Here is a 56,857-nt window from a genome sequence, read left to right as displayed (position 1 = left end):
GGCTGCGATGCCGTGAAACGCGATCTGCCTCGGCCCGCCCGCGGAGCGAATCCGCATCGGAAGAGCGCCCTGAACTGCCTCGTGATCAACGAATTCTGATCAGCAGCAGCCTCTCAGTTCAGTGCGGCGTGATGCCGTCGGCCAGTCCGTGAAGGAGCTTGCCATGTCGATGATCCGTGATCTCCGCGCAGTCGTGCGTCCCGCGCTGCGCAGGTCCCCCGCGTCGTACGACTACGGCCCGACGCGTGACGCGGTGACCGGCACCAGTGCGGTGGTGGACTGCGCGGTCTACCGCGACGGGGTGCGGTGCACCGACAGCATCGACCTGCGGGACGCGCTGGAAACGGTACGGGCCGGGCGCGCGTCGGACCAGTGCGACGGCAGTGACGGTTTCGTGTGGATCGGCCTGCACGAGCCGACCGAGCAGGAGTTCGCCGGAATCGCGGAGGAGTTCGGGCTGCACCCGCTGGCCGTCGAGGACGCGGTGCACGCCCACCAGCGGCCCAAGCTGGAGCGGTACGACAACTCGCTGTTCACCGTCTTCAAGACGATCCGCTACGTCGAGCACGCGGAGCTGACCGCGACCAGCGAGGTGGTGGAGTCCGGCGAGGTGATGGTCTTCACCGGCCGGTATTTCGTGATCACCGTGCGGCACGGCGGCCACGGCTCGCTGCGCGCGCTGCGGCACCGGCTGGAGGACGACCCGGAGCTGCTGGCCAAGGGCCCGTCGGCGGTTCTGCACGCCATCGCCGACCAGGTCGTGGACGACTACCTGGCGGTCACCGACGCGGTGCAGGACGACATCGACGAGGTCGAGATCGACGTCTTCTCGGCCGAGCCGGGCAAGTCCTCACGTGGCGGCGACGCGGGGCGGATCTACCAGCTCAAGCGGGAGGTGCTGGAGTTCAAGCGGGCGGTCTCGCCGCTGCTGCGGCCGATGCAGATGCTCGGCGAGCGGCCGATGCGGCTGATCGACCCGGAGATCCAGAAGTATTTCCGCGACGTCGCCGACCACGTCGCCCGGGTGCACGAGCAGGTCACCGGCTTCGACGACCTGCTGAACTCCATCCTGCAGGCCAACCTGGCGCAGGCGACCGTCGTGCAGAACGAGGACATGCGCAAGATCACCGCGTGGGCGGCGATCCTGGCGGTCCCGACGATGATCACCGGCGTCTACGGGATGAACTTCGACCACATGCCCGAGCTGCGCTGGCGGTACGGCTACCCGACGGTCCTGTGCGCGATCCTGGCCATCTGCTACGCCATCCACCGCGGTTTCCGCCGCAACGGCTGGCTCTGAGGGCGGGTGACGCTCACGCGCGCTTCCTGCGGTCGGCGAGGATCACCAGGGCCAGGCCCGCGAGGATCACGCCGAGCGCCGGATACGCGGCGGCGGGCGGTGTCTGCCCCAGCCAGAGGGCGGCGATCAGGGCCGCGCCCGGGGTCTCCAGCAGGATCGCGGTCGAGGTGGTGGACGGGCCCAGGCCGCGTACGACCCGGTTGAGCAGCGAGTGCCCGAGCAGCTGGGCGACGACGGTCAGGGCGGCGATCTTCAGCCAGCTCTTCCCGTCGTAGCCACCGAGCGCCGACCCCGACACCAGGCAGGCGCCGAGCAGCACCACGGCGGTGGTCGAGTAGCAGACGAAGGTGTACGCGGTCGTGGTCGCGGTACGCCGCACCTCCGCGCCCAGCAGCATGTAGACGGCCGCCGCGAGGCCCGCGGCCAGGGCGAGGGCGTCGCCGGCCAGGGCGCGGGTGTCGGTGGACATGTCGATGCCGGTGAGGATCAGCACGCCGACGACGGCGAGCGCGGTGCCCGCCCACACCAGTCCCGGCGGGCGGTGGCCGCGCAGCCGCAGGATCAGGGTGGTCCAGATCGGGGTGGTGGTGACCAGCGCGGTCGAGGTGGCGACCGACGTCATGGTGAGGCTGGGCAGCCACAGCCCGAAGTGCAGTGCGAGCACCACGCCGGCGCCCATCGACAAGGTGAGCGCCCTGCGGCCCATCCGGCGCAGTTCGCTGCGGTGCCGCCACAGGGCGACGGGGCTGAGCACCCCGACGGCCATGGCGTTGCGCCAGAAGGCGATGGCCAGCGCCGGCGCGGTGGTCGCGGCGATCAGCGGCGCCGACATCGACACGCCCGCGATGGCGACGGCCAGCAGCGTGAAGTCGGTGCCGCGCGAGGCCGCGGCGGCGTCCGGCGTGCCGGCCGCCGCGGGCACGCCGGCACCCGGGAGCGCGGCGGAGGTGCTCTGCGGGGCGGTCACGGTGCTCCTGGGGGTCGGTACGTCGGCGCGGGGGCGGCGCCCACCAGAGTAAGGCCCATGGGCGTCCCGAGCACCTGTCATTCCCCGCGCGGGACCGGGCGCCCTAGTCTGGGCCCATGACGAGCGAGCACGGCGCCCTCATCGAGGAGGCCACCAAGAAGTCAGGCCTGGTCTGGGTGAACGGCCTGGCCATGTGGCACGCCTGGATCGACGGGGCGATGTACGTGCTCTGCGGCGGCCCCGTCGAGCAGCCGGTGCCGGCCGGGCTCGCCGACGGCGCCACCGCGTCGGTGACCGTGCGCAGCAAGGACAAGGGCGGCCGGCTGGTCAGCTGGCAGGGCAGGGCGGAGCTGCTCGCCCCCGCCGGCGAGCCGTGGTCCGCCGCGGTCGCCGAGCTGCGGACCAAGCGGCTCAACCTCGCCGACGCCGACACGGTCGCCGAGCGCTGGGCGCGGGAGTGCTCGCTCTTCCGGCTGGTCCCCGACGGCGACCCGGCCGAGCACCCGGCCGCGATGCCCGCGGGCTCCGGCGCCGCGGTGCCGCCGCCGACGACGGCCACCACGCGGCTGCCGATGCCGGCGGGACTGCCCCGGCTGCTGGCCCGCCGCAAGGCCAAGCGCTGAGCTGTTGCCGAGCCGTTCTTGCGTGGACGTCCGAGCCGCCCCTGCGGAGCTACTTGTGCGGGGACGCCGGCGTCGGCGTCGCGCCGACGGACGTGCCGTAGTCGACGACGTCGGATTTCGCCGGCGCCGCCAGCGCGAAGTCCTCGCCCCAGTCGGCCATCGTCAGGGTGCCCGCGTTGCCGGCCCGCTGGTAGCGCAGCGGGTAGGGGGCGCCGCTGAGCGAGACGTCCAGGCTGCCGCCCGCGGAGCCGGTCACCTCGATGGTCCTGGTCGTGCCGACCTTGCGGTGGTCGCCGACGTCGACGGTCCCGTCGAGCACGAACAGGTCGGCGAGCAGCACCTTCTTGTCGGTGAAGCCGCTGAACTGCCGGTACGCCGGGTCGCCGGGCGGCACCTTGACGTATTTGCCGTTGAGCTTCGCGGCGGCGGCCTGGCTGTCCTTGTCGTCGCCGGTGCCGTAGAAGTCGGCGCCCGCCTTGAGGTAGAGGTCGTCGCCGACCCGCAGCAGCTGGAAGGTGTCGCCCTTGGTGGTGACCTCGCCCACCCCGCCTTCGGCGCGCAGCCGCATGTCCAGGCGGTACGTCTGCCCGTTGCTGACGACGGTGCCGGTCAGCCGTACCGTCGGCGCGGCCTTGGCGGCCGCGGCGGCCTTCTGCTCGATGGTCTTCGCGGGGAGCTTCGCGACGCCGTTCGTACCGGCGTCCGGGTCGCCGCCCAGGCCCAGGCAGCCGCTGAGCAGCAGGGCGGAGGCGAGGGCGGTGAGGACGGCGGCGGTCCTGCGACCGTGATACACGTGGACTCGACCCCTCGGAGGCTGGCGGCTGCGGGCGTGGCAGAAGCTACCGCAGCGTACCCCCGGAGAGCACCCCGCAGGGCGGGTGGGATAGGCCCGGAGTAGCCTGGCCTGGGAAGACGGCAGAGGAGGCTCCGATGGTCGCAGGCGCCCCCCGGGTCTTCGTCTCGCACCTGTCCGGGGTCGCGGTCTTCGACCCCAACGGCGACCAGGTCGGCAGGGTCCGCGACGTCGTGGTGATGCTGCGGGTCGGCGGCCGCCCGCCGCGGGTGCTCGGCCTGGTGGTCGAGGTGGTCAGCAGGCGGCGGATCTTCCTGCCGATGACCCGGGTGACCGGCGTGGAGTCTGGGCAGGTGATCACCACCGGCGTGGTCAACATGCGCCGCTTCGAGCAGCGCCCCACCGAGACCCTGGTGCTCGGCGAGCTGCTCGACCGCAGGCTGCGCTGGCTGCCGCAGGGCGGCGGTGCCACCAGCGCCACCACCGGCGAGGAGGCGGGCGAGGAGGTCACCGTGCTCGACGTGTCGATGGTGCAGCTGCCCGCCCGCCGCGACTGGGAGATCGACAAGGTCTTCATCCGCCGCGGCAAGAGCGGCGCGCTGCGCCGCAAGGGCGAGACGCTGACCGTCGACTGGTCGGCGGTCACCGGTTTCCGCCTCGCCGAGGACGACCAGGGCGCCGAGAACCTGGTGGCGACCTTCGAGCAGCTGCGCCCCGCCGACCTGGCGAACGTCCTGCACCACCTGTCCCCCAAGCGCCGCGGCGAGGTCGCCGCCGCCCTCGACGACGACCGGCTGGCCGACGTCCTGGAGGAGCTGCCCGACGACGACCAGGTGGAGATCCTCAGCAAGCTCAAGGAGGAGCGGGCCGCGGACGTCCTGGAGGCGATGGACCCCGACGACGCCGCCGACCTGCTGGCCGAGCTGCCCGCCGACGAGCAGGAGCGGCTGCTCACCTTGATGCAGCCGCAGGACGCGGCCGGGGTACGGCGCCTGCTGTCGTACGAGGAGCACACGGCCGGCGGGCTGATGACGACCGAGCCGATCGTGCTGCGGCCCGACGCGACGGTCGCGGACGCGCTGGCCCGTATCCGCAACCCCGACCTGTCCCCCGCGCTGGCCGCGCAGGTCTACGTGTGCCGGCCGCCCGACGAGACGCCCACCGGCAAGTACCTGGGGCTGGTGCACTTCCAGCGGCTGCTGCGCGACCCGCCCTTCACGCTGCTGGGCTCCATCGTGGACACCGACCTGCAGCCGCTGACCCCGGGCACCGCACTGCCGTCGGTGACCAGCTTCCTGGCCACGTACAACATGATCTCCGCGCCGGTCGTCGACGAGAGCGGGTCGCTGCTCGGCGCCGTCACCGTGGACGACGTCCTGGACCACCTGCTGCCCGAGGACTGGCGGGAGACCGAACTGCACGGCGAGGAGCACGTCCGGCGCGTGACGGAGGCCGCCGATGGCCGCTGACGACCGCGAGCGCACGGTCGGCAACCGGCACCCGGCGGGCGCCACCGCCGCGCCCCGGCCCCGGGTCCGCCTCGACCAGCCGCGCGCCTCCCGCCGCAGGTGGCTGCCGGCGTACGACCCGGAGGCCTTCGGCAAGTTCTCCGAGCGGATCGCCCGCTTCCTGGGCACCGGGCGCTTCATCGTGTGGATGACGGTCATCATCATCCTGTGGGTGCTGTGGAACATCTTCGCGCCCCGGGCGCTGCGGTTCGACAACTACCCCTTCATCTTCCTGACCCTGATGCTGTCGCTCCAGGCGTCCTACGCGGCCCCGCTGATCCTGCTCGCGCAGAACCGGCAGGACGACCGCGACCGGGTCAACCTCGAACAGGACCGCAAGCAGAACGAGCGCAGCATCGCCGACACCGAATACCTGACCCGGGAGGTCGCCGCGCTGCGGGTGAACCTGGGCGAGGTCGCCACCCGCGACTGGATCAGGTCGGAACTGCAGGACCTGCTCAAGGAGATCGAGGAACGCGCGGCCCACCCGGCGCATCCGGCGCGGGGGCGCCCGGCACGGGGTGACGAAGCCGACGGCCGGGCGCGCTGATCGGCCGCACGGCGCCGCCGTACCATCAACGTATGGCTACCACCACGTACGGCTCGGGCACCACGCCGACCGCCACACCGACCGACGAGGCCGTGCGCGCCGCGCTCGGCACGGTGAACGACCCGGAGATCCACAAGCCGATCACCGACCTCGGCATGGTCAAATCCGTGGACATCGCCGAGGACGGCACGGTCGCCGTCACCGTCTATCTGACGGTGTCCGGCTGTCCCATGCGGGACACGATCACCGAACGCGTCACGACGGCCGTGACGGCCGTTCCCGGCGTCACCTCGGTCCAGGTCACGCTGGACGTGATGAGCGACGAGCAGCGCCGCGAGCTGGCGAGCACGCTGCGCGGCGGGCAGGCCGAGAAGGAGATCCCCTTCGCGCAGCCGGGTTCGCTGACGCGGGTCTACGCGGTGGCCTCCGGCAAGGGCGGCGTCGGCAAGTCCTCGGTGACGGTCAACCTGGCCGCCGCGATGGCCGCGGACGGCCTGAAGGTCGGCGTGGTGGACGCGGACATCTACGGCCACAGCGTGCCGCGCATGCTGGGCGCGGAAGGGCGCCCCACCCAGGTCGAGAACATGATCATGCCGCCGTCGGCGAACGGCGTGAAGGTCATCTCGATCGGCATGTTCACCCCGGGCAACGCCCCCGTGGTCTGGCGCGGCCCCATGCTCCACCGCGCCCTCCAGCAGTTCCTCGCCGACGTCTACTGGGGCGACCTCGACGTCCTGCTCCTCGACCTGCCGCCGGGCACCGGCGACATCGCGATCTCGGTGGCCCAACTGGTCCCCAACGCGGAGATCCTGGTCGTGACCACCCCCCAGCAGGCCGCCGCCGAGGTCGCCGAGCGCGCGGGCTCCATCGCGGTCCAGACCCACCAGAAGATCGTCGGCGTCGTCGAGAACATGTCCGGCATGCCGTGCCCGCACTGCGACGAGATCGTCGACGTCTTCGGCACGGGCGGCGGCGACCGCGTCGCCGAGGGCCTCACCCGCACGACGGGCGCCACCGTCCCCGTCCTCGGCCGCATCCCCATCGACATCCGCCTCCGCGAAGGCGGCGACGACGGCCGCCCGGTCGCGATCGCCCACCCCGACTCCCCGGCGGGCGTCGCCCTCCGCTCCATCGCCACGAAGCTCAGCTCGCGTGCGCGAGGGCTGTCCGGTCTGTCCCTGGGCATCACCCCGCGCAACAAGTTCTGACCCGCGCGCCACGGCCCCACCCGCCGGTGCGGGCTGACCGCGCAGTTCCCCGCGCCCCCGGGTGCTTGCCCCTTGCTGTGACGTTGCCTTCTTTCCCGCCTTCTCGGCGGGGCGCGCAGTTCCCCGCGCCCCTGAAAAGCGCTTGCCCTCCGCCCCGAGGGCAAGCCGTCAGGGGCGCGGGGAACTGCGCGACAAGCCACGACGCGCCCGCAGACAAGCAACGCACCGCAAGGGGCAGCCCCTGAAGGGCTCGCGGCCGCGACGAGGCGGACGGTCCGGGGGCAGCCCGCAAGGGCCCGGTGGGGCGGCCCCCGGAAGACCGCTACGCGCCGTCGTACGCGCGGATATCGGGAATGGCCGCCAAGGCCAACCCGTACGCACTCATGCCCCGTCCGAACGCGCCGAGGTGGACGCCGCGGGCCGAGCCGGCGAGGACCCAGCCGTATTCGGACTCGCGGTAGTGGAAGGGGGTCGGTTCGCCGTCGACCGGGAGGGTGAGCGCGGCCCAGCCCGAGCCGTCGAGGTCGTCGGCGAGCTCCCAGGCCGTCGCGGTCTGCTGGTCGAGCCAGTCCTGGCGCAGTGCCCGCTCCATCGTGGTGGGCCAGGTGCATGCCAACAGGCCCGAGCCGGCGAGCCAGGCGGCTGAGGAGACGGACGTGGCCTCCAGCAGCCCGGTGCCGTCCGCGGTGCGCCGCCCGGGGCGCTGAGCCACCGTCATGACCACGGTGAAGCGCAGCGTCTCGTCGGCCGGGTCGGCCTTGAGCGTGGGCTCGTCACCATGCCCTATCGAGCCGTATTCGACCGTGCCGTCTCCGCTCGCCCCGACCGTGTGCAGCCAGCGGCGTCCGGTGAACGCCTCGTCCAGCCCGTACCACGGGAAGTCGGCCATCAAGTAGCCGTCGACCGCCCCCTGTGCCGAACCGGTCTTCGTCTCCATTTGGGTCGCGCCTCCTCATTGCCCTTCTGGGCGACTCGCCATCTTGCCCGACCCTGGGTGGGTTCGGGGGCAGAAACGGCGCGGGGTGACGGCGAACACATGGACAATGATCACTCGATCGGGCGAAAAACCCTGATCCGGTTGACTTCGGAGCGTCCGCGAAGGGCCGCGGGATCAGGTCGCGGCCAGGCCCTGGGATCAGGTCGCGTCGGCGTCGTACGGCGGCGGCTCGTCGTCGTCCAGCTGCTCGCGCTTGCGCAGCCGGTCGGGCGTGCCGGACCCGGCCGCGGCGGCGCCGGCCCTGCGGGCGGGCGCGGCGGTCTCCACGCCGTTGACCGCGTCCGTGACCTCGGCCATCTCCTTGCGCAGGTCCAGGCTGTTGCCCAGGTCCCGCAGCTCCTTCAGGCCGTACTCGTCCTCGTCGCTCATCAGGTTCTTACGGATGAACGTCTTCGGGTTGAGGTCCTCGAACTCGAAGTCCTTGAACTCCGGGCCCAGTTCCCGCCGGATGTCCTCTTTGGCGCTGTCGGAGAACTCCCGCACCTTGCGGATGAAGGCCATCGTGTCCTGGATGACCTTCGGGAGCTTGTCCGGTCCGAAGACGAGCACGGCAAGGACCACGAGCGCGACCAGCTCAAGCGGGCCTATGTCGAAGAACACCTTGCAGCTCCTTGGGACGTCCGCAGCCGGGAAGGCTGAGTCCGGCGGACTTTACGTTACCTGCCCCCGCGCGCGTAGCGGGAGTGGCTGCGGCCAACAGTACGTCTCCGCACGATGAAGCTCGCGTCTCGGTGCACCGTCTCAGCGCAGCGCTGCGGGGCCGGGTGCCGAGCCGTTCAGCGCGGGGATGCGGTCCCCGGTGAGGGCGCCGGGCGTGAGCGCCCCGGGGTCGGGCCGCTCGCCGCTCAGGGCCGCCGACGTGACCGACGCCACCGAGGTCGCCGACGCGAGACCGCCGGGCAGCGCCACGCTGACCTGGCGCAGCCGGCGCTCGTCGCGGGCGTCCAGCATGTCGCGCGGGGTGGTGCCGTGGGTGTCGGTGACCGAGTTGGCGGCGCTGAAGGGGGTGACCGCGGGTCCGTCGTCCGGGCGGACGCTGCCGTCGATGCCGGCCTCCATCGGCAGGGCGCCGCCGATGGCGATGGCGGCCATCGAGAAGGCGCCCGCTGCGGCGAAGGCGAACCGCCGGCCGCGGGAGGCCTGCACGGCGGCCGAGGCGGCCGCCGGGGCCGCGGCGGCGGACTGCTGGTCACCGGTGAGGCTGCGGGCCAGTTCGTGGACGCGGAAGCCGCGGGCGCCCTTGCCGTCGCCGGGGGCCACCAGGTCGGCGGCCGGGGCGAGATAGGAGGGCCGGCGCCGGCCGCCGGAGGCGAAGACCTCCGAGCCGAGCATGCCGCCGTCGAAGGGACCGCGCCGGCCGCCCTGCGACACCTCGCGGACGTCGTGGACCTCGTGGACGCCGTCGTATCCGCCGTAGCCGCCGCGGAGCGCGCCGCCGTCGGTGCCGTCGTCACCGCCGTCCTTGGGGCCGCAGGCGGCCAGGCCCTGCAGCCTGGCCAGCAGCCCGGCGGAGATCGCGGGCAGCTCGGAGGCCGCCACCACGTTCTTGAGCCGCCGCTGCTCGGTGGCGGCCGCCTTGCACTGCGGACAGGTGGCCAGATGGGACTGCACCCGCTCGCGGGCGTCGTCGGCCAGCTCGCCGTCGACGAACGCGGCGAGCCGGTCGCCCAGGTGCTGCTCGGCGGGCGTGGTGCGCTGCGCCCGCTGCGTGCCGGAACCGCTGGTGCTCACGCTCTCCCGCCCTCCAGGCCAGGTTCGACCACGGCGGCGGCGAGCGCGGGAACCGGCCGGGCGCCGGGCGCCCGGTGCTCCAGAGCTTTGCGCAGGTGGGAGCGGCCCCGGTGGATCCGGCTCCGCACCGTGCCGAGCTTGACGCCCAGCGTCGCCGCGATCTCCTCGTACGACAGCCCCTCGATGTCGCAGAGCACCACGGCGGCCCTGAACTCCGGCGCGAGGGTGTCCAGCGCCTGCTGGACGTCCGCGTCGAAGTGGGTGTCGTTGAAGTGCTGCGCGGGGGACGGCTCGCGGCTGGGCAGCCGCTCGGCCGCGTCGTCCCCGAGGGCGTCGAAGCGGATGCGCTGGCGGCGCCGCACCATGTCGAGGAAGAGGTTGGTGGTGATGCGGTGCAGCCAGCCCTCGAAGGTGCCGGGCGTGTAGGTGGACAGGGAGCGGAAGACCCGCACGAAGACCTCCTGGGTGAGGTCCTCCGCGTCGTGCTGGTTGCCGGTCAGGCGGTAGGCCAGCCGGTAGACCCGGGCACTGTGCGTGCTGACGATCTCCTCCCAGGAGGGAGGCGTCCACGCCTGAGGGTCCCCGTCGGTGGCGAATGTCGCGGTCGAGGAGTCGCTGTCGCGTGAACTGTCATCAGCAGTCTTGGTCACGGATTTCGGCTGTCCGGCCGACCGTCGAAAGCGCGTCAGCACCTTCCGGTCACCGGCCGCAGCCGCACCTCCCCTGTCGGCTCTGGTGGTTGCCAGTAGAGCCTCTACCATATCCACCTCGCCCGTTAGCTCCGGATAAGAGCACTGCTGCCCCGGGGGCCGGGAGTCCGCACCGTGCCGCGGACTGCCGCCCGTACGCCTTCGCTGTGCCTAACGCGTGGTCCCATCAGCAGGTTCCCCGGCCCAACGGATACAGTCGCCCGGGCGGGGCCGCACACGGTCAACGGACGGTCATCGGGCACAGTCGGCTACGAGGAGAGGGCCATTACCGGCAACCGGCAGGCGAGCTGGGCGTTCGCCGACGCTTTCGTCGCCGAGGACGACGCCCTCATACGCGCCAGGGCCCGCTCGCACGCGTCGGGCCTGCGGCCCGTCTCGCCCGGCACCGGTGCGGCGCTGCGGCTGCTCACTGCCGCGGGCAACGCGAAACACGTGGTCGAGATCGGCACCGGCACCGGCGTCTCCGGCATCCACCTGATGCGCGGGATGCGCATCGACGGGGTGCTGACCACCGTCGACACCGAGCCGGACCGGCAGCAGCTGGCCCGTGAGGCCTACCGCGAGGCCGGCTTCGCCGCGAACCGCTCCCGCTTCATCCCCGGCGCCGCGCTCGACGTGCTGCCCCGCCTCACCGACGGCGCCTACGACCTGGTCTTCTGCGACGGCGACCGGCTCGAGTACCTGGACTACCTGGACGAGTCGCTGCGCCTGCTGCGCCCCGGCGGGGTCGTCTGCTTCGAGGGCGCCTTCGCGCAGGGCCGGGCCCTGGACGCCAACCACCAGGACCCCGAGTCCCAGACCCTGCGCGAACTGCTGCGGGCCGTCCGCGACAGCGCCCGGCTCTCCCCGGTGCTGCTCCCCACCGACGACGGGCTGCTGTGCGCGGTCCGGCGGCCGTAGCCCGCCCTAGTAGCCGGTACCCGGTAGCCGGCGAGCCAGAGGGCGGGCCGGAAGCGCCCGGAGGCGAGCCGGCGGCACAGAAACCGGCGGCACAGAAAGGGGCGCGGCCACGCACGGTGTGTACGTGGCCGCGACGATGTCAGGGGACCGCTGGTCTCAGACGATGGCCTTCTTCAGCGCATCGCCGAGGGCATCCGCCTCGTCCGGGGTCAGCTCGACAACAAGCCGCCCGCCGCCCTCAAGCGGAACGCGCATAATAATGCTCCGCCCCTCCTTGGTCACCTCGAGCGGGCCGTCACCCGTCCGCGGCTTCATGGCCGCCATGCTCGTTCCCCTTCCTGAAACCAGCTCGGACTCGAACACATTGGTTCTCGGCCATTATCCCGCATCCGGCTGCCCGATGACCAACAGCGGTGGCACTCCGTTCCACAATCGACATCCGCAAAACCTGTCAATTCGACGCCAGGGCCGTGCGGTGCCCGGCACCGGCCCTTCGGCGGCGCGCGAAAACACTTGACGTAGGTCACATGACCTCCGGTCCGCGGGTCCGGCATTCTGGCCAGGACCGTTGCCGCGACGAAGGGGTTACCGCCATGGCCGACAGCGTGCTGTACGAGGTGTCCGACGGGCTCGCCACCGTCACCCTCAACCGCCCGGAGGCGATGAACGCGCTCGACACCGCCACCAAGGCGGCACTGCGGGACGCCCTGCGGGTGGCGGGGGCCGACGAGGCGGTCAGGGCGGTGCTGCTGACCGGCAGGGGGCGGGCCTTCTGCGTCGGGCAGGACCTCAAGGAGCATGTGGCGATCCTGGAGGCGGGCGGCGGCATGACCACGGTCGCCGAGCACTACAACCCCATCACGCTGGCCATCGCGACGATGCCGAAGCCGGTGGTCGCCGGGGTGAACGGGGTCGCCGCGGGCGCCGGTGCCGGCTTCGCCTTCGCCGCGGACTTCCGGGTGGTCGCGGACACCGCGTCCTTCAACACGTCCTTCGCGGGTGTGGCCCTGTCCGCGGACTCGGGGGTCTCCTGGACCCTCCCCCGGCTCGTCGGGCTCTCGCGGGCCTCGGACCTGCTGCTCTTCCCGCGGGCGGTGCCGGCCGCCGAGGCGGCCGACCTCGGTATCGCGAACCGGGTCGTGCCGGCCGCCGACCTGCCGGCCGAGGCGCTCGCCGTGGCCCGCCGGCTGGCCGCCGGGCCGACGGTCGCCTACGCCTCGATCAAGGCGGCCCTCGCCCACTCCGCGACCCGCTCCCTGCCGGAGGCGCTGGAGCGGGAGGCGGAGCTCCAGACAGCGGCCGGTGCCTCCGCCGACCACCGCGAGGCGGTTGCCGCCTTCCTGGCCAAGCGCCCCGCCGTATTCGTGGCGCGCTGACCACGGGGGCAAGCCCGGCGTGCCTCAGCGGGCCGAGCAGGCCGCCAGGTGGTCGTTGACCAGTCCGCAGGCCTGCATCAGGGCGTGGGCCGTGGTGGGGCCGACGAAGCGGAAGCCGTGGGATCTGAGGGCCTTGGCCAGGGCCGTGGACTCCGGCGTCGTCGCCGCGACGTCGGCGGTGGTGCGGGGGGCCGGCCTGGTCGCGGGGTCGGGGGCGAAGGACCAGATCAGGGCGTCGAGGCCGCCGCCCTCGTCCCGCAGGGCCCGCGCGGCCACCGCGTTGGCGATCGACGCGTCGACCTTGGCGCGGTTGCGGATGATCCCGGGATCGGCCAGCAGCCGCTCCCGGTCGGCGTCCGTGAAGGACGCCACCGCGTCGATCGCGAAGCCCTTGAAGGCCGCCCTGAAGGTCTCCCGGCGGCGCAGGATCGTGATCCAGGACAGGCCGGACTGGAAGGCCTCCAGGCACACCCGCTCGAAGAGCGCGTCGTCGCCGTGGACCGGCCGGCCCCACTCCTGGTCGTGGTAGGCGACGTAGTCCGGCGTGGACAGGCCCCACGGGCAGCGGGCGAGCCCGTCCTCGCCGATCACGACACCGCCCGGCTCACTCACCGGCGCCGCCCGCGGACCCGTGGCCCGGGTCGTCGAAGGAGGTGCCCGGCGGCTCCTCCTGCTTGGTCAGGGACATCGTCGAGCCGTTCGCGTGCACGCCCGCGAGCGACGACTCCAGCTCGGCGATCCGCGCGTCCCGCTCGGCCAGCTCCGCGCCGAGCCGGTCGAGGACCTCGTCGACGTCGAGCATGCGGTAGCCGCGTACCGCCGTCGGCAGCCGTACCGCGTCGATGTCGGAGCGGATCAGCGGGCGGTCGGCGGGCAGCCGGTCGTCCAGCCGGTCGGTGCCGGCGTCCCGCAGCGGGCCGCCTTCGCCCAGTACGGCCAGTGCCACCGCGGCGACCACCGCGACCAGCGCGATGAGCATGAACCAGAACAAGTCGATCTCCCGGAGTCCGGCCTCAGGGCCTGCCGAAGGTTGTCAGGCCGTCCATGTCAGGCACGATCGTGCCACGATCGCATGAGTCTGAGATGAGGAGCGGCAGTGGCACTTCGGCTGGGCACCCGGGAATTCGGCGAACGGGAGCCGGTGATCATGGCGATCGTGAACCGTACGCCCGATTCGTTCTACGACCAGGGCGCCACCTTCACCGACGAACCCGCTCTGGAGAGGGTCGCGCTCGCGGTCGCCGAGGGAGCCGCGATCATCGACATCGGCGGGGTGAAGGCGGGTCCAGGCGCCGAGGTGTCCGCGGCCGAGGAGATCCGGCGGACGGCCGCCTTCGTCGGCGAGGTGCGCCGCCGCCACCCGGACGTGGTGATCAGCGTCGACACCTGGCGGCACGAGGTCGGCGAGGCGGTGTGCGCGGCGGGCGCGGACCTGCTGAACGACGCGTGGGGCGGGGTCGACCCCCGGCTCGCCGAGGTCGCCGCCCGCCACGACGTGGGCCTGGTCTGCACCCACGCGGGCGGCGCGCAGCCGCGGACCCGGCCGCACCGGGTCGGCTACGACGACGTGATGGCCGACATCCTGAGGGTGACCTGCGGCCTCGCCGAGCGGGCGGCGGCCCTCGGGGTGCGCAGGGACGCGATCATGATCGATCCGGGGCACGACTTCGGGAAGAACACCCGGCATTCGCTGGAGGCTACCCGCCGCCTGCCGGAGATGGCGGCGACGGGGTGGCCGGTGCTGGTGTCGCTGTCGAACAAGGACTTCGTCGGCGAGACGCTGGACCGCCCGGTCAAGGAGCGGCTGATCGGCACGCTGGCGACCACGGCGGTCTCGGCGTGGCTGGGCGCCCAGGTCTACCGGGTGCACGAGGTCGCCGAGACCCGGCAGGTGCTGGACATGGTCGCCTCCATCGCCGGCCACCGCCCGCCCGCGGTCGCGCGCCGCGGACTGGCGTAGCGGACCGGTGTGGCGGACCGGTGTGGCGGACCGGGCGAGCCGTCAGGCGCTTTCCTTGGTGACCCGCTCGACCGCCTCGTCCACGTCGTCGGTGACGTGGAAGAGCTCCAGGTCGGCCGCCGACGCCTTGCCCTCGGCGACCAGGCTGCCGCGGATCCACCGGACCAGGCCGCCCCAGTAGTCGCTGCCGAACAGCACGATGGGGAAGCGGGTGACCTTCTTGGTCTGGACGAGGGTCAGCGCCTCGAACAGCTCGTCCAGGGTGCCGAAGCCGCCGGGCAGCACGACGAAGCCGCGGGCGTACTTCACGAACATCGTCTTCCTGACGAAGAAGTAGCGGAAGTTCACACCGATGTCGACGTAGGGGTTCAGGCCCTGCTCGAAGGGCAGCTCGATGCCGAGGCCCACCGACACCCCGCCGGCCTCCAGCGCGCCCCTGTTGGCGGCCTCCATGGCGCCCGGGCCGCCGCCGGTGATCACCGCGAAGCCGGCCTCGGTCAGCGCCCGCCCGATACGGACGGCGGCCTCGTACTCGCGCGAGTCGGCCGGGGTGCGGGCGGAGCCGAAGACGCTGACCGCCGGGCCCAGTTCGGCCAGCGCGCCGAAGCCCTCGACGAATTCGGACTGGATGCGCATGACCCGCCACGGGTCGCCGTGGACCCAGTCGGACGGGCCGTGGCTGTCCAGCAGCCGCTGGTCGGTGGTGCCGGTCTGCACCTGGCCGCGCCGCCGCACGACCGGTCCGGTGTGCCGCTCCGGCCAGCCCTTGCCGTACGGCAGCTCCTCCGCCGCCGCGTTCGCCGCCGCCGCGGCCTCCTGGGCGTCTTCCGGGACGCCTCGTGCTTCTGTCATATCGGCAGCCTACGCATCAGGGTGCCGCCGACGACGCCAAAGGCACCGCCCGCGGCGCTTCGAGGCGGGCGCTGACCCAGGTGAAGGCGTCGGGGAACATCCGGCCCCAGGTGTTCCAGTTGTGCCCGCCGTTGCTCAGCTCCAGGGTGCTGACCTCGGTGGGCGCCTGCGCGGCGCCGGTGATCCAGTCGGCGAACTTCGGCGGGCTCTCCCGGTCCTGCAGGCTCGACTCGACCAGCAGCCGCGTGTCGGGATGCGTGTTGCGGGCCAGCCACAGCGGTGAGCGCGCCCCCTTCGACGGGTCGTCGGGCGCCAGCGCGGCGCCCGCGGCGAAGGTCTCGGGGTGTTCGAGCGCCAGCCGGGCCGCGCAGTAGCCGCCGGTCGATATGCCCATCACCGCCCAGCCGCGGGGTGCGGGCAGCGTGCGGAAACTGTGCGAGATCGTCTTGACCACGTCGTCGGTGAGCCAGGTCTCGACCTTGCTCCGGCCCTGGATGTCCGCGCAGCCGGTGTTGACCCGGTCGGGCGTGATGGTGGGCAGCACCAGGATCGCGGGCTCCGCGCGGCCCGCGCTGATCTGGTCCTGCATGATCCGGCCGAGCCGCATGCCGCGCAGGAAGCTGTGCGGGGTGCCGGGGATGCCGTGCAGCACCTCGATGACCGGGAAGCGCGTGTGCGCGAACTCCGGCTTGGCATACTGCGGCGGCAGCCAGACGATCACGTCGCCCTTCGTGCCGCTGTCCCAGCCGTGGACGGTGGCCCGCTCGAAGCCCTGCGAATACGACGCGAACTTCACGGAGTAGTCCGGCACGGCGGGCGCCGGCGGGGAGCCCTGGGCGGCGGACCGGCTCGCGCCGCCGGAATTGGCATGGCCCAGCAGGTCGTCCCACGAGGCGTAGAAGCCGTTCTCGTTGTTCACCGTCACCATCACGACCAATATGGCGGTGAACTGGCACAGCGCGATCATGCCGACCCGCAGGGCCAGCCGCAGCGGGCGCGGCCCGCCCACCCTCGGCCACAGCAGCACCGCGCCGGCCACCGAGGCCACCGCGACCCCGACGAGCAGTGCGGCGAACAAGCCACTGGTCAGTCCCATGACCTGGCTCCCCCCATCCCCGAACCGGACGTATCCGATCAACCATGCCGGGAGGAAGGACCCGAGCGCACCCCAGTTCGGTTGCCTGCCGGCCGGGTGATCCGCGTCAGCCGGTGAGCCAGGCGGTCAGCTTCCGTTCCGCCTCGCGGATCGCCGCGACCTCCACATGTTCCTCGCGGGTGTGCGCCAGCGTCGGGTCGCCAGGGCCGTAGTTGACCGCGGGAATCCCCAGCGCGGAGAAGCGGGCGACGTCCGTCCAGGCCTCCTTGGCCGCGGGGGCCGTACCGATGGCGTCCACGAAGGCGGCGGCCGCCGGGTGCGACAGCCCCGGCAGCGCCCCGGGAGCGCTGTCGGTGAGCACCACGTCGAAGCCCTCGAAGACGCCGCGGACCCGGTCCAGCGCCTCCGCTTCGCTCTGGTCGGGCGAGAAACGGTAGTTCACGGTGACCGCGCAGGTGTCAGGGATCACATTGCCGGCGTGCCCACCCTCGATCATGACGGCGTTCAGCCCCTCGGGATACGTCAGCCCGTCGATCTCCACCCGTCGCGGCTCGTACGCGGCCAGCCGCGCCAGGATCGGGGCGGCCTTGTGGATCGCGTTCTCCCCCAGCCAGCTGCGCGCGGAGTGCGCCCGGCGCCCGGTCGTCTCCACCCGCACCCGCAGCGTCCCCTGGCACCCGCCGTCCACCCGGCCGCCCGTGGGCTCCATCAGCACGGCGAAGTCGCCTGCGAGCCAGTCCGGGTGCCGCTCGACCAGCCGCTTCAACCCGTTGAACTCGGCGGCGATCTCCTCGGCGTCGTAGAAGACGTAGGTGAGGTCGCGGTTGGCGTCCTCCAGGGTCGCGGCCAGCCGCAGCTGCACCGCGACGCCCGCCTTCATGTCGCTGGTGCCGCAGCCCCACAGCACGCCGTCGGCGTCCAGCCGGGAGGGCAGGTTGTCCGCGATCGGGACGGTGTCGATGTGGCCCGCCAGCACGACGCGCTCGGCCCTGCCGAAACGCGTCCTGGCCACCACCGCGTCACCGTCGCGGTCCACGGCCAGGTGCGGGTACGCCCGCAGCGCCTGCTCCACGAGGTCGGCGAGCTGCTTCTCCTCGCGGCTCACCGACGGTACGTCCACGAGGTCTGCCGTCAGGGCGGCCACATCTGTCTTGAGGTCGAGTCCGCGTCCCATACCTGCGCACTCTAGGCGCTCCCGGCACTCGGGCAGCGCCTGCCCCTCGTGGCGGGGGCCCCGCGTCCCGCGTCCCGCGTTCGGCTGCAGGGCGGTCGGCCCGACTGCCACCATGACGGCATGAGTTCGCGCACGACGACGGTGCCGCCCGGAGCGGCCGCCGGCGGGGCGTCCCCCGTCTTGTCCCCGCTTCCGCCCCGGAATCCGCGATGAGCGGGCCGGACCGGCCGGAATGGTACGACCCGCCGGAGGGGATCGAGGGAGCCGTGCGCTCCGCGCAGGCGCGGCTGGACCGCAGCTCCGGCCGGTGGGAGCGCCTCGACGCGCTGATGGCCCTCGTGGCGAGCCTCTACCGGCGCCACATGGAGCACGGCGATCCCGCGGACCTCGACCGGGCGATCGCGCTGACACGCGAGGCGCTGGCCCAGGTGCCGGCGTCCGACAGGGAAAACCAGGAAATCGGCGCACGCCAGCTGGCGCTGATGCTGTTCAGGACCGGCACCGCCGCGGACCGGGCCGAGGCCGGGCGTCTACTGCGGGCGGGCCGGGCGCACCGCGACCCCCGGTCCCCGGCGTACGGGGAGACCCAGGGGCTGCTCGGCGCCATCGCGTTCGCCGACCACACGGCCGGCGGCGGCAGAAGGCCGCTGGACGAGGCGGTCGCCTTCCTGCGCGAGGCGGTCAGGACACAGCCGTCCGGCACGCCGGAGTACGCGACCCACCAGGCCAACCTCGGATGCGCCCTGTGCTACTGCTACCGCGACTTCGGCGCCTCTGACGCCGACCTGGACGAGGGGATCGCCCTCCTGGAGGACCTCGCGCCCGGCCGGACGACACCGTCCGCGAGACTTCTGGCGCCGAACATGGCAGCGGTCGTACGCGCCAACCTGATAGCCGCCCTCGACGCCCGGCACAACAGGCGGGGCGACCCCGCCGACGCGCGGCGGGCCAGGGCACTCGCCGAGGACCCCCGGGCCGCGCGGGAGACCGGCGACTGGCAGTCCCGCGGCACACGGCTGGGCGCCGAGGCGTCCCTGGCCTTCAACCGGTACCAGAGCACGGGCGGTCTGTACGACCTGGAGCGCGCCCTGTCGGCGCAGCAGGCCGCCCTGGACGCGCTCACGCAGGACGACGGCCGCCGCCCCGACACCCTGCTGAACCTCGCCTTCCTGCACCACAGCCAGGCGGAGGCCCTGCGCTCCGACCCGGCCGCCGCGTCGGCCCACCTGGATACCGCGCTGCGGCTGGCCCGGGAATGCGTGGCGCACTCGCCGTCGCCCACGGCTCGCGCGGTGCTCGGCAAGTGCCTGCTGAGCCTGCACAACACCGACCAGGCGGCGCACTCCGCCGCCCTCGACGACGCCGTCGCCCACCTGCGCCGCGCGGTCGCGGGCTCCGGCGACAGCCCGCGGCTCGACGCCAACGCCCGCGCCTCGCTGGCCGACGCGCTGACCGCGCGCTTCATCCGGGACCAGTCGCCGCAGGACCTGGCGGAGGCCACGTCCCTGCTGGAGACGACGGGCCGGCGCGACTCCGCCGACACGGCCGGCGTCGCGGCGACACTGGCCGTCATGCAGGTGGTGATGGCGTCCGTGACGGAGGACGCCGAGGCGCTGCGGGCGGCCAGGACCCGATTACGCGAGGCGCTCACCGCGCTGGAGGGCCGCTCGGCGGGCATCGCCTTCGACATCGCCCAGGTGTGGCTCCGTATGGAGTGGCAGACCTGGCGGGTGGCCGCGGGCCTGGCGCCCGGCGCCGCCGTACCCGCCCGGCCGCCCGCTCCGGGAATGCCCGCCCCCGGGGCCTCTTTCTCCGACGTCGTCTTCGCCGACCCCGCCGCGGCCCGGCGGCGGGCCACGGCCGGCGTCGCGGAGTCCGGCCGCCGTATCGTCGAGATCCTGCACGGTCTGGTCGACACCCAGCTCGGGCGCGAGCACAAGGAGCGGTCGATCATCTCGGCCGCCGGGACGGGCGCCCAGGGGGCGTACGCGCTGTCCCGATCCGGGGAGCCGGACGCCCTGCGGCAGGCGGTGGTCCTGCTGGAGGCCGGGCGGGCCCTGATGCTGTCGGAGGTGCTGGAACGGGGCACGGCCGAACTCGACGCGCTCGCCGACCCCGCCCTGCTCGCGTGCTACCGGGAGGCCACCGAGCGGCTGGCCGACGCGGAGCGGGCCGTCCTTGCGTCGTCCACCGCCCCGGGCGGCGACGTCGCTCCGGAGCCGGGGCGCCCCGGGCGGCTCATGCGGACGCTGGAGGACGCCCGGGAGCAGTGGCGGGCCCAGGTCGACCGGGTCAGGGCCCTCCCCGGTTTCCACGACTTCCTGCGGCCACCGGCGTTCGAGGCGCTCGCCGCCGTGGTCCGCCGGCTGGGCTGCCCGGTCGTCTTCCTGTGCGCCACCGAACTGGGCGGCGTGGCGCTGCTGATGGACCCCGCGGACCCGGCGGCGGTGGCCGCGGTGGACCTGCCGCTGCTGAGCCGGGACTGGGAGGAGCGGACCGCGGCGGCCTGGCTGCGCGAGGCGTCCGCCGAGGTCCCCGACGAGCAGGCCGTCGACGACCTGTCGTACGAACTGTGGACGCGGGTCATGGGCCCGGTCGCCGACGCGCTGGGGGACTGCCGGGAGGTCGTCCTGATACCCGGCGGGCAGCTGGCCCTGCTCCCGCTGCACGCGGCCGGCCGGCCCGATCCCGGCGCCGTCACCGGCTGGCACCACGTGCTGGACCGGACGGCGGTGCGGTACGCGCCCACCGTGCGGTCGCTGGGCGCCTCGCTGGACCGCTGCCGGGACCTTCCGGGCGACGCGCTCCGCCTCTTGGCGGTGGCCGATCCCGCCCCGACCGGGGCGCCGCGGCTGCCCGAGGCCCGGGACGAGGTCGCCGCGGTCGCCTGCTGGTTCCCCGGGCCGGAGACGGAGGTGCTGGCCGACCTGGCGGCGACACGGGACCGCGTCGCCGCGCTGCTGGCCGGCGCGACGGTACTGCACGTCGCCTGCCACGCCGACTGCGACCCGGCCCGCCCGCTCGACGGCGGCCTGCTGCTGGCCGGCGACCAGCGCCTCACCACGCGCGACCTGCTGGCCATGACCGGCCTGCGCAGCCGCCTGGTCACCTTGTCGGCCTGCAGCACGGGCGTGGTCGGGGCGGCCCTGCCGGACGAGGTGGTCAGCCTGGCCACGGCCGTCCTGCAGGCCGGCGCGGCCGGGGTCGTCGCGTCGCTGTGGGAGGTGGACAGCGCGGCCACGCTGGCGATCATGGCCCGCTTCTACGAGTTGTGGCGGCGGGGCGGGCTGCCGGTGACACAGGCGCTGCGCCGGGCGCAGCTGTGGTTCCGCGACGCCACGAACGCCGAGAAGCAGGCCGCGCTGCCGACGGTCACCGCCTTCGCGCCGCCCCCCGGGATGAGCCCGCGGGAGCAGGCGGCCTGGCCTGCCGAGCGCCAGGACGCCGGGCCGCTGGCATGGTCCGCCTTCTTCCACACGGGCAGCTGACCGGTGGTCGACAGCATCCGGGCAGTGGCGGTGGCGCTCGCCTTCGTGCTCCCCGGTGCGCTCTTCACCTGGGAGTACGAGCGGGCGCTGAGCGGCTGGGGCCTGTCGGCGAGCGACCGGGCGCTCCGCTTTGTCGGCAGTTCGGCCGCCTTCCACGCCGTGCTGGCCCCGGCCTCCTGGTGGTTCTACCGCGAGGAAGTGGTCTCCGGGCGGCTCGCCGCCGGCCACGCCTCCTGGTGGCTGTGGCCCGGGACGCTCGCGTACGTGGCCGTGCCCACCGTCGCCGGCCGGCTGGCCGGCGAGGCCACCCGGCGGAACCGGCGGTGGTCGCGGCTCCTGACCGGGTACGCGCCCGCGCCCCGCGCCTGGGACCACGTCTTCGCCAACCGCGACGAGGCCTGGCTGCGCATCAGGACCAGGGACACCGGGCCCGGCGACGGCGGCTGGATCTTCGGCAGCTACCACTCACCGGACGACCGGCTCGGTGCCTACGCCGCCGGCTACGGGCACGACAGGGACCTGTACCTCTCGGACACCGCCTGGCTGCACCCGGACACCGGACTGCCGCTGCGGGGGCCCGACCAGCAGCCGCTCATGCGGGGTGTCGGGGTGCTCATCGGATGGGACCAGATCGCGTACATCGAGGTGATGTGGATATGAACGACGACCCCGGGGACGACCGCGACGTCACCCGGCGGGGTGATCCACCGCCGCGGCCGCGCGCCCGGCGCCGCACCGACACCCGGCGGGGCGGATACCGGCCCGCTCCCTCGACCTCCCCGCTGCCCCCGCCACCGGACCTCACCCCGCCCTCGCCGCACGAGGCATCGTCCGCTCCGGGCGATGCGCCCGCCGGCCCGGCGCCGGAGACGAGCGGTGCGGGGGACGAAGACGCCGCCGCCGGCTGAGGCGGGCGCGGCCGGAGCGCGGCCGGCAGGCGTGCCCGACGGGTGCGCTCGGGAGAAGCCGAGCGACCAGGCGGGACGGGTCGCGACGGTGAGGGCGGCCGGGGGGCACCCCTTCCAGGGCGGCGCGCGGGGATCGGGGGCGGGCGAGGGGAGCCGGGAGAGCCGGTACGCTCTGCCCGTGCCCACGTCAGGCGCCTCTTCCGGGGGCGAAAGGAACCGTCCGCGCCGGCGCGCGGCCCGCGTGCTGATCGCGCTGCTGGTACTCGCGGTCGCCGCGTACGTGGCCTATCACCTGAGCGGGAAGTCCCCCCTGTCGGCCGGCTGCGTGGTCCGGTCGGACGACGACACGCTCCAGCTGACGCAGCCCGAGGCGGCGAACGCCGCGACCATCGCCGCCGTGGCGGCGGCGCGCGGCCTGCCGGAGCGGGCCGTCACGATAGCGCTGGCGACCGCCTTGCAGGAGTCGCGGCTCGACAACCTCGACCACGGGGACCGCGACTCGCTGGGGCTGTTCCAGCAGCGCCCCTCGCAGGGCTGGGGCACCCGGCAGCAGGTGCTGGACCCGGTGTACTCGACGAACGCCTTCTACGACCGGCTGGTCAAGATCGACGGCTACTCCCGCCTCCCCCTGACCGTCGCCGCGCAGAAGGTGCAAAGGAGCGGCTACCCGCAGGCGTACGCCAAGCACGAGGCGGACGCCACGATGCTGTCGGCGGCGCTGGTCGGCCGCAAGGCCGGTGCGCTGAGCTGTACGACCGGCGCGGACAAGGCGGACAGCGCGGGCGGCGCGCCCGGTGACCCGGCGCTGGTGGCCACCGAGCTGAAGCGGGAGTTCGGCGCCCGGACGCGGCCGAAGACGGCCGGGGAGCCGGCCGGCACGGTGAGCGTGGCGGCGGCGGCGCCGGGCGGCGGGACCGCCGGGGACACGGTGCGGCGGGGCTGGCAGCTGGCGCAGTGGTCGGTGGCGCACGCGCACGACCTGAAGGTCTCGACGGTGTCCTTCGCCGGCATGCGGTGGCAGGCCGCGCACTCCGGCAGCGGCTGGCGGAAGGCCGCCGAGGGCGCGGGCTCGGGTGGCAGCGCCGACGGTGCCGGCGGCGGATTCGTACGGATCACCGTCGCGCAGTAGTGCGCGTTCTCACCCGGGCGGGGAATTCCGGGGCAATGGACGAATGGCGCGGCAATGTACCGACGCCGAGACACGATTTCCTTGGCCCACCAAGGATGTGACGTTTTTTCAGCGGGATCACCGGTCATATCAACTGTCCGTTATATCCGATGTGCCGGATCATTATTATGCGACACATTGCGCAGTCTTTACCTCGCGCGGCCGCAACCTTCCGGCGCGTCCGCCGATAGTCACGGCGTTGTTGCCGACCCGATGAAGACACACGCCGCAAGGAGCACCATGTCCCTCCCCCTCACGCGCCGGATCGCCCAGGCCGCTGTGCTGCTCGGTGCCGCCGCCGCACCCCTGATCGGTGCGGGCGCCGCGCACGCCGCCGCACCCCAGCAGGCCGTGGGCGGACTCACCAACCTGGAGGGCGCCGAGCTGGGCTCCACCGTCGACGGCACGTCGCAGAACGCCGCCGGGCTCGCCACCCGGAGCGGCACCCAGGCCGTCAGGAGCACCCTCCCGGCGGCCGGCCGTATCGTCGGCACCGCGGGCAGGACCGCGACCCCGGCGGCCCAGCAGAACGCCGCACAGGCCACCGACGCGGCCGGCCGTATCGTCGGCGCGACCGCCGAGTCCCTCCCGGTCGCCGGCGCCCTGCCCAACACCGGCGCCCTCCCCACCGACCAACTCCCCCTCAAGGCCCTTCCGCTGGGCTGACACACATGCGGAGGGGCTGGGAGCGCGGTGCTCCCGGCCCCTCCGTACGTCCGGCCGTCAGGCGGCGAGCCGGCCCACCGCCGCCGCGACGCGCTCGTCGGTCGCCGTCAGGGCGACGCGGACGAAGTCGGCGCCCGCGGGCCCGTAGAACTCGCCGGGGGCGACGAGGATGCCGCGCTTGGCCAGGTCGGCCACCGTCTCCCAGCAGCCCTCGCCGCGGGTCGCCCACAGGTAGAGGCTGGCCTCGCTGTGCTCGATGCGGAAGCCGGCCGCCTCCAGGGCGGTGCGCAGGGCGGTGCGGCGGCGGGCGTAGCGCTGCTTCTGCTCGACGGCGTGGGCGCGGTCGCCGAGGGCGGCGGCCATGGCGGCCTGGACGGGCTGCGGCACGATCATGCCGGCGTGCTTGCGCACGGCGAGCAGTTCCGCGACGACCGCGGGGTCGCCGGCGAGGAAGGCGCCGCGGTAGCCGGCGAAGTTGGACCGCTTGGACAGCGAGTGCACGGCCACCAGCCCCTCGTGGCTGCCGCCGCACACGTCCGGGTGCAGGACCGAGACCGGCTCCTCGCCCTCCCAGCCCAGCTCGATGTAGCACTCGTCGGACACCACGAGGATGCCGTGCTCGCGCGCCCACCCGACGATCCGGCGCAGCTCGGCGGCGGCCAGCACCCGCCCGGTGGGGTTGGAGGGGCTGTTGAGCCACAGCAGCTTCACCCGCGCCGGGTCCAGCTCGGCGACCGGGTCGTCGTAGGTGACCGGCTCCGCGCGGGCCATCAGCGCGCCGATCTCGTACGTCGGGTAGGCCAGCTGCGGGTAGCCGACCTGGTCGCCCTCGCGCAGGTCCAGCAGCGTGGGCAGCCAGCCGACCAGCTCCTTGGAGCCGATCAGCGGCAGCACGTGCCGCGGGTCGGCGCCGGAGACCCCGTGCCAGGTGCGCAGGTAGGCCGCGGCGGCCTCCCGCAGGGCGGCGGTGCCGTACGTCAGCGGGTAGCCGGGGCTGTCCGCGGCGGCGGTCAGCGCCTGCCTGACAACCTCGGGCACCGGGTCCACCGGGGTGCCCACCGACAGGTCGACGACACCGTCGGGGTACGCGGCGGCCGCCGCCTTGTACGGCTCCAGGCGGTCCCAGGGAAAGACCGGCAGGCGGGCGGAAATACTCACGTGCTCACACTCTCACTCTGCCCGTACGCCACGGCCCCGTACGGCGCTGCGGCGTACGGGGCCGTGGCCGGCGGGGCCGTGGCGGAGAACGCCTTGGGCGGGGCGCGCTCTGCTGCTTACCTGGTGCGTACGGCTTGCGTTACTGGTTCTGCGGGGACAGCTCGGCGATGAAGGGGTGGTCGCGCTCGATCAGGCCGAGCTTGGACGCGCCGCCGGGCGAACCCAGCTCGTCGAAGAACTCGACATTCGCCTTGTAGTAGTCCTTCCACTCCTCCGGGGTGTCGTCCTCGTAGAAGATGGCCTCCACCGGGCAGACCGGCTCACACGCGCCGCAGTCGACACATTCGTCCGGGTGGATGTACAAGGACCGGGAGCCCTCGTAGATGCAGTCGACCGGGCACTCTTCGATGCACGCCTTGTCCTTGACGTCGACACAAGGCTGCGCGATGACGTAGGTCACGCTGTCGTTCCTCCTCGATAGGGCTCATCTCGCGCGGGAGCGCGGCGTCGTCCATGCCCGCACCTAGTATCTCCGTTCCTGGGCACGAACCGAACAGGAGGGGCACGCATGCCAGCGGATTTCTCGGCCGGCGCTCGACTCGAACTCCGGATCACCCCCGCTGACGTGGGAAAACGCGTATCCGTGCGGCAGTTGGCCGAGGTAACTGACGGGCGCCCGACGTTCACCGATACGGTCGGTGTTCTCGCATCCTGGGACGAGGGAGTGGTGTACATCACGCGCAGGACCGGCGAAACCGTCCGCATCGCGGAATCCGCCCTCGTCGCGGGCAAGGTCGTCCCGCCCGCGCCGGTGCGGCGCGCGGCCGCCGTGCCCGCGGTGACGGACCGGGAACTGGACGCGATCGCCGCCCGGGCGTGGCCCGCCGCCGAGACCGCCCCGCTCGGCGACTGGACGCTGCGGCACGCCGGCGGCTTCACCCGGCGGGCCAACTCGGTGCTGGTCGGCGGCGACCCCGCGATGCCCGTGGACGAGGCGCTGGCCGAGGTCGTGCGGTGGTACGGCGAGCGCGGCGCGACGCCGTATTTGCAACTGCCCGACTCCTCCCCCTACGCCGCCGAGGCCGCGGCACGCGGGTGGCTGCGGGAGGCCGACACGCTGGTCAGGACCGCGCCGCTGGCCCCGCTCACCCGGCTCCCCGACGGGCCCGCCACGCTGACCCGCACGCCGGACGCCGCATGGCTGGCCGCCTACCACCGCACCGGGGACCTGGCCGACGCGGCGCTCGAAGTCCTCACCGGCGGGCCGTCCGTCTGGTTCGCCACCATGCCGGGCGCGATCGGGCGGGCCGTGGTCGACGGGCCCTGGGTGCTCTTCGGAGCGGTCGAGGTCATACCGTCGCACCGGCGGCGCGGCCTGGCCACCGCCGTCATGGGCGCGCTCGCCCGGCGGGCCGCGCACGAGGGCGCCACCGCCGCGTACCTCCAGGTCGAGGCCGACAACGAGGGCGCCCGCACCCTCTACGACCGGCTCGGCTTCAGCGACCACCACGGCTACCACTACCGGCGACCGGCGGCATGACCCCGCCACCCGACCCCGAACCCGAGCCCGTCGCCGCGCGGTTCGCCGCCGCGGCCCGCGAGGAACGCCCCGACCTGGCCGAACTGTGCCTGCTCGTCGGCGCCCGCGCCGACCCCGCGCTGGACGGCTCCGCCGCCGACACCGCGCAGATCGAACTCGACCGGCTCGCCGGCCTGCTCCCGCACGGCCTGGTCACCCCGATGGACTGGGCCGCCGCCCTGCACCGCGTCCTGGGCGTCGGCCACGGCTTCCACGGCACCGCCAAGGACTACCAGCGCCTGTCCTCCTCACTGCTCCAGGAGGTGCTGCGGCGGCGCCGCGGCCTGCCCATCCTGCTGTCCGTCGTCTGGATCGAGGTCGCCCGCCGCGCCGGCGCCCCCGTCTACGGCGTCGCCCTCCCCGGCCACTTCGTCGTCGGCCTCGGCGACCCCGAGGGCGAGCACGTCCTGGTCGACCCCTTCGACGCCGGCCGCCTCATGTCCCGCGGCGACGCGGAGCTGCTCGCGGCGGGCGGTGACGTCTTCACCCCGGCCGACCCACTGGACGTCGTCCAGCGCATCCTCAACAACATCCGCGCCTGGGCCGCGCCCCGGCCCGAACACCGGCCCGTCCAGCTGTGGACCCTCGACCTCACGCTCCTGCTCCCGCGCCACCCCGCGAAGTTGCGCTACGAGCGGGCGCAGCTTCTCGTCACGATGGGGGATTTTCTCGGCGGGGCCGCGGAGATGGACTCCTACGCGGAGGTGATCGGAGCGTTCGACCCCGAGTCGGCGGCCACGATCCGCTCCCGGGCGCGGGCCGCCCGAGCCCACCTCAACTGACCCCCTGCGGGGTGCGCCCTCGATCAACGCGGTGGTGGCTGTCGCCACCTTTCCCCGCGTGCCCAGGTGATCGCCCCTTGCGGTGCGTGGCTTGCTTTCCCGCCTCTTCGGCGGGGCGCGCAGTTCCCCGCGCCCCTTTAGGCCTGCGTCCACCTACGCCCAGGCCGCGGCGGCGGCGCTCAGCCGGTGATGCGCATGAGGGTGACCCGGTCGCCGCGGACGGTGAAGGCGAAGTCGGAGGGGCCGTTGTAGCCGTTGCCGCCGACCTGGGCGCTCACCGTGGTCGTGTCGCCCTCGGTGCGGCACCCGGTCACGCGCAACCGGACCTGCTTGCCGATGAATTCGGCGTCGCTCCAGCCGCGGATCGCTTCGTGGCCGCGGAATTCGCGGCCCCAGTCGTCGACCGCGCCGTCGGCGGCGAAGGCGGCCAGGAAGTCCTCGGTGGCGCCGGCGTCGGCGGCCTCCAGGGCCGCCGCGACGGGGATGGGCATGGGTTCGTGCGTCATGCCGGGACCAACGAGTGCCGCGGCCGGCGCGGCACCCGCCGAACAGGTCGACCTCCCGCCGGGCGGCTCACGCGGCGATGGTCGCCCAGATGCACTTGCCGCGTTCGGTGTAGCGGGTGCCCCATCTGCGGGCGGTGACGGCGACGAGTTGCAGGCCGCGGCCGAATTCGTCGTCCAGCAGCGGGTGGCGTACCCGCGGGGTGGCCTGGGAGCCGTCGTAGACCTCGCAGGTGACGGCGCCGTCGCGGTGGTGGAGCAGGCGCAGCCGCAGCAGGCCGGCTTCGCCGTCGCCGACGTCCGTGCCTATGCCGACGGCGTGCCGCACCGCGTTGCCGATGAGTTCGCTCACCACCAGCGCGACGGTGTCGGTGAGGCCGGCGAGGCCCCAGCCGGCGAGGCTCGCGGCCGCCAGGTCGCGGCCCCGCCCGGCCGATTCGGGCGCCCACGGCAGGTCCCAGGCCGCGATGCGGTCCTCGGGGACGCGGCCCATGGCCAGTGCCAGCAGGACCGCGTCGTCCTGCCGGTGCGGGTCGGGCGGAAGCTGCTCGGTGATCGTGTCGCAGAGCGTGTCGAGCCAGGGGCCGCGGCGGTCGCAGACGGAGGGGAGCGGGGCGGTGGCCGCGTAGCGGCTGAGCAGGTCGGTGAGCGGCTCGGCGCTGACGCCGCCGCTGAGCAGGCCGTCGCTGTAGAGGAGCAGGACGCTGTCCTCGGGCAGCACCGTCTCGATGACGGGCGCCGGGACCTGCGTCTGCCCGAGCTGCTCCCCCGCGGGCAGGTCGACCTCGCGGGCCTTGCCGCCGGGCTTGACCAGGATCGGCGGCGGGTGGCCGGCGCTGGCGATCCGGCAGCCGCCGGTGGTGGCGTCGTAAAGGACCAGCATGGCGGTGGCGGTGATTGGGCCGATGCGTTCCGCGACGTCGTTGAGGTGGGCAATGATCTCGTCGACGGGCAGGTCGAGCGCGCTCACGGTGAGCACCGCGTGCCGCATGATGCCCATGGCGATGGCCTGTTCGAGGCCGTGGCCCTTGACGTCGCCGATGACGGCGAGCGTACGGCCGCCGGGCATCGGGACGGTGTCGAACCAGTCGCCGCCGACCTCCTCGCCGGCGGCGAGCCGGTAGCGGGAGGCGCCGCTGACGGCGACGGTGTCGGGCAGCTCGCCGGGCAGCAGTTCCTTCTGCAGGCGTTCGGCGCGGCGCCTGGCCTCCTCGTAGAGCTGGGCCTTGCCGAGCGCCTGGGCGATGATCACGCCGACGGTGCCGAGCATCGTCTTCTCCTGCTCGGCGAACGCGCGCGCCGCCGGCCAGCTGACGATGCAGGAGCCGACCCTGCGGTCGCCGACGATCAGCGGCAGGACGGCCCAGGCGCCCTTGCCGCCGTGCCGGGCCAGCGGTGTGAGCCGGGGCGAGTCCCTGTCGAGTTCGGCGAGGGAGGAGAAGAACCGCGGTGCCGTGGTGTCGGTGGCGTCGGCGAGCCGCTGCGGCCAGCCGGGCGCCTCCAGCTCCGCGCGGAATTCCGCCGAGTAACCGGTGGCGGCCACCAGCCGGGGCGCCGGGCCTGTGAGGTCGTGCACGATCAGGCCCTGGGCCGCGACCAGCGGGATGAGGTGCTCGGTGATCGCCGCGACCACGTCCCGGGTGTCGACCGCGCGGATCAGTGCCTGGTTCAGCTCGCTGATCCGGCGGCCGCGCTCCGCCTCGGCCGCCTCGGCGGCCTTCTGCTCGGATATGTCGGCCATCTGGGTGGCGACGAAGCCGCCCACCTCGACGGCACGCACCCGCCAGGAGGCGATCCGCCCGCCGGGCTCCGCGTCGTAGGTCAGCTCGGTGGTCACCGGGGCCCCGGGCGCGGCCCTGGCCCTGGCCAGCAGTTCGCGGATGCCGTGGCCGGCGAGCTCCGGCTGCTTCTCCCAGGGGATCTTGCCGACCATATCGGCGCCCCGGCCGTCACCGAGCGCGCGGGCCGCGTGGTTGGCCCATTCGACACGGTCCTCGCCGGTCAGCACGTGCATGGGGTCCGGGTGCTGTTCGAGCAGTCCGATGAGCCAGGCGCGCAGGCTGCGGCGGTCGGTGACGTCCCAGGCGGTGCCCACCATGCGCACCGGCCGGCCGTCGTCGCCGTACTCGAAGCCGGCCCGCAGTTCCAGCCAGCTGACGGTGCCCTCGGCGCTGAGGACGCGGTATTCGACGGCATAAGGGCTCCCGGTCGCCAGCGAGTGCTCGATGGAGTCCTGGACGCCGGGCCGGTCGTCGGGGTGGATACGCGCCATCCAGGACTCGATGCGGTGGTCCCAGGTGGCGGCGTCCAGTCCGGCCGCGGTGATCAGCCCCTCGGTGACCTCGTCGATGTCCAGCATCCCGGTGTCCAGGTCCCAGCTCCAGGTGCCGACGCTGATCTGCTGCATGACCTCCCGGGTGCCGCTGGGCTCCTGCCACCAGGGCGTGGTGCCGGTACGCCGGGGGCGCGCCCGCGGCAGCCGGGTGCCGACGACGGCGGCCAGCCGGGTGAGGAAGCGCTGCCGCCCGGCGTCGGGGGCGGCGGCGGTGAGGACGGAGAGGGCGCCGACGGACTCCCCGTTGACCATGATCGGGGCGGCCAGGACGCCCCCCGGCAGGTCGGCGCCCCCGGCGGGCGCGGGCGGCGCGGAACCGCCGATGACCCACCCGGCCTGGGGCGCACCGCCTGCCACCGCGCCCTGGCCGTCCCCGGCGGGCCACCGCGGGTCCCATGTCGTGCCCAGGTGCGTCACCGCGCCGGACGGCGCCGTGCACGCGTCGTACCGCAGGTCGTTCCAGCGGGCCGCCAGCAGCGCGGGCAGGCCCGTCACCGCCGCGAGGCTCAGCGTGCCCTCCTCGGCGCCGCGCAGGTGGGCGAGCCCGCCGAAGCCGCCGAGGGCGGCGACGGCCTGCTGCAGCGCGAACCGCAGCAGGCCCGCCACGCCGAGTCCTTCCGCGGCTTCGAGGAGGCGCAGCCGTACGTCGTCCGCCGGGTCGCCGCCCGGTTCGCCGTGCGCGGCAGCCATCAACACCTCACCCGCCTCAGCCAGCACCCCCGTCCCCCGCTCCTCCCCATTCTCGCGCCGATCACCGCACCCGGCCGCTTGTCGCACCGTGCGGCGCGTGAGCCGCGCGTACGGCGGCCCGTATGACATCTGTCATGGGGAACACAGGACCTCCGGCACTCCCCCCACACCCCCGTCGCCCCCAAGCTGGTGTCATGACAGCGACAGCGACCACGAACGGGGCGACGGGGCGGACCGCGGACAGCGGGGTGCCCGTCGTGGCGTTCACCGATGTGAACAAGAGCTACGGTGCCGTGCACGCGGTGGCCGGCCTGAGCCTTGAGCTGCACCCCGGGGAGACGGTGGCACTGCTCGGGCCGAACGGCGCCGGGAAGTCCACCGCGCTCGACCTGCTGCTCGGGCTGAAGAACGCCGACCGCGGGTCGGTACGGGTCTTCGGGGCGACACCCGCGCAGGCCATCGCCGCGGGGCAGGTCGGGGCCATGCTGCAGAGCGGCGGGCTCATGGAGGAGGTGACCGTACGGGAGCTGGTCGGGCTCGCGTGCGATCTGCACCCCAAGGCCTACCCGGTGGACCAGGTGCTGGCCGCCGCCGGCATCACCGACTTCGCCTCCCGGCTGGTCGACAAGCTCTCCGGCGGCCAGGAGCAGCGCGTGCGGTTCGCGCTCGCCACGGCCGGGGCCAACGACCTGATCGTGCTGGACGAGCCGACCGTGGGGATGGACGTCGGCGCGCGGCAGGCCTTCTGGGCGACGATGCGCGGCCAGGTCGACCAGGGGCGGACCGTGCTGTTCGCCACGCACTACCTGGAGGAGGCCGACGCCGTCGCCGACCGCGTCCTGGTCATGAACCGGGGCCGGCTGATCGCCGACGGCACCGCCGCGGAGATCAAGGCCAGGGCGGGTGCCCGGCGGATCACCTTCGACCTCGAAGGCCCGATCGACGAGGCCGCGCTGCGCGCGCTGCCGCACCTGGTGGGCCTGGAGGTCACAGGACCGACCGTACGCATCCGCTCCGACGACGCGGACGCCACGACCCACGCGGTCTACGGCCTCGGACTGTACCCGCGCAACCTGGAGGTCGCCGGGCTCGGCCTCGAACAGGCCTTCCTGGCCCTCACCGAAGGAGCCGGTGCCTCCGCCGGCGAGCAGACCGCCGCGGGCACCGGCGACGACAAGGCGGGCAAGCGATGAACACCCTGGTCAAACTGGAGATCCTGCGCACATTGCGCAACCGGAAGTTCATGTTCTTCTCGGTGCTCTACCCGGGCGTGCTGTTCCTGATCGTCACCGCCGGCGCCGGCAAGGACAAGAAGCTCGGCGGCTCCGACCTGACCCTGGTCGCCTACTACATGGTGGCGATGGCCGCCTTCGGCGCGATGACCGCCGTCCTGATGGGCAACGCGGAGCGTATCGCCCGCGAGCGCGAGAAGGGCTGGGTGCGGCAGCTGCGGCTCACCGCGCTGCCCGGCCGCGGCTACGTCACCGCGAAGATCGCCTCGGCCGCGACCGTCAGCCTGCCGTCGATCGTGATCGTGCTGGTGCTGGGCGCGGCGGTGAAGGGCGTACGCCTCGACGCCTGGCAGTGGGCGGCGATCCTGGTCAGCATCTGGGCCGGCAGCATGGTCTTCGCCGCCCTCGGCGTCGCCATCGGCTACGTCGCCACCGCGGACGTCGCACGGCCCCTGTCCATGCTGTGCTACTTCGTGCTGGCCATGCTCGGCGGCCTGTGGATCCCCTTCACGACCTTCCCCGGCTGGCTCCGGACGCTGGCCGGCTACCTGCCGGGCCGCGCCTACGCCGCCCTCGGCCAGACCATCGAGTTCGGCAACGCCCCGCACGCCAAGGACATCGCCGTCCTGGTCGTCTACCTGGTGCTCTTCGCCGGTACGGCCGCGTGGCTGTACCGCAAGGACACCAGGAAGGCGTAGCGGAACGGGAGGTCGGGAGGACGGGGCCCCGGGTCAGGCCACGTCGGAGAGGGTGACCGTGCGGTCGGACGGGGAGGTGGCGCTGAGTGCCTTCAGGAGCGCCGTCGCCACGTCCTGCGGCGTGACCTGGGTCTTCGAGCCGTCCGCCCGCTTCACAAGAACGTTGTCGAACTTCTGGCCGTACAGCGACTTGAGCTTGTCGAGGTCGATGTGCGGCGTGAGCGTCCCTTGCGGGGTGGCGACCATGGTGAGGAACTGGGGCAGCGTCCTGTTGAAGGAGATCGTGTGGGCGGCGTCCGCCCGCACCGTCACCTTGCCGGACATCGCGGTCTTGCCGAAGCCGTTGACGGCCTTGTCGAGCTCGGCCTGCGAGACCCTGGGGGGCGAGGTGGTGGCGTTGAGCGCCACCGGGCTGTCGGCGCCGGTTTCCGCGCGGGTGCGGTAGGCCGCTTCGACCTGGGCGGTCGCGGCCGCCACGTCGAGGGTCTTGCGGGGCGTGCCGGGCACGCCGATCGCCTTGCCGTCCTCGAAGCGCACCATCGCGTCGCTGCCGCCGGTGCCCGCGCCGGCCAGTGACTGGAGGGCGACCTTGAGCTTGTCCTCGTCGACGACGAAGACCGGGTCGGCGGTGCGGCTGCCGCCGAAGAGGGAGCCGATGACGGAGACCGGGTTGTAGTCGGCGTGCGCCACGTCCCGCACGGTGGCGTCCGTGTCGATGGACAGGCCGGCCACGGACGGCTTGAGGCTGCGCTTCTGGCCGCCGATGGTGAGCTGGAGGGGCGCGGTGGCGCGGTTGCCGAGCGCGGTGTCGAGCATCTTGACGGCCGCGTCGCGGTTCTGGTTGCCGATGTCCACCCCGAGCACGGTGGTGCCCTTGGGCACGTCGGCGTGGTTCATGAGCAGGCCGGCGCCGTAGGCCACGACCAGGACGACGCCGACGGCGACGCCGAGCAGCACCGGCTTGGAGCGGCCCTTCTTCTTCGCCGGGCGGGCGGCGGCTGGCGGCGCGGCCTCGGCGGCCGGTGCCGGCGCGGTACGGGCCGGCGGCTTGGCGGACGAGGGCGCGGGGCCGGGCGAGGCGGCCCGCGGGGGCGCCTGCCGGGGCGCGCGGGACTCGCCGGGCTGCACCGCGGGGATGCCGCTGACCACCGTGTCGCCGGACACGGGGCCCTGCCCCGAGCCGGGTACGGGCGGGCGGAAGCCGTTCGGGCCGGTGGGCGGCCGGACCGCTTCCGGGGTGACCGGCGGGATGTTCATGGTGCCGGTCGCGGGGCCTGCGGTCGGGCCGTACGGCTGCATGCCGAGCGGGTCCTCGTCGCCCGGGAAGGACTCCTCGCTGGGGCGCGGCACCCCGGCCGGGAAGTCGGCCGTACCGAACGGCTGCGACCCGGTGTCGTACGGCGAGCGGCCGTCGTCCACGGCGGGCATGGCCGCGGTGTCGAACGACTGCGACCCGGTGTCGTACGGCGAGCGGTCGCCGTCCACGGCGGGCATGGCGGCGGTGTCGAAGGGCGAGCCCGCGCCGAAGGGCGGCGCCTCGTTCGCGAAGGGGGCGGCGAAGCCGCCCGCCGGGGTGTCGTGCGACCCGCGCGCCGCCTCGCCCTCACCGGGGGCGGAGCCGACCGGCGGCGGAAGGTAGGGCGTGCTGCCCGTCGACTCGTCCGGCGCGACCCCGAAGAGCGATCCGGGCGTGCCGGAGCCGCCCGAGGGGGCCGCTCCCCTGCCACCGCCGGGGTTGCGCACCGGCAGCGGCACGTTCCCGCTCGATTCCGCGGTCCCGGGCGCACCACCCTGGGAGTCGTCCCGCCCGAAGGGCGCGGCCGCGTCGCCCTGCCCGTACGGGGAGGCCGGCGCCCCTCCGGGCACCGAGCCGTCGCCGAACGGCAGCGACATGCCACCGGTGGAGTCGTCCCGCCCGTACGGCGACGAGCCCGTGCCACCGGCCAGAGCGTCCGACCCGTACGGCGACGAGCCCGTGCCACCCGCGAGAGCGTCCGACCCGTACGGCGACGAGCCCGTGCCACCGGCCAGAGCGTCCGACCCGTACGGCGACGAGTTCGAACCGCCCGACGTGTCGTCCCGCCCGAAGGGGGCCGCCGGAGCCGGGCTCGACGGCGGTGCGGCCGGAGAGGTCTTGCGGGGGGCGAACCAGTCGCTGGTCTTCTCCGGCTCCGGCTCAGGCGGGGCCTCCGCCTCGGGGGCGGGGTCGGCCTGCGCGGGGGCTTGCGCGGCGGCCGCCGCGGCAGCGGCGGCGGACTCGTCGACCGTGGTGCGGACGACGACCGGCGGGATCGGGCGCGAGCCCGGGATGTTGATACGGATCCGGGTCGTCAGCGTCGTCTCGGTCCGGGGCGCCTCCTCGGCCGGCGGCGTCGCGGCGGCCTCGGCGTCCTGCGCCGTGCCGTCGTCCGGCTCCCCCGGCTGCCGCGTCCGCTCCTGCGGGTGCAGGGAGGGGAAGGGACGGCTGCCGTAGGGCGGGGTCCCCGAGGGGTACGCGGCGCCGCCGCGGCCCTGGGGCCCTGAGGACGAACTGTCTGTTTCACGAGTCAAAGCAGGCTCTCCCGGTTAGCTTCGCCGCCCGACACTGTTCTCCGCTTGCGGCTCGCCGGCGGCCCCACCATACCGACCTGCCGGTGACCGCGACCCTGGTCGGCCGGAACGCTCGCGCTCAGCCAACCATGCGGTTGCCCCTGCCCGCCAAGTCAGGCGGTATTCGCCCCGGATGAGGTCAGTTGGGGCAGAGTGGCGCAGATCACCGCGACCAGGGCGCCGCCGAGGAGGTAGAGGTAGGCCGAGGCGCCCGCCGCGAAGAGGAAGTCGCCCTCGGGGCGGCTGGAGCTGAGCAGCAGCACCGAGACGAGCCAGACGGCGGCCGGCACGGCCACGCCGACACGGCTGCCGGTGGCCTTCAGACCGCCGTAGAAGAGGGCCGCGCAGCCCGCGAGGGCGAGGAACAGCCCGCCGGGGAACCAGCCGTCCTGGACGAGCGCCCCGGCGAGCGCGACGAGGGCGCCGAGGACGGCGAGGCCGAGGTAGCCGAGGATGCGGCCGAGCGTGACGGGGGTGGTCATGACGCGCTCCCCCGACCGTCGTCGCCGCTGTCGCCGCCGTTGAAGTCGCCGTCGCCGTCGAAGAGGTCGCCGGCCGGGGCGCCCGAAGGCCCGCCGCCGAGGGCCTCACCGCGCACCTGGCGGTAGTACTCGGTCGCGAAGAACGGCTGCCCGAGGTCGTTGGACAGCGCGAAGAACGGGCCGTCCACGGCGATCTGGGTGGCGTGCGCGCGCATCGCCGCGGTCTTGCGGTCGGTGTAGGCGCTGCCGTCGATCGCCACGGTGACCTGGTCGTCGTCCACGACGCCCGGCACGTCGTCCGGGGAGGCGACCTGCTCGAAGGGGAAGTCGCGGCCGGCTTCCGCGAGGCGGGCGAAGCCCTCCTCGACCACCGACCGCGGGACGCAGATCTCGAAGACCCGGTCGACCCGGTGGCCCTGGTCCGCGGCCAGTTCGTAGCCGCGCAGGGCGACCCGGTGGGCCTGGATGTGGTCGGGGTGGCCGTAGCCGCCGTTGTCGTCGTAGGTGACCAGCGCCTGCGGGCGTACGTCCAGGATGACCTCGGCCAGGTGGCCCGCCGCCTCGTCGAGGTCGGCCTGCCAGAAGCAGTCGGCCACCTCGTTCTGGGCGACGCCCATCATGCCGGAGTCGCGGTAGCGGCCGGGGCCGCCGAGGAAGCGGTGGTCGGTGACGCCCAGCTCCGACATCGCCGCCGCCAGCTCGCCGATCCGGTGGTCGCCCAGGGTGTCGTCCCGGTCGGACGCCAGGTGGGCCAGCTCAGGCGGGATGACCTCGCCCTCCTCGCCCAGCGTGCAGGTGACGAGGGTGACGAGGGCACCTTCCGCCGCGTACTTCGCCATGGTGGCGCCGTTGTTGATCGTCTCGTCGTCCGGGTGGGCGTGGACGAGCAGCAGCCGGCGCGCGGGACGTGCGGGCGGGGTGGATCGGTCGGTCATGGCGAAAGCCTACGGCCCCCGCCGGTGGCACTCAGAACTTGATGTCGGAGATCATTCCCGCGACGTTGTTGGTGAGGTCGGTGATCTGTGGCGCCCAGGACGAACTCGCCAGGTAGAAGCCCAGCAGCGTGCATGCGATGGCGTGGCCTGTCTTCAGGCCGGACCTGCGGATCAGCAGGACCACGATGATCAGCAGCAGCAGCACCGCCGAAATCGAGAGTGCCACAGCGGCTCACCTCCAGGTACGCAGGGTTCATGTCAGTTGCCACATGCTTATTACCCACCCACGGCAACGGATCATAACTTTCCGTGCCACCGCATATGTCGGAGCACGGAAGCACGCGGGGGCGCATGACCAGATCCGGCCACCGGAGGGCCCCGGCGTGAATTCGACAAGGGGTACTGCTGCGCTGGTCGGGGGGCCTGCGGGGCCATCCGGCGGTTATTCGGAGGCGGTTGTCGGTGGCACCCCCTACTGTGCCGGGTATGACGTACCTCTCATTCCCGCGGCAGCACGCACGAACGCAGCGGTTCACCCTCGGGGCGCCGCGGGCTTTCGCCGTCGCGCCCGGGGGCGAGCGGGTGGCTTTCCTGCGGTCGCGGTCGGGTACGGACACCGCCCAACTGCTGTGGGTGCTGGACCTGCCGGCGGCGGGCGGGGCGGCGCCGGGCGAGCGGGTGGCGGCCGACCCGGTGGCGCTGCTGGGCGGCTCGCAGGAGGACCTGCCGGCGGCCGAGAAGGCCCGCAGGGAGCGCAGCCGGGAGGGTTCCGCGGGCGTGGTCGCCTATGCGGTGGACGGCGCCGCGGCGGTCGCCGCCTTCGCGCTGTCGGGGCGGCTGTTCACCGCCTCGCTGCTGCCGGACGGCGGCGGCGCGCGCGAGTTGCCGGTGCCCGGTCCCGTGGTCGACCCGCGACCGTCGCCGGACGGCCGGTGGGTGGCGTACGCGGCGGGGGGCGCGCTGCGGGTGGTCGCGGCGGACGGCACGGGCGAGCGGGCTCTCGCCGAGCCCGACGGCGACCAGGTGACGTGGGGGCTCGCGGAATTCGTCGCGGCCGAGGAGATGGGCCGCTCTCGCGGCTTCTGGTGGGCGCCGGACAGCTCCGCGCTGCTGGCCGCCAGGGTGGACGAGTCGGGGGTGGCGCGGCGCTGGATCTCCGAGCCGGCGCAGCCCGACCGGGCCCCGGTCGAGGTGGCCTATCCGGCGGCGGGCACGGCCAACGCGGAGGTGTCGCTGGCGCTGCTGGGCCTCGACGGCGCCCGGCTGGACGTGACGTGGGACCGGGAGCGCTTCCCGTATCTGGCGGCGGTGCACTGGACGGCCGCGGGGCCGCCGGTGCTGCTGGTCCAGGCACGCGACCAGCGCACCCAGCACTACCTGACGGTGGACCTCGCGACGGGTGCGACCAGCACCGCGGTCGCCGAGGAAGATCGAATTTGGCTTGATCTTTTCCCCGGCGTGCCGGCTCTGCGGCCCGACGGGACCCTGCTGCGGATCACCGACGTGGACGGCGTCCGGGTTCTGATGGCAGGTGACACCGCCCTGACCGACGGCGAGTTGCACGTGCGGGCGGTGCTGGACGCGGGCGGCGACGACATCCTGGTCAGCGCCTCGGCGGGTCCTGACGCCGCCGACCAGGAGACCGGGCAGATCCATGTCCACCGGGTGACCCCGGAAGGCCCGGTCCGCGTCACGCGGGAGCCCGGGGTGCATTCCGCGGTGCGCGCGGGCGAGGTCACCGTGCTGGTCTCCGCGGTGCCCGACCGCCCGGGTGCGGCGGTCCGCGTCCTGCGCGCGGGGCGGCAGGTCGCCGAGGTGGCCTCCCACGCCGAGACCCCGTCGCTGACCGCCCGGGTGCGCTTCACCGAGGCCGGGAAGCGGAGCATCCCGTGCGCGGTGCTGCTGCCCACCGGCTACGCGGAAGGCGACGGCCCGCTGCCGGTGCTGATGGACCCGTACGGCGGTCCGCACGGCCAGCGCGTGCTGGCCGCGCACAACCCGCACCTGGTCTCGCAGTGGTTCGCCGACCAGGGCTTCGCGGTGATCGTGGCGGACGGCCGCGGGACGCCGGGGCGCTCCCCCGGGTGGGAGAAGGGCATCGCCGGCGGGCGGCTCGCCGAGGTGGTCCTGGCCGACCAGATCGACGCGCTGCACGCGCTCGCGGAGGACTTCCCGCTCGACCTCGGCCGGGTCGCGATCCGCGGCTGGTCCTTCGGCGGCACGCTTGCCGCGCTCGCGGTGCTGCGCCGGCCCGACGTCTTCCACGCCGGGGTCGCCGGCGCCCCGCTGACCGACCAGCGGCTGTACGACACGCACTACACCGAGCGCTACCTCGGCCACCCGGCGGAGCAGGCCGAGGCCTACGACCTCAACTCGGTCGTCACCGCCGACGGCATCCCGCAACTGGCGTCTCCCGCGCGGCCTTTGATGATCGTTCACGGCTTCGCCGACGACAACGTCCTGGTGGCGAACACCCTCCGGCTGTCCACGGCCCTGCTGGCGGCCGGGCGCCCCCACGAGGTCCTCCCCCTGTCGGGCGGCATCACCCACATGACCCCCCAGGAGCAGGTCGCGGAGAATCTGCTGCTCCTCCAGGTCGACTTCCTGCGCCGCTCGCTCGCCGCGCAGGCCTGACCCTCCGCCCCAGCGGCTGCCACATGCGGTGGCGTCGCGTCTTTCCCGGCCTCGTGCTCGCGCGCGCAGTTCTCCCTCGGTGAAGCACCGAGGGAGAACCGCCGCGCGCCACCATGACGGCAGCCGCAGGCGAGCGACGCACCGCAAGAGGCAGTCACGCCCGGGGGCGGGAGCGCATGGCGTACGGACAGCAAGACCGCTGGTCCGTATATCGGTCAGACGACAGTCAAGTTGCTCGCATGTTAACGCGTTTGGTCCGGACAAGTCCGACAAGCCCGCTGCGCCCGAGAGTTGTCAAGCACATCCGGAAGACGATCTGCTCAATGTTCGCTCAAGAAGCAGTGGGGCACGCTTTCTTCCCTCCGCACCCTCTTGACTGGAAGTTGCTTTCATTGCGACAGTCCGGGCAACTCGCGACGCGCCAACCCGTCGCGCCGTCCCATTACCGTTGCGGGGGCTATCGCGATGACGAGTTCCACCGAGACCACGGTCTCCGGTCCGCCCGGGGAACCGGATGAGACCACCACCGCCGCCGATCCCGCCGTCGCGGCCGAGCTGGTCGGGCGGTCCCCCGGCCAGTTGATGTGGCTGCGGTTCAAGCGGGACCGCACCGGGGTGATATCGGCCTACGTGGTCGGCTTCTTCTTCGTGGTCGCGATCCTCGCGCCGGTCATTGCGAAGCTGTACGGCAAGGACCCGTACACGCTCTACGGCCAGAACGAGCCGGGCCTGCTCAACGACTTCGGCTATCCGATCGCGCCCAACGGCGGGATGAGCGGCCGTTTCTGGTTCGGCATCGAGCCGAACCTCGGGCGGGACGTGTTCACCCAGCTGATCTACGGCATCCGCACCTCGCTGGGCATCGCGCTCGCGGTGACGATCGCCGTGACGGTCACCGCGATCCTGCTGGGCATCTCGGCCGGCTACCTCGGCGGCAGGGTGGACTACTTCGTCGGCCGGATCACCGACCTGCTGATGGCCTTCCCCGCGCAGCTGTTCTTCGTCGCCGTCATGCCGGTGGTCACCGCGGTCTTCGTGAGCCCGGTCGACGAGACGCCCACGTATCTGCGGGTGGTGGCGCTGATCACGGTGCAGTGGTTCCTCGGCTGGATGGGCCTGTCCCGGTTGCTGCGCGGCCAGGTACTGAGCCTGCGCGAGCGGGAGTTCATCGAGGCCGCCCGGGTGACCGGCGCGTCGTCGTGGCGGATCGTCCGCCGTGAGCTGCTGCCGAACCTGGTGACGCCGATCCTCGTGCAGAGCACGCTGATGCTGCCGACCTTCGTGACCGCGGAGGCCGGACTGTCCTTCCTCGGCGTCGGGCTCGTGGAGCCGACGCCCGACTGGGGACGGATGTTCGCGATCGGCGGCGAGATCTACCAGAACGACCTCACCTACATGTTCTTCCCGGGCATCGCGATGGTGATCTTCATCGTCGCGTTCAACCTCCTCGGGGATTCGGTCCGGGACGCATTCGACCCGAAGGCCGCACGTTAGCGACACCGTTGTGGGGGCGGCGTCGCCCCGCACCGGGCCGATTCAGGCAGCTCACAGCATCAACGAACAGGGGTGCAAGAACCGATATGAGACTCTACGTGCGTAGAACCCGAGCCGCGCTGGTGGCGGTCGCCGCCGGCGCGCTGGTCCTCACCGCATGCAGCAGTGGCGGGGGCGGGGGCGGCAAGACCACCGAGAACAAGGACGCGAGGGCGAAGCAGAGCAAGAGCGCCCAGCAGCTCGCGTCGCAGATCACCTTCGGTGACGACGCCGCATCGAAGGGTCCGGCCGAGCCCGTCCCGGGCGCGGTGAGCGGCGGCACGATGAACGTGCTGGAGCGCGACAGCTACACCCACCTGGACCCGGCCCAGATCTACGTGTCGAACGAGGGCCAGCTCGCCACCCTGATCCACCGCGGCCTGACGACGTACAAGCTGGACAACAAGGGCAACTACACCGTGGTCGGCGACCTCGCCACCAACAGCGGTGAGTCGTCCGACGGCGGCAAGACCTGGACGTACCACCTCAAGGACGGCATCAAGTTCCAGGACGGCACGCCGATCACGTCCAAGGACATCCGCTGGTCGGTGGAGCGGATGTTCGCCCCGTTCGTGACCAACGGCCCGGCGTACCTGCAGCAGTGGCTGGCCAACGTCACCGGCACCGACTACCGCAAGCTGCTGCCGGACGGCCCGTACAAGGGCAAGCACCTGCCGGACACCCTGCTGGCCACGCCGGACGCGAAGACCGTCGTCTTCCACTTCCCGAAGGCCCAGAGCGACACCCCCTACCTGTTCGCGATGCCCGGCTACACCGTGGTCGACTCCGCGAAGGACACCCAGGCGAAGTACGACAAGGCGCCGGTCGCCTCGGGTCCGTACGAGATCAAGTCCTTCGACCAGGGCAAGTCGATGACCCTGGTGAAGAACCCCAACTGGGACCCGAACACCGACTCGGCCCGGCACCAGTACGTGGACTCGTTCGCGATCACCTTCAACCACCAGAACGAGGACTCCACCAAGCGGCTGATGTCCGACTCGGGTGACAACCAGACCTCGGTGAGCTTCGACAACACCGTCGACACCAACAACACCCCGACCGTGGTGGGCACTCCGGCGATCTACAAGCGGACGGTGGCCGGCTACCAGCCCTTCGTCGGCCAGATCGACTTCAACATGAAGAAGCTCACCGACATCAACGTCCGCAAGGCGCTGGCGCTGGCGATCCCGACCAAGTCCGTCTACCAGGCGCTCGGTGCGTCCTACGGCGCCGAGTACGCGGGCGGCTTCATCAGCCCCGCGCTGGCCGGCTACCAGAAGGCCGACCCGCTGGGCAAGGTCGCCAACCCCAACGGCGACCAGGTCGCGGCCAAGAAGATCCTCACCGACGCGGGCAAGCTGAACACCAAGATCACCTACGCGTACGCCAACAGCACGGCGGGCCAGCAGTACTCGGTGTCCATCGCCGCCGCCCTGAAGGCCGCCGGCTTCGACGTGCAGCGCAAGGAGCTGCCCGCCGACACCTACTACGACCTGGTCGGCAAGGTCGACAACCCGTACGACATGTACGCGCAGGCATGGGGCTCGGACTGGCCCAGCCCGCTGACGGTGATCCCGCCGATCTTCGACGGCCGCACCATCTCCGACCAGGCGCCCAACTACTCGCACGTCAACGACCCGCACATCAACAGCGAGATCGACCGGATCTCGGCGCTGACCGACCCGAAGCAGGCGCAGGCGGCGTGGTTCGCGCTGAACACCTACATCGAGACCAAGGTCATCCCCGCCGTGCCGACCGTCTACTACAAGGAGCTGCAGCTGTTCGGCTCCAAGATCGGCGGTGCCGTGTACAACAACATGTCGGCCGGCATCGACGCCACCAAGCTCTACCTCAAGCCGTAACCGTCGGCGCACCTTCCCGGTGGGGCCGGACACCGTCCGGCCCCACCGGGGCGCCCGCCGGTCCACCACCGCCGCCGTCCTCAGAGAGCTGCGACCGCCATGCTTCGATTCCTCGTCCGCCGGACGCTCGGCGCTGTGGTCATCCTGCTGTTCATCAGCGCCTTCACGTTCTTCCTGTTCTTCGCGATACCCCACGACCCGGCGCTGCTGTCCTGCGGTAAGAACTGCACCCCGGACAACCTCAGGACCATTCACCACAACCTGGGCCTCGACCACCCGGTGCCGGTGCAGTACTACCACTACATGGTGCGGATCTTCACCGGTCACCGCTTCTCGACCGGCAACTGCCCCGCGCCCTGCTTCGGTTACTCCTTCGCCAACAGCGAGCCGGTCTGGCCGACCCTGATGGACCGGCTGCCCACGACGCTGTCGCTGGCGCTCGGCGCGATGGTGGTCTTCCTGCTGTTCGGCCTGGGCACCGGCATGCTCGCCGCGTGGAAGCGCGGCACCACGGTCGACAAGGTCTTCAGCTCCGCCTCTCTGGTGCTCAGCTCGATGCAGATCTACTTCGTCGGCCCGATCGTGCTGGCGCTGCTGGTCTACAACAACCACATCCTCGACCAGCCCAAGTACGTGCCGTTCACGGACAATCCGCTGTCCTGGTTCAACGGGCTGCTGATCCCGTGGTGCGTGCTGTCGATCCTGTTCACCGCGAACTACACGCGTATGTCGCGCTCCACGATGATCGAGCAGCTCCAGGAGGAGCACGTCCGCACCGCCCGCGCGAAGGGCATGTCCAGCGCGTACGTCTTCTTCCGCTACGCCTGGCGCGGATCGCTGATCCCGATCGTCACCATCCTGGGCATCGACCTCGGATCGCTTCTCGGCGGCGCGATGATCACCGAGTACACCTTCCAGCTCGCCGGCCTCGGGCGGCTGGCGATCGACTCGGTGACCAAGACGGACCTGCCCATGCTCATGGGCGTGATGCTCTTCAGCGCCGCCCTGATCGTCCTGTTCAACATCCTCGTGGACGCCGCCTACGCGTTCATCGACCCGCGCGTGCGGCTGTCCTAGGAGACCGTCAGTGACCACCATGACCAAACCGGGGGAATTCGCCGAGGACGCCGCCCCGGCCGCGTCCGACGCGTTCTTGTCGGTACGCGACCTGTACGTGCGCTTCTCCACCGAGGACGGCATCGTCAAGGCAGTCGACGGGCTGTCGTTCGACCTGGAGCGCGGCAGGACGCTGGGCATCGTCGGCGAGTCGGGCTCCGGGAAGTCGGTGACCAACCTGACCGTGCTGGGGCTGCACAACCCGGCCACCACCGAGGTCGCCGGCGAGATCCTGCTGGACGGCCAGGAGCTGACCGGGGCGAGCAACCGAACGCTGGAGAAGCTGCGCGGCGACAAGGTCGCGATGATCTTCCAGGACTCGCTGACGGCGCTGTCGCCGTACTACACCGTCGGCCGGCAGATCGCCGAGCCGTACGTGAAGCACCGGGGCGTCAGCAAGCGGGAGGGCCGGGAGCGGGCGATCGAGATGCTGGAGAAGGTCGGCATCCCGCAGCCGCGCATGCGGGTGGACGACTACCCGCACCAGTTCTCCGGCGGTATGCGGCAGCGGGCGATGATCGCGATGGCGCTGGTGTGCAACCCCGACCTGCTGATCGCCGACGAGCCGACCACCGCGCTGGACGTGACCGTGCAGGCGCAGATCCTCGACCTGCTCAAGGACCTCCAGCAGGAGTTCGGCTCGGCGATCATCCTGATCACCCACGACCTGGGCGTGGTCTCCAACGTGGCCGACGACCTGCTGGTGATGTACGCGGGGCGGGCCGTGGAGCGCGGTTCGGTGCGCGAGCTGATCCGCGAGCCGCAGCACCCCTACACCTGGGGCCTGCTGGGGTCGATGCCGCGGCTGATGTCGGACGTGACGGAGCCGCTGACGCCGATCCCGGGGGCGCCGCCGAGCCTGCTCTCCCCGCCGCCCGGCTGTGCCTTCCATCCGCGCTGCGGCTTCACCGACCTGGTCGGCGGCGGCCGGTGCGCCACCGAGCGGCCGGAACTGCCGGACGGCCGCGGCTCCGCGTGCCATCTCACCGGCGAGCAGAAGCGGTCCGTGTTCATCGAGACGATTCAGCCGCGGCTCGGCTGACCGGTCAGCCCGCGAGAGAAGAGTGGCAGGCAGGCATCACATGAGCAACGACATCTCACTGTCCAAGGCACCGGCAGCGGCCGCCGCCGGCGAACCGGCCGGCGAGACCCTGCTGCAGGTCAGCGGGCTCACCAAGCACTTTCCCGTGATGGGCGGTTTCCCGTTCAAACGCCAGGTCGGCACGGTGCAGGCGGTGGACGGCATCGACCTGACCGTGCGGGCGGCCGAGAGCTTCGGCCTGGTCGGCGAGTCCGGCTGCGGCAAGTCCACCACCGGGCGGCTGATCACCCGGCTGCTGGAACCCACCGCGGGCACCGTCAGCTACCGCGGCCAGGACATCTCGCACGCCACCCGCAAGGAGCTGGCGCCGGTCAGGTCCGAGATCCAGATGATCTTCCAGGACCCGTACTCGTCGCTGAACCCGCGGCAGACGGTGGGCACCATCATCGGCGGCCCGATGGAGATCAACGGCATCAACCCGCCCGGCGGCCGGGAGAAACGGGTCCGCGAGCTGCTGGAGACCGTCGGCCTCAACCCCGAGCACTTCAACCGCTTCCCGCACGAGTTCTCCGGCGGCCAGCGGCAGCGCATCGGGGTGGCCAGGGCGCTGGCGCTGGAACCCAGGCTGATCGTGGCCGACGAGCCGGTCTCGGCGCTGGACGTCTCCATCCAGGCCCAGGTGGTCAACCTGCTCCAGCAGGTGCAGCGCGAGATGGGCATCGCGTTCCTGTTCATCGCGCACGACCTGGCGATCGTCCGGCACTTCTCCCAGCGGGTCGCGGTGATGTACCTGGGCAAGATCGTGGAGGTCGGCGACCGGGACTCGATCTACCAGCGCCCGCGCCACCCGTACACCCACGCGCTGCTGTCGGCGGTGCCCGAGGTGGAGCTGGAGGGCGAGGAGCGCGAACGCGAGCGGATCCGGCTGGCCGGTGACGTGCCGTCGCCGATCAACCCGCCCTCCGGGTGCCGCTTCCGCACCCGCTGCTGGAAGGCCGCGGACAAGTGCGCCGTCGAGGAGCCGCCGCTGATCCGGCTGGCCGGCGCCGAGGAGGGGCATCTGACCGCCTGCCACTTCCCCGAGGAGCCGACGATCGCCGCGCGCGACGAGGACATCGTGATGGACCCGGCACTCGCCGCGCTCGAGGACGTCTCCGACCGTCCGCAGTGAGCCGCCGTACGGACCGCGCCGAACGGCCCCGGCGCGGTCCGTACGGCCCCGGGCCCGTACGGCTCCGGCCGCGGGACCCGGTGGGGCCGGCCTCACCGCTCGCGCGGTACGACCGGCTTCTCCTCCGCGAAGTGGCACGCCGAGTCGTGCGCGGCGGGGCCGCCGGTGCCGCGGAAGGCCTCGGGCACCGCGAGCAGCGGCTCCTCGACCACGCAGCGCTCCCGCGCCTTCCAGCAGCGGGTGCGGAAGCGGCACCCGGAGGGTGGGTTCGCCGGCGACGGGACGTCACCCGACAGGATGATCCGCTCCCGGTACTGGCGCGCCTCCGGATCGGGTACCGGCACCGCGGACAGCAGCGCCTGGGTGTACGGGTGGGTGGGGTGCTCGTAGATCTCGGCGTCGGCGCCGACCTCCACGATCTTGCCCAGGTACATCACGCCGACCCGGTCCGAGATGTGCCGCACGATCGACAGGTCGTGCGCGATGAACATGTAGGACAGGTTGAACTCGTCCTGCAGCCGCTCCATCAGGTTGACCACCTGCGCCTGCACCGACACGTCCAGCGCCGAGACCGGCTCGTCGGCGACGATGACCTCCGGCCGCAGCGCCAGGCCGCGGGCGATGCCGATGCGCTGCCGCTGGCCGCCGGAGAACTGGTGCGGGTAGCGGTTGATGTACTCGGGGTTGAGCCCGACCACGTCCAGCAGCTCCTGCACCCGCTTGCGCCGGTCGCCCTTGGGCGCCACCTCCGGGTGGATCTCGTACGGCTCCCCGATGATGTCGCCGACCGTCATCCGCGGGTTGAGCGAGGTGTAGGGGTCCTGGAAGACCATCTGGATGTTGCGCCGCACCGCCTTGAGGGCGCGCCCCGACAGCTTGGTGATGTCCTCGCCGCGGTAGAGGATCTCCCCCGACGTCGGCTCCTCCAGGTTCATCAGCAGCTTGGCGACGGTGGACTTGCCGCAGCCGGACTCGCCCACGATGCCCAGCGTCTCGCCGGGGAAGAGGTCGAAGCTCACCCCGTCGACCGCCTGGACCGCGCCGACCTGCCGCTTGAAGACGATGCCCTGGGTCAGCGGGAAGTGCTTGACCAGGTCGCGCACCTGGAGGATCGGCTCGCGGTCCGCGGGCCTGCCGTCGGACGGCTCAGGTGTCGTCGGACGGGACGCTGTCGTCACCGAGGGTCTCCTTCCAGAAGTGGCAGGCGCTGGCCCGGTGCTGGCTGACCCGGTAGAGCGGGGGGTCGTCGGTGCGGCAGACGTCCCGCGCCCTCGGGCAGCGCGGGTGGAAGGCGCAGCCCGACGGGATGTGCAGCAGGTTCGGCGGCAGGCCCTTGATCGCGTACAGCTCCTGCCCCTTCTGGTCCAGCCGCGGGATCGAGTCGAGCAGGCCCTTGGTGTACGGGTGGGCGGGGGCCCGGTAGATGTCGTGGACCGGCGAGGTCTCCACGATGCGCCCCGCGTACATCACCGCGATCTTGTCGGCGACGTCGGCGACCACGCCGAGGTCGTGGGTGATCAGGATCAGCCCCATGTTGTACTCGCGCTGCAGCTCCGCGAGCAGGTCCATCACCTGGGCCTGCACGGTGACGTCGAGGGCGGTGGTGGGCTCGTCGGCGATGATCAGCTCGGGTTCCAGCGCCATCGCCATGGCGATCATCACCCGCTGCCGCATACCGCCGGAGAACTGGTGCGGATAGCTCCTGATCCGCTCCTTGGCGGCCGGGATGCGCACCCGCTCCATCAGCTCGACCGCGCGAGCGCGGGCCTCCTTGCGGGACATCCCGCGGTGCACGGTGAACATCTCGCCCAGCTGCTCGCCGACGTTCAGCACCGGGTTGAGCGAGGACAGCGCGTCCTGGAAGATCATCGCCATCCGGGCGCCGCGCACCTTGCGGCGCTCCTCGCCGCCCAGCGTGAGCAGGTCGCGGCCCTGGAAGATGATCTTCCCCTGGGTGACGAAGCCCGGCGGCGAGTCCAGGATGCCCATGATCGCCTGGGCGGTGACCGACTTGCCGGAGCCCGACTCGCCGAGCACGGCGAGGGTCTCGCCCGCGTCGACCGAGTACTCCACGCCGTTGACCGCCCTGGCGACCCCCTCCCTGGTGCGGAATTCCACGTGCAGGTTGCGTACGTCGAGCAGCGGCCCGCTGTACGTACCGCCTTCTTCGGTGCTCAGCTCGACACTCGTGGCCATATCGGCGGGCTCCTCAGCGCAGCTTGGGGTCGAGGGCGTCGCGCACCGCGTCGCCGAGCATGATGAACGCCAGGACGGTCAGGCTCAGCGCGCCGGCGGGCCACAGCAGCATGTGCGGGGCGTTGCGGATCTGGTTGGACGCGTCGGAGATATCGATCCCCCAGGAGACGGTGGGCGGTTTGAGGCCGACGCCGAGGTAGGACAGCGTGGCCTCCAGGGCGATGTACGTGCCCAGCGCGATGGTGCCGACGACGATCACCGGGGCGACGGCGTTGGGCGCGATGTGCCGCAGCAGCAGCCGGGAGTTGCCGGCACCCAGCGCCCTGCCCGCCTGGACGTAGTCGTTCTGCCGGGCGGTGATGACCGAGCCGCGGGCGATACGGGCGATCTGCGGCCAGCCGAGCAGCACCATGAAGCCGACCACCGGCCAGACGGTGCTGTTGGTGACCACGGACAGGAAGACCAGGCCGCCCAGCACCACCGGGATGCCGAAGAAGACGTCGCTGATCCGGGACAGGATCGCGTCCCACCAGCCGCCGAAGAAGCCTGCCAGGCCGCCCAGCACGCTGCCGAGCAGCACCACCCCGGCGGTCGCGCACACGCCGACCGTGACCGAGGCGCGGGCCCCGTAGACCACCCGGGTGTAGACGTCGCGGCCCTGCGAGTCGAAGCCGAACGGGTGGCCGGGCTCGGAGCCGGCCTGCGACTTCTGCAGGTTGGCCTGGAGCGGGTCCTGGGTGGCGATGGTGCCCGGCCACAGCGAGATGAAGACCAGGAAGAGGATGATCAGCACCGAGATGATGAAGACGGGGTTGCGCCGCAGGTCGCGCCAGGCGTCGGACCACAGGCTGCGCGGCTTGCCCGCCGGGCCGCCCGGCTCCTGGCCGTGGCCGGGGGCGCGCTCCAGGGTGTCGGCGTCGGAGGCCGCCAGGTCCATGCCGGCGCCGTAGCCGCCGCCGGGGGCGATGGGGCCCTGTTCCGGGTCCAGCGGGTTGTTCTCAGGCATAACGGATCCTCGGGTCCAGGACCGCGTAGAGCAGGTCGACCAGCAGGTTCGCGATCAGGAAGACCAGCACCAGGATGGTGACGAAGCCGACCACGGTCGGCGCGTTGTTGCGCAGGATGCCCTGGTAGAGCTGGTAGCCGACGCCGTGGATGTTGAAGATCCGCTCGGTGACGATGGCACCGCCCATGAGGAAGCCGACGTCGGTGCCGATGAAGGTGACCACCGGGATCAGCGAGTTGCGCAGCAGGTGCCTGACGATGATCCGGCGCCGCGGCAGCCCCTTGGCGACCGCGGTGCGCAGGTAGTCGGCGCGGGTGTTCTCGGCGATCGAGGTGCGGGTCAGCCGGGTGACGTAGGCGAGCGAGACCAGCGCCAGCACCAGTCCCGGCAGGATCAGCTCGTTGAAGGGCGCCTCGGGGGAGACCGAGGGGCTGACCCACCCCCACTGCACGCCGAACAGGTACTGCAGGACGTAACCGGTGACGAAGGTCGGCACCGAGATCACCACCAGGGTGAGCAGCAGCACCCCGGTGTCCACCGGCTTGCCGCGCTTCATGCCGGTCAGCACGCCCAGCGCGATGCCGATGACGATCTCGAAGAGGATCGCCACGATGGTCAGCCTGATGGTGACCGGGAAGGCGCTGCCCATCAGGCTGGTGACGGACTCCCCGTTGAAGGCGGTGCCGAAGTCACCGGTGAAGATGTTCTTCATGTAGATCAGGTACTGCTTCCACAACGGGTCGTTGAGGTGCAGGTCGGCCCGGATCTGCGCGGCGGTGGCCGGGTCGGGCGCGCGGTCGCCGAACAGCGCGGCGACCGGGTCGCCGAGCGCGTAGACCATGAAGAAGATCAGGAACGTGCTGCCGATGAACACCGGGATCATCTGGAGCAGCCGCCGGATCACATAGCGTCCCATACGGAGCCTTCCGGGGAGTTCCGGGGAGTAAGGGGGCCGGGGGCCGCCGGCGCCGGTGCTCCGACCGGTGCGGCGGCTCCCGGCCGCGGTGTCACTTGACCTTGATCTCGTTGTAGACGGGCACGCTGAAGGGGTTCAGCGCGACGTTGGAGAGGTTGGTCGAGTAGCCGGCGCTGCCGTTCTGGTACCACAGCGGGATCGCGGGCATGTCGGTGACCAGCTGCTTCTCCGCCTTCTGGAACGTGCTCACGGAGTCGCTCGCCGAGCCTGCCGCGTTGGCCTGGTTGACCAGCTTGTCGAAGTTGGCGTTGCTGTAGTGCGAGTCGTTCGACGAGGCGCCGGTGTAGTACTGCGGCTGCAGGAAGTCCTGGATCAGCGGGTAGTCCATCTGCCAGCCGGCCCGGAAGGGGTCGTTCATCTGCTTGCTGGTGATGCGGTTGCGGAAGTCGGCGAAGGTGCCGACCGGGGCGCCGACGCAGGCCTTGTTGTTGCCCAGCGCGTTGTTGATGCTGTTGCAGACCGCGTCGATCCACTCCTTGTGCGAGCCGGTGTCCGCGTTGTAGGAGATGGTGATCCTGCCGCCGGGCAGGCCGCCGCCCTCGGCGATCAGCTGCTTGGCCTTGCTCGCGTTGAAGGTGCACTCCTGGCCGCACAGCCCGGCCTTGTAACCGCCGGCGTCACCGAGCACCGGGGAGGTCCAGTCGGTGGCCGGGGTGCGGGTCTGCTGGAAGATCTGGTCGGTGATCTGCTGGCGGTTGATCGCCATCGACAGGCCCTGCCGGACCTTCGCCGAGTTCGCCGAGGACCAGCGCGGGCTGTACAGCGGGAAGGAGATGGTCTGGATGATGCCGGCCGGCTCGTTGATGTAGCGGCTGCCGAGGTCGCTCTTGACGTTCCGCAGCTGGGTGACCGGGATGTCGTCGACCAGGTCGATGTTGCCGGCCTGCAGGTCGGTGTACGCGGTGTTGTTGTCGGTGTAGACCCGCAGCTCGACCCCGCCGTTCTGCGCCGGGTCGGGGCCCTTGTAGCCGTCCCACTTCTTCAGCTCCATCTTGGAGCCCTTGGTGTACGAGGAGATCTCGTACGGTCCGTTGCCGATCGGCTTGGCGAGCCACGCCTGACGGTTGGTGAAGAACGCCTGCGGCAGCGGGTCGAAGGCCGCGTAGCCCAGGGTGTCGGGGAAGAGCGCGAACTTCTGGTTGAGCCTGACCTTGAACTCGGTGTCGGAGACCTTCGTGAGGCCCGACAGCGTGGTCGCGGAGGCCTTCGCGCCCTGGGCGTCGGGGTGCACCTTGTCGTAACCGTCGATGTAGCTGAAGAAGCTGGCGTTGAGCTGGGCGTTCTTCAGCTGGGTGTCGAAGTTCCAGGCGTTGATGAAGGAGTCGGCGTTGACCGGCTCGCCGTTGCTGAAGGTCCAGCCGGTCTTGAGCTTGATGTCGAAGTTCTGCGAGTCGGTGGACGTGATCGACTGGGCGATCATGTTCTCGGCCTTGGCGGTCTTCGGGTTGTAGATCTTCAGCCCGCGGAAGACCATGTCGAGCACCTTGCCGCCCTGCACCTCGTTGGTGTTGGCCGGCTCCAGCGGGTTCTGCGGGTCGCCCCAGGAGGCCCGTACGATGCCGCCGCCGCTGCCGCCCGTCGAGCTGCCGCTTCCGCCGCTGTCACCGCTGCTGCCGCAGGCGGCGGCCGTCAGGGCGACGACGGTCACGCCGACGGCCCACTTCACGCGCGTGGCTCCGCGCATCGCGTGCCTCCTCATGGGTCACAAATGACACTTCGTTACCCATGACACAGCAATTGCGGCAAAGCCGCACTTCTCATCCTGCGTGTCGCGTACCCAATGCGTTGGCCAGAGCGCGACCCGACGTCAGAAGGGGCGCCCCGGCGGGGGCGCCCCTTCTGCGGTGCTGTTGCGGACGGGCCCGGTCAGGCGGCGCCCACCACGTCCTTCTCCTCGGCGAAGTGGCACGCGGACTCGTGCTTCGCCGGGGTGTCGACGTTCGCGAACCGGGTCGGGATCGCCAGCAGCGGCTCCTCCAGCGCGCACCGGTCCTCCGCCTTCCAGCAGCGGGTGCGGAAGCGGCACCCGGACGGCGGGTTCGCCGGCGAGGGCACGTCACCCGACAGGATGATCCGCTCCCGGTGCTCGCGCGCCTCGGGGTCGGGCACCGGCACCGCGGACAGCAGCGCCTGGGTGTACGGGTGGGTGGGGTGCTCGTAGATCTCGGCGTCCGAGCCGATCTCCGCGATCTTGCCCAGGTACATCACGCCGACGCGGTCCGAGATGTGCCGCACGATCGACAGGTCGTGCGCGATGAAGATGTAGGACAGGTTGAACTCGTCCTGCAGCTTCTCCATCAGGTTGATGACCTGCGCCTGCACCGACACGTCCAGCGCCGAGACGGGCTCGTCGCAGATGATGATCTCCGGGTTGAGCGCGAGGCCGCGGGCGATGCCGATGCGCTGGCGCTGGCCGCCGGAGAACTGGTGCGGGTAGCGGTTGATGTACTCGGGGTTCAGGCCGACGACGTCGAGCAGTTCCTCGACCCGCTTGCGGCGGTCGCCCTTGGGCGCCACCTCCGGGTGGATGTCGAACGGCTCACCGATGATGTCGCCGACCGTCATCCGCGGGTTGAGCGAGGTGTAGGGGTCCTGGAACACCATCTGGATGTTGCGCCGCACCGCCTTGAGCGCGCGGCCCGACAGCTTGGTGATGTCCTGGCCCTTGTAGAAGACCTCGCCCGCGGTGACCTGCTCCAGGTTCATCAGCAGCTTGGCGACGGTGGACTTGCCGCAGCCGGACTCGCCCACGATGCCCAGCGTCTCGCCGGCGTACAGGTCGAACGAGACGCCGTCGACGGCCTTGACCGCGCCGATCTGCCGCTTGACGATGATGCCCTGGGTCAGCGGGAAGTGCTTGACCAGGTTGCGCACCTGGAGGATCGGCTCCCGGTCCGCGAGCTGGGCGGCGGCAGCCTCGGCCACCAGCGCGGTCGCCGCATCGGGCACGGCGGCCTCGGCCGCGGTCGCCGCCGCGTCCTCGGGGTCCTTGGGGAGGGTGGTGTCACTCACCGAGGGTCTCCTTCCAGAAGTGGCAGGCGCTGCCGCGCGCCGTGCCGACCGGGTGCAGCGGAGGCACGTCGGTACGGCAGATGTCCTGCGCCATCGGGCAGCGCGGGTTGAAGGCGCAGCCCGACGGGATACGCGTCAGGTTCGGCGGCAGGCCCTTGATCGCGTACAGCTCCTGGCCCTTCTGGTCCAGCCGCGGGATCGACTGGAGCAGGCCCTTGGTGTACGGGTGCGCGGGCTTGGCGTAGATGTCGTGGACGGGGGCGTCCTCGACGATCCGGCCCGCGTACATCACCGCGATCTTGTCGGCGACGTCGGCGACCACGCCGAGGTCGTGGGTGATCAGGATCAGGCCCATGTTGTACTCGCGCTGCAGCTCCGCGAGCAGTTCCATGACCTGCGCCTGGACCGTCACGTCGAGAGCCGTGGTGGGCTCGTCGGCGATGATCAGGTCGGGCTCCAGGGCCAGCGCCATGGCGATCATGATGCGCTGGCGCATACCGCCGGAGAACTGGTGCGGGTAGTCGCCCACCCGCTCCCTGGCGGCGGGGATGCGCACCCGGTCCATCAGCTCGATGGCCTTGGCCTTGGCGTCCTTGCGGGACAGGCCCTGGTGCACCCGGTACATCTCGCCGAGCTGGTAGCCCACGCTGAGCACCGGGTTGAGGGAGGACAGCGCGTCCTGGAAGATCATCGCGATCTTCCGGCCGCGGATCTTCCGCCGCTCCTCGCCGGACATCTTGAGCATGTCGCGGCCCTGGAAGAAGATCTCGCCCTTGGGGATACGGGCCGGCGGCATGTCGAGGATGCCCATGACCGCCTGTGCGGAGACCGACTTGCCGGAGCCGGACTCGCCGAGCACGGCGAGGGTCTCGCCGGCGCTCACCGAGTAGTTGACACCGTTCACGGCCTTGGCGACGCCGTCCCGGGTGTGGAACTCCACGTGCAGGTCGCGTACTTCGAGCAGCGGCGCCAGGCTCGCGTCAGGCGTGGGAACGTCCGATATATCGTCGATGACAGTCAACGTACGCCCTCCTAGCGCAGCTTGGGGTCGAGGGCGTCGCGGACCGCGTCGCCGAGCAGGATGAAGGCCAGCACCGTCACGCTGAGCGCACCCGCGGGCCACAGCAGCATGTGCGGCGCGTTGCGGATCTGCTCGGACGCCGAGGAGATGTCGATACCCCACGAGACGGCCGGCGGCTTGAGGCCCACGCCGAGGAAGGACAGTGTCGCTTCCAGCGAAATGAAGGTGCCGAGCGCGATGGTGGACCATACGATGACCGGAGCCAGCGCGTTCGGGGCGATGTGCCGCAGCAGGACCCTGCCGTGGCCGGCGCCGAGCGCCTTGGCGGCCAGCACGTAGTCCTGCTCCTTCGCGGTGATCACCGCGCCGCGGGCGATACGGGCCAGCTGCGGCCAGCCCAGCAGGATGATGAAGGTCGACACGGTGGTCACCGAGCCGCCCTTGACCGCGGACAGGAAGACGACGCCGCCGAGCAGGATCGGGATGCCGAAGAAGATGTCGCTGATGCGGGAGAGGATCGCGTCGAGCCAGCCGCCGAAGTAGCCGGACAGGCCGCCGAGCACCGCGCCGAGCACGGCCACGCCGACCGTCGAGAAGATGCCGACCTCGACCGAGGCGCGGGCACCGTAGACGGTACGGGTGTAGACGTCACAGCCCTGCTGGTCGTAGCCGAACCAGTGGCCCGAGCTGGGCCCGTTCAGCGAGTTGATCAGCTGGCACTGCAGCGGGTCGCCGGTGGCGATCAGCCCCGGCCAGATCGCGATGACGATCAGGAAGAGGATGACCAGCGCCGATATGTAGAAGACCGGCTTGCGTCGCAGGTCGTACCAGGCGTCGTTCCACAGGCTGCGCGGCTTGTCGCGCTTGTCCACGTCGGCGATCAGCGCGGGGCCGCTGGTGGCGGCGGCGGCGCTGTCGAGGATCACGGAGTCGGTGTTCTCAGGCATACCGGATCCTCGGGTCCAGGACCGCGTAGAGCAGGTCGACGAGCAGGTTGGCGCCGAGGAAGATGATCACCAGCACCGTCACGAAGCCGACCACGGTCGGCGGGTTGTTGTGCACGATGCCCTGGTAGATCTGGTAACCGACACCGTGGATGTTAAAGATCCGCTCGGTCACCAGCGCACCGGCCATCAGGTTCCCGATGTCGGTGCCCAGGAAGGTCACCACGGGTATCAGCGAGTTGCGCAGCATGTGGTTGGTGATCACCCGGCGCCGCGGCAGGCCCTTGGCCACCGCGGTGCGCAGGTAGTCGGCCCGGGAGTTCTCCGCTACCGAGGTGCGGGTCAGCCGGGCGACGTACGCGAGGGAGACTCCCGCGAGCACCAGGCCGGGAATGAACAGGTCCTTGAAGGGCGCGCCCTCGCCGACCGAGGGATGGACCACACCCCACTTGACGCCCAGGAGGTACTGCAGCACGAAGCCGGTGACGAAGGTCGGGATCGAGACCACCAGGAGCGTCATCGCCAGCACGCCGGTGTCGAAGAACCGGCCGCGCCGCAGCCCGGCGAAAAGGCCGAGCGCGATGCCGACGACGGCCTCGATGACGAACGCCATGATGGTCAGCCGCAGCGTGACGGGGAATGCGGTGCCGAGCAGCTCGGTGACGGGCTGGCCGTTGGAGGCCTTTCCGAAGTCACCCTTGAAGATGTGCTGCATGTAGATCAGGTACTGCTGCCACAACGGGTCGTTGAGGTGCAGATCGTGTCTGATCTGGGCCGCGGTTGCGGGGTCCGGCGTACGGTCTCCGAACATGGCGGCAACGGGATCACCGAGCCCGTAGACCATGACGAAGATCAACAATGTGGTTCCGATGAAGACCGGAACCATCTGGAGCAGTCGCCTGATGACGTAGCGCCCCATCTGCCCTCCAGGGATCGGGGCAGACGTCGGCCGGGGCTTGTGGCCCCGGCCGACATCCACACCGCGAGCGGTTGTTTGTCAGTTCCCCCGCAGGCGCGCCCGACGTCTCCCCTGAGGGGCGCGCCTACTGCAGGTGGTGCTGGTGCAGGGTCAGTTGACCGTGATGTCGGTGAAGACGGGAACGCTGAAGGCGTTCTCGGTCACGTTCGACACCTTGGACGACCAGCCGGCCTCACCGTTCTGGTACCACAGCGGCACGACCGGCATGTCCTTGATGACCTGGGACTCGGCCTGCTGGTACAGCGTGATCGCCTTGGAGGTGTCCGGCTCCGCGTTGGCCTGGTTGATCAGGTTGTCGACGGTCTTGTTGGTGTACTTCGAGTCGTTGGAGCTGCCGCCGGTGGCGTACAGCGGCGACAGGAAGTCGTCGATCAGCGGGTAGTCCATCTGCCAGCCGGAGCGGAACG

Annotated in this window: 52 protein-coding genes (1 of these 52 cut by a window edge); 22 read left to right on the top strand and 30 right to left on the bottom strand. The window is 72.0% G+C overall.

Features of this window, described 5'->3' with window-relative positions; all coding sequences use genetic code 11:
* Window positions 1–163 precede the first annotated feature (163 nt).
* Window positions 164–1,300, top strand: a complete 1,137-nt coding sequence (locus BUE44_RS02425; protein ID WP_073493066.1) for a magnesium and cobalt transport protein CorA — start codon at window positions 164–166, stop codon at window positions 1,298–1,300.
* Between the two features lie 13 nt (window positions 1,301–1,313).
* Here the strand turns inward: BUE44_RS02425 and BUE44_RS02420 are convergent, their stop codons facing one another.
* Window positions 1,314–2,267 (bottom strand): DMT family transporter, encoded by a 954-nt coding sequence (locus tag BUE44_RS02420; RefSeq protein ID WP_407639982.1) that lies wholly within the window; start codon window positions 2,265–2,267, stop codon window positions 1,314–1,316.
* Between the two features lie 116 nt (window positions 2,268–2,383).
* On the opposite strand from BUE44_RS02420, the gene BUE44_RS02415 reads away from it, so the two are divergent.
* Window positions 2,384–2,890, top strand: coding sequence for a hypothetical protein (locus BUE44_RS02415; protein WP_073493063.1), 507 nt, complete (start codon window positions 2,384–2,386; stop codon window positions 2,888–2,890).
* A gap of 49 nt (window positions 2,891–2,939) precedes the next feature.
* Here the strand turns inward: BUE44_RS02415 and BUE44_RS02410 are convergent, their stop codons facing one another.
* A complete protein-coding gene (locus BUE44_RS02410; RefSeq protein ID WP_073493060.1) occupies window positions 2,940–3,683 on the bottom strand; it encodes a hypothetical protein in 744 nt (247 codons plus the stop codon).
* A 137-nt stretch (window positions 3,684–3,820) separates the two neighbouring features.
* Between BUE44_RS02410 and BUE44_RS02405 the strand changes: the two genes are divergently transcribed.
* The 3 genes from BUE44_RS02405 to BUE44_RS02395 are packed head-to-tail and all read left to right on the top strand — an operon-like array spanning window position 3,821 to window position 6,949.
* The gene (locus BUE44_RS02405) at window positions 3,821–5,152 is read left to right on the top strand and encodes a magnesium transporter MgtE N-terminal domain-containing protein (protein WP_073493058.1); all 1,332 of its coding nucleotides are present in this window, start codon (window positions 3,821–3,823) and stop codon (window positions 5,150–5,152) included.
* The gene (locus BUE44_RS02400; protein ID WP_073493056.1) at window positions 5,142–5,741 is read left to right on the top strand and encodes a DUF1003 domain-containing protein; all 600 of its coding nucleotides are present in this window, start codon (window positions 5,142–5,144) and stop codon (window positions 5,739–5,741) included. The genes BUE44_RS02405 and BUE44_RS02400 overlap by 11 nt, the downstream gene beginning before the upstream one ends.
* Window positions 5,742–5,773: 32 nt before the next feature.
* The gene (locus BUE44_RS02395; protein ID WP_073493055.1) at window positions 5,774–6,949 is read left to right on the top strand and encodes an Mrp/NBP35 family ATP-binding protein; all 1,176 of its coding nucleotides are present in this window, start codon (window positions 5,774–5,776) and stop codon (window positions 6,947–6,949) included.
* A 322-nt stretch (window positions 6,950–7,271) separates the two neighbouring features.
* Here the strand turns inward: BUE44_RS02395 and BUE44_RS02390 are convergent, their stop codons facing one another.
* From BUE44_RS02390 to sigE, 4 genes are all read right to left on the bottom strand, one after another.
* Window positions 7,272–7,886, bottom strand: coding sequence for a hypothetical protein (locus tag BUE44_RS02390; RefSeq protein ID WP_073493053.1), 615 nt, complete (start codon window positions 7,884–7,886; stop codon window positions 7,272–7,274).
* A 198-nt stretch (window positions 7,887–8,084) separates the two neighbouring features.
* Entirely contained in the window at window positions 8,085–8,546 is a 462-nt protein-coding gene (locus tag BUE44_RS02385; protein WP_073493052.1) for a sec-independent translocase, read from the bottom strand.
* Between the two features lie 141 nt (window positions 8,547–8,687).
* Window positions 8,688–9,677: an anti-sigma factor family protein gene (locus tag BUE44_RS02380; protein ID WP_073493050.1), complete on the bottom strand. Its 990-nt coding sequence runs from the start codon at window positions 9,675–9,677 to the stop codon at window positions 8,688–8,690.
* A complete protein-coding gene (gene sigE / locus BUE44_RS02375; protein WP_200804304.1) occupies window positions 9,674–10,438 on the bottom strand; it encodes an RNA polymerase sigma factor SigE in 765 nt (254 codons plus the stop codon). The genes BUE44_RS02380 and sigE overlap by 4 nt, the downstream gene beginning before the upstream one ends.
* A 213-nt stretch (window positions 10,439–10,651) precedes the next feature.
* Here sigE and BUE44_RS02370 point away from each other — a divergent pair, with 213 nt between their 5' ends.
* A complete protein-coding gene (locus BUE44_RS02370) occupies window positions 10,652–11,287 on the top strand; it encodes an O-methyltransferase (RefSeq protein WP_073493429.1) in 636 nt (211 codons plus the stop codon).
* A gap of 156 nt (window positions 11,288–11,443) precedes the next feature.
* On the opposite strand, the gene BUE44_RS02365 is transcribed toward BUE44_RS02370, so the two are convergent.
* Window positions 11,444–11,611, bottom strand: coding sequence for a DUF3117 domain-containing protein (locus tag BUE44_RS02365; protein WP_073493047.1), 168 nt, complete (start codon window positions 11,609–11,611; stop codon window positions 11,444–11,446).
* Between the two features lie 269 nt (window positions 11,612–11,880).
* Between BUE44_RS02365 and BUE44_RS02360 the strand changes: the two genes are divergently transcribed.
* Window positions 11,881–12,663, top strand: coding sequence for an enoyl-CoA hydratase/isomerase family protein (locus BUE44_RS02360; RefSeq protein WP_073493044.1), 783 nt, complete (start codon window positions 11,881–11,883; stop codon window positions 12,661–12,663).
* A gap of 24 nt (window positions 12,664–12,687) precedes the next feature.
* Here BUE44_RS02360 and BUE44_RS02355 read toward each other — a convergent pair whose 3' ends face one another.
* Together BUE44_RS02355 and BUE44_RS02350 are read right to left on the bottom strand one after the other, a co-directional pair.
* Window positions 12,688–13,275, bottom strand: coding sequence for a DNA-3-methyladenine glycosylase I (locus tag BUE44_RS02355; protein ID WP_073493042.1), 588 nt, complete (start codon window positions 13,273–13,275; stop codon window positions 12,688–12,690).
* Window positions 13,268–13,654, bottom strand: coding sequence for a DivIVA domain-containing protein (locus BUE44_RS02350; RefSeq protein WP_079189405.1), 387 nt, complete (start codon window positions 13,652–13,654; stop codon window positions 13,268–13,270). Before BUE44_RS02350 ends, BUE44_RS02355 begins: the two co-directional genes overlap by 8 nt.
* 156 nt (window positions 13,655–13,810) lie before the next feature.
* Between BUE44_RS02350 and folP the strand changes: the two genes are divergently transcribed.
* Entirely contained in the window at window positions 13,811–14,623 is an 813-nt protein-coding gene (gene folP, locus BUE44_RS02345) for a dihydropteroate synthase (RefSeq protein WP_073493427.1), read from the top strand.
* 42 nt (window positions 14,624–14,665) lie between these two features.
* On the opposite strand, the gene BUE44_RS02340 is transcribed toward folP, so the two are convergent.
* The 3 genes from BUE44_RS02340 to dapE all read right to left on the bottom strand — a co-directional run bounded on the left by BUE44_RS02340 (window position 14,666) and on the right by dapE (window position 17,745).
* Entirely contained in the window at window positions 14,666–15,475 is an 810-nt protein-coding gene (locus BUE44_RS02340) for an LOG family protein (RefSeq protein ID WP_079189404.1), read from the bottom strand.
* Window positions 15,476–15,491: 16 nt separating this feature from the next.
* Window positions 15,492–16,571 (bottom strand): alpha/beta hydrolase, encoded by a 1,080-nt coding sequence (locus BUE44_RS02335; protein ID WP_073493040.1) that lies wholly within the window; start codon window positions 16,569–16,571, stop codon window positions 15,492–15,494.
* A 106-nt stretch (window positions 16,572–16,677) separates the two neighbouring features.
* Window positions 16,678–17,745 carry a succinyl-diaminopimelate desuccinylase gene (dapE, locus tag BUE44_RS02330; protein WP_073493039.1) on the bottom strand — a complete coding sequence of 356 codons (1,068 nt, stop codon included), beginning with the start codon at window positions 17,743–17,745 and terminating at the stop codon, window positions 16,678–16,680.
* A 209-nt stretch (window positions 17,746–17,954) separates the two neighbouring features.
* Here dapE and BUE44_RS02325 point away from each other — a divergent pair, with 209 nt between their 5' ends.
* The 4 genes from BUE44_RS02325 (at window position 17,955) to BUE44_RS02305 (ending at window position 23,975) form a co-directional block, all read left to right on the top strand.
* Complete coding sequence (locus BUE44_RS02325; RefSeq protein ID WP_073493037.1) at window positions 17,955–21,233, top strand: CHAT domain-containing protein; 3,279 nt, start codon at window positions 17,955–17,957, stop codon at window positions 21,231–21,233.
* A 3-nt stretch (window positions 21,234–21,236) separates the two neighbouring features.
* Window positions 21,237–21,893: a DUF6338 family protein gene (locus BUE44_RS02320; protein ID WP_073493036.1), complete on the top strand. Its 657-nt coding sequence runs from the start codon at window positions 21,237–21,239 to the stop codon at window positions 21,891–21,893.
* Between the two features lie 420 nt (window positions 21,894–22,313).
* Window positions 22,314–23,270, top strand: a complete 957-nt coding sequence (locus tag BUE44_RS02310) for a hypothetical protein (RefSeq protein ID WP_073493423.1) — start codon at window positions 22,314–22,316, stop codon at window positions 23,268–23,270.
* 279 nt (window positions 23,271–23,549) lie between these two features.
* Window positions 23,550–23,975, top strand: coding sequence for a hypothetical protein (locus BUE44_RS02305; protein ID WP_073493033.1), 426 nt, complete (start codon window positions 23,550–23,552; stop codon window positions 23,973–23,975).
* Window positions 23,976–24,032: 57 nt separating this feature from the next.
* Here the strand turns inward: BUE44_RS02305 and dapC are convergent, their stop codons facing one another.
* Window positions 24,033–25,133 carry a succinyldiaminopimelate transaminase gene (dapC, locus tag BUE44_RS02300; protein ID WP_073493031.1) on the bottom strand — a complete coding sequence of 367 codons (1,101 nt, stop codon included), beginning with the start codon at window positions 25,131–25,133 and terminating at the stop codon, window positions 24,033–24,035.
* Between the two features lie 139 nt (window positions 25,134–25,272).
* Window positions 25,273–25,593, bottom strand: coding sequence for a ferredoxin (fdxA, locus tag BUE44_RS02295; RefSeq protein WP_073493029.1), 321 nt, complete (start codon window positions 25,591–25,593; stop codon window positions 25,273–25,275).
* A 108-nt stretch (window positions 25,594–25,701) separates the two neighbouring features.
* Here fdxA and BUE44_RS02290 point away from each other — a divergent pair, with 108 nt between their 5' ends.
* Window positions 25,702–26,673: a GNAT family N-acetyltransferase gene (locus tag BUE44_RS02290; RefSeq protein WP_073493028.1), complete on the top strand. Its 972-nt coding sequence runs from the start codon at window positions 25,702–25,704 to the stop codon at window positions 26,671–26,673.
* A complete protein-coding gene (locus tag BUE44_RS02285) occupies window positions 26,670–27,494 on the top strand; it encodes a transglutaminase-like domain-containing protein (RefSeq protein WP_073493026.1) in 825 nt (274 codons plus the stop codon). Before BUE44_RS02290 ends, BUE44_RS02285 begins: the two co-directional genes overlap by 4 nt.
* 179 nt (window positions 27,495–27,673) lie before the next feature.
* Here the strand turns inward: BUE44_RS02285 and BUE44_RS02280 are convergent, their stop codons facing one another.
* Complete coding sequence (locus BUE44_RS02280; RefSeq protein ID WP_073493024.1) at window positions 27,674–28,000, bottom strand: nuclear transport factor 2 family protein; 327 nt, start codon at window positions 27,998–28,000, stop codon at window positions 27,674–27,676.
* 67 nt (window positions 28,001–28,067) lie between these two features.
* On the bottom strand, window positions 28,068–31,022 hold the full coding sequence (locus tag BUE44_RS02275) for a SpoIIE family protein phosphatase (protein ID WP_143172458.1): 2,955 nt from the start codon (window positions 31,020–31,022) through the stop codon (window positions 28,068–28,070).
* Window positions 31,023–31,216: 194 nt separating this feature from the next.
* On the opposite strand from BUE44_RS02275, the gene BUE44_RS02265 reads away from it, so the two are divergent.
* Both BUE44_RS02265 and BUE44_RS02260 read left to right on the top strand, forming a co-directional pair.
* Window positions 31,217–32,215, top strand: a complete 999-nt coding sequence (locus BUE44_RS02265) for an ABC transporter ATP-binding protein (RefSeq protein WP_073493019.1) — start codon at window positions 31,217–31,219, stop codon at window positions 32,213–32,215.
* Window positions 32,212–32,952, top strand: coding sequence for an ABC transporter permease (locus BUE44_RS02260; RefSeq protein ID WP_073493018.1), 741 nt, complete (start codon window positions 32,212–32,214; stop codon window positions 32,950–32,952). The genes BUE44_RS02265 and BUE44_RS02260 overlap by 4 nt, the downstream gene beginning before the upstream one ends.
* Before the next feature lie 33 nt (window positions 32,953–32,985).
* Here BUE44_RS02260 and BUE44_RS02255 read toward each other — a convergent pair whose 3' ends face one another.
* The 4 genes from BUE44_RS02255 to BUE44_RS02240 form a co-directional block, all read right to left on the bottom strand.
* The gene (locus tag BUE44_RS02255; RefSeq protein WP_073493016.1) at window positions 32,986–35,502 is read right to left on the bottom strand and encodes a hypothetical protein; all 2,517 of its coding nucleotides are present in this window, start codon (window positions 35,500–35,502) and stop codon (window positions 32,986–32,988) included.
* A 152-nt stretch (window positions 35,503–35,654) separates the two neighbouring features.
* Window positions 35,655–36,023, bottom strand: coding sequence for a DUF6113 family protein (locus BUE44_RS02250; RefSeq protein ID WP_073493015.1), 369 nt, complete (start codon window positions 36,021–36,023; stop codon window positions 35,655–35,657).
* On the bottom strand, window positions 36,020–36,958 hold the full coding sequence (gene mshB / locus BUE44_RS02245; protein ID WP_073493013.1) for an N-acetyl-1-D-myo-inositol-2-amino-2-deoxy-alpha-D-glucopyranoside deacetylase: 939 nt from the start codon (window positions 36,956–36,958) through the stop codon (window positions 36,020–36,022). Before mshB ends, BUE44_RS02250 begins: the two co-directional genes overlap by 4 nt.
* A gap of 31 nt (window positions 36,959–36,989) precedes the next feature.
* Complete coding sequence (locus tag BUE44_RS02240; RefSeq protein ID WP_073493011.1) at window positions 36,990–37,184, bottom strand: hypothetical protein; 195 nt, start codon at window positions 37,182–37,184, stop codon at window positions 36,990–36,992.
* Window positions 37,185–37,444: 260 nt separating this feature from the next.
* On the opposite strand from BUE44_RS02240, the gene BUE44_RS02235 reads away from it, so the two are divergent.
* From BUE44_RS02235 to BUE44_RS02210, 6 genes are all read left to right on the top strand, one after another.
* A complete protein-coding gene (locus BUE44_RS02235) occupies window positions 37,445–39,592 on the top strand; it encodes a S9 family peptidase (RefSeq protein WP_073493009.1) in 2,148 nt (715 codons plus the stop codon).
* 465 nt (window positions 39,593–40,057) lie between these two features.
* A complete protein-coding gene (locus BUE44_RS02230) occupies window positions 40,058–41,086 on the top strand; it encodes an ABC transporter permease (RefSeq protein WP_073493007.1) in 1,029 nt (342 codons plus the stop codon).
* 98 nt (window positions 41,087–41,184) lie between these two features.
* Window positions 41,185–42,987, top strand: a complete 1,803-nt coding sequence (locus BUE44_RS02225; RefSeq protein WP_322939347.1) for an ABC transporter substrate-binding protein — start codon at window positions 41,185–41,187, stop codon at window positions 42,985–42,987.
* Window positions 42,988–43,086: 99 nt separating this feature from the next.
* Window positions 43,087–44,064 carry an ABC transporter permease gene (locus tag BUE44_RS02220; RefSeq protein ID WP_073493002.1) on the top strand — a complete coding sequence of 326 codons (978 nt, stop codon included), beginning with the start codon at window positions 43,087–43,089 and terminating at the stop codon, window positions 44,062–44,064.
* A gap of 10 nt (window positions 44,065–44,074) precedes the next feature.
* Window positions 44,075–45,145 carry an ABC transporter ATP-binding protein gene (locus tag BUE44_RS02215; protein WP_073493000.1) on the top strand — a complete coding sequence of 357 codons (1,071 nt, stop codon included), beginning with the start codon at window positions 44,075–44,077 and terminating at the stop codon, window positions 45,143–45,145.
* A gap of 40 nt (window positions 45,146–45,185) precedes the next feature.
* Window positions 45,186–46,316, top strand: a complete 1,131-nt coding sequence (locus tag BUE44_RS02210) for an ABC transporter ATP-binding protein (protein WP_073492998.1) — start codon at window positions 45,186–45,188, stop codon at window positions 46,314–46,316.
* Window positions 46,317–46,408: 92 nt separating this feature from the next.
* Here BUE44_RS02210 and BUE44_RS02205 read toward each other — a convergent pair whose 3' ends face one another.
* From BUE44_RS02205 to BUE44_RS02160, 10 genes are all read right to left on the bottom strand, one after another.
* Entirely contained in the window at window positions 46,409–47,494 is a 1,086-nt protein-coding gene (locus BUE44_RS02205) for an ABC transporter ATP-binding protein (protein WP_073492996.1), read from the bottom strand.
* Window positions 47,463–48,512: an ABC transporter ATP-binding protein gene (locus tag BUE44_RS02200; protein ID WP_073492994.1), complete on the bottom strand. Its 1,050-nt coding sequence runs from the start codon at window positions 48,510–48,512 to the stop codon at window positions 47,463–47,465. Before BUE44_RS02200 ends, BUE44_RS02205 begins: the two co-directional genes overlap by 32 nt.
* A gap of 13 nt (window positions 48,513–48,525) precedes the next feature.
* On the bottom strand, window positions 48,526–49,518 hold the full coding sequence (locus tag BUE44_RS02195; protein WP_073492992.1) for an ABC transporter permease: 993 nt from the start codon (window positions 49,516–49,518) through the stop codon (window positions 48,526–48,528).
* Window positions 49,511–50,434 (bottom strand): ABC transporter permease, encoded by a 924-nt coding sequence (locus BUE44_RS02190; protein WP_073492990.1) that lies wholly within the window; start codon window positions 50,432–50,434, stop codon window positions 49,511–49,513. Before BUE44_RS02190 ends, BUE44_RS02195 begins: the two co-directional genes overlap by 8 nt.
* 91 nt (window positions 50,435–50,525) lie before the next feature.
* Window positions 50,526–52,178, bottom strand: coding sequence for a peptide ABC transporter substrate-binding protein (locus BUE44_RS02185; RefSeq protein ID WP_073492988.1), 1,653 nt, complete (start codon window positions 52,176–52,178; stop codon window positions 50,526–50,528).
* Window positions 52,179–52,360: 182 nt separating this feature from the next.
* Window positions 52,361–53,443: an ABC transporter ATP-binding protein gene (locus BUE44_RS02180; RefSeq protein WP_107415605.1), complete on the bottom strand. Its 1,083-nt coding sequence runs from the start codon at window positions 53,441–53,443 to the stop codon at window positions 52,361–52,363.
* Between the two features lie 55 nt (window positions 53,444–53,498).
* Window positions 53,499–54,527, bottom strand: coding sequence for an ABC transporter ATP-binding protein (locus BUE44_RS02175; RefSeq protein ID WP_073492984.1), 1,029 nt, complete (start codon window positions 54,525–54,527; stop codon window positions 53,499–53,501).
* A gap of 11 nt (window positions 54,528–54,538) precedes the next feature.
* Window positions 54,539–55,474 (bottom strand): ABC transporter permease, encoded by a 936-nt coding sequence (locus tag BUE44_RS02170; protein WP_079189402.1) that lies wholly within the window; start codon window positions 55,472–55,474, stop codon window positions 54,539–54,541.
* Window positions 55,467–56,390 (bottom strand): ABC transporter permease, encoded by a 924-nt coding sequence (locus tag BUE44_RS02165; RefSeq protein WP_073492982.1) that lies wholly within the window; start codon window positions 56,388–56,390, stop codon window positions 55,467–55,469. The genes BUE44_RS02170 and BUE44_RS02165 overlap by 8 nt, the downstream gene beginning before the upstream one ends.
* Before the next feature lie 150 nt (window positions 56,391–56,540).
* Window positions 56,541–56,857 carry the 3' portion of a peptide ABC transporter substrate-binding protein gene (locus tag BUE44_RS02160; protein ID WP_073492980.1) on the bottom strand. Its footprint extends 1,342 nt past the window's final position, so only the last 317 of its 1,659 coding nucleotides appear in the window; the start codon falls outside the window, past its right edge; its stop codon occupies window positions 56,541–56,543.

The organism is Actinacidiphila paucisporea (genome assembly GCF_900142575.1).
GTDB classification, from domain to species: Bacteria; Actinomycetota; Actinomycetes; order Streptomycetales; family Streptomycetaceae; genus Actinacidiphila; species Actinacidiphila paucisporea.
Note: the sequence above shows the minus strand (reverse complement) of the source record. Positions and strands in the feature narration are given on the sequence as shown.

Bases quoted from the DNA above. Each gene is read 5' to 3' on its own strand.
- BUE44_RS02425 (WP_073493066.1), top strand. From the start codon at position 164: ATGTCGATGATCCGTGATCTCCGCGCAGTCGTGCGTCCCGCGCTGCGC.
- BUE44_RS02415 (WP_073493063.1), top strand. From the start codon at position 2,384: ATGACGAGCGAGCACGGCGCCCTCATCGAGGAGGCCACCAAGAAGTCA.
- BUE44_RS02405 (WP_073493058.1), top strand. From the start codon at position 3,821: ATGGTCGCAGGCGCCCCCCGGGTCTTCGTCTCGCACCTGTCCGGGGTC.
- BUE44_RS02400 (WP_073493056.1), top strand. From the start codon at position 5,142: ATGGCCGCTGACGACCGCGAGCGCACGGTCGGCAACCGGCACCCGGCG.
- BUE44_RS02395 (WP_073493055.1), top strand. From the start codon at position 5,774: ATGGCTACCACCACGTACGGCTCGGGCACCACGCCGACCGCCACACCG.
- BUE44_RS02390 (WP_073493053.1), bottom strand. From the start codon at position 7,886: ATGGAGACGAAGACCGGTTCGGCACAGGGGGCGGTCGACGGCTACTTG.
- sigE (WP_200804304.1), bottom strand. From the start codon at position 10,438: ATGGTAGAGGCTCTACTGGCAACCACCAGAGCCGACAGGGGAGGTGCG.
- BUE44_RS02365 (WP_073493047.1), bottom strand. From the start codon at position 11,611: ATGGCGGCCATGAAGCCGCGGACGGGTGACGGCCCGCTCGAGGTGACC.
- BUE44_RS02360 (WP_073493044.1), top strand. From the start codon at position 11,881: ATGGCCGACAGCGTGCTGTACGAGGTGTCCGACGGGCTCGCCACCGTC.
- folP (WP_073493427.1), top strand. From the start codon at position 13,811: ATGGCGATCGTGAACCGTACGCCCGATTCGTTCTACGACCAGGGCGCC.
- BUE44_RS02340 (WP_079189404.1), bottom strand. From the start codon at position 15,475: ATGACAGAAGCACGAGGCGTCCCGGAAGACGCCCAGGAGGCCGCGGCG.
- BUE44_RS02335 (WP_073493040.1), bottom strand. From the start codon at position 16,571: ATGGGACTGACCAGTGGCTTGTTCGCCGCACTGCTCGTCGGGGTCGCG.
- dapE (WP_073493039.1), bottom strand. From the start codon at position 17,745: ATGGGACGCGGACTCGACCTCAAGACAGATGTGGCCGCCCTGACGGCA.
- BUE44_RS02325 (WP_073493037.1), top strand. From the start codon at position 17,955: ATGAGCGGGCCGGACCGGCCGGAATGGTACGACCCGCCGGAGGGGATC.
- BUE44_RS02305 (WP_073493033.1), top strand. From the start codon at position 23,550: ATGTCCCTCCCCCTCACGCGCCGGATCGCCCAGGCCGCTGTGCTGCTC.
- BUE44_RS02290 (WP_073493028.1), top strand. From the start codon at position 25,702: ATGCCAGCGGATTTCTCGGCCGGCGCTCGACTCGAACTCCGGATCACC.
- BUE44_RS02285 (WP_073493026.1), top strand. From the start codon at position 26,670: ATGACCCCGCCACCCGACCCCGAACCCGAGCCCGTCGCCGCGCGGTTC.
- BUE44_RS02280 (WP_073493024.1), bottom strand. From the start codon at position 28,000: ATGACGCACGAACCCATGCCCATCCCCGTCGCGGCGGCCCTGGAGGCC.
- BUE44_RS02275 (WP_143172458.1), bottom strand. From the start codon at position 31,022: ATGGCTGCCGCGCACGGCGAACCGGGCGGCGACCCGGCGGACGACGTA.
- BUE44_RS02265 (WP_073493019.1), top strand. From the start codon at position 31,217: ATGACAGCGACAGCGACCACGAACGGGGCGACGGGGCGGACCGCGGAC.
- BUE44_RS02260 (WP_073493018.1), top strand. From the start codon at position 32,212: ATGAACACCCTGGTCAAACTGGAGATCCTGCGCACATTGCGCAACCGG.
- BUE44_RS02250 (WP_073493015.1), bottom strand. From the start codon at position 36,023: ATGACCACCCCCGTCACGCTCGGCCGCATCCTCGGCTACCTCGGCCTC.
- mshB (WP_073493013.1), bottom strand. From the start codon at position 36,958: ATGACCGACCGATCCACCCCGCCCGCACGTCCCGCGCGCCGGCTGCTG.
- BUE44_RS02235 (WP_073493009.1), top strand. From the start codon at position 37,445: ATGACGTACCTCTCATTCCCGCGGCAGCACGCACGAACGCAGCGGTTC.
- BUE44_RS02230 (WP_073493007.1), top strand. From the start codon at position 40,058: ATGACGAGTTCCACCGAGACCACGGTCTCCGGTCCGCCCGGGGAACCG.
- BUE44_RS02220 (WP_073493002.1), top strand. From the start codon at position 43,087: ATGCTTCGATTCCTCGTCCGCCGGACGCTCGGCGCTGTGGTCATCCTG.
- BUE44_RS02210 (WP_073492998.1), top strand. From the start codon at position 45,186: ATGAGCAACGACATCTCACTGTCCAAGGCACCGGCAGCGGCCGCCGCC.
- BUE44_RS02200 (WP_073492994.1), bottom strand. From the start codon at position 48,512: ATGGCCACGAGTGTCGAGCTGAGCACCGAAGAAGGCGGTACGTACAGC.
- BUE44_RS02195 (WP_073492992.1), bottom strand. From the start codon at position 49,518: ATGCCTGAGAACAACCCGCTGGACCCGGAACAGGGCCCCATCGCCCCC.
- BUE44_RS02190 (WP_073492990.1), bottom strand. From the start codon at position 50,434: ATGGGACGCTATGTGATCCGGCGGCTGCTCCAGATGATCCCGGTGTTC.
- BUE44_RS02185 (WP_073492988.1), bottom strand. From the start codon at position 52,178: ATGCGCGGAGCCACGCGCGTGAAGTGGGCCGTCGGCGTGACCGTCGTC.
- BUE44_RS02170 (WP_079189402.1), bottom strand. From the start codon at position 55,474: ATGCCTGAGAACACCGACTCCGTGATCCTCGACAGCGCCGCCGCCGCC.
- BUE44_RS02165 (WP_073492982.1), bottom strand. From the start codon at position 56,390: ATGGGGCGCTACGTCATCAGGCGACTGCTCCAGATGGTTCCGGTCTTC.